The following is a 55,835-nucleotide window of genomic DNA, read 5'->3' as shown; positions in this document are numbered from 1 at the left end:
AGGAGTCGTTCGGCCGGCGTCCGGGTGATTCCCGGGTTGGCCGTTCAGACCGCCGGGCCGCCCACCGTCCCGCGGCGGCGGACGAGGCCCGCGCGCACCAGCAGGAGGTAGATCTGGCAGCCAAGGCAGTACCCGAAGACGGAGTTGAGGAACGCGGCGACGAAGGCCAGCGCGGCAGCGATCGGGAGCGCGAACGGCACGCCGAGCACGTGGAGGAGCAGCCCGAGGCCGGTCACGACGAGTCCGACCCCCTGGGCGAACGTCGGCGGTGCGGGGTCCTCGCGCTCCGTCGGCGGCGCGAGGCGCGGTTGCACGAGGCGGCGGTACAGGACGCCGTACGGGTGACGCCGGATGCCCGCGAACGCGCCCCACGCGAACAGCAGCGCGATGGCGAGCAGAAGGAGCGCCGCCGCCGTTGTGGCGCCCACGAGCGCGAGGAAGAGGTCCACGAGGAGGAGCACGGCAGTGATGCCCGCGCCGAACCGCGGCGAGCGCGGGTCGATGCCGGCGGGACGGTCAGGCTGAGACATGGTCGCTCCCGAGGATGCGGTCGAGGGTGGCGCGCACGTCGGCGGGCCGGGCGGCACCGCCGATCCGGGCACGGATGGAGCCCGCGCCGTCGAGCACGAGGGTGGTGGGGGTCTGCAGCACGGCGAAGCGGTGCGCGAGGTCCGGCCGCGTCGTGAGGTCGACCTCCACGTGGGCGACGCCGGGTTCCGAGCGCGCGGTCGCGTCGAGGACGCGGGCGGTGGCCGGGCAGAGGGCGCAGAACTCCGTCGTGAACTGGAGGAGGGTGGCGCGCTCGCCGAACGCGGCGGCGCCGACCTCCTCGGCACGGACGGTCTGCTCCCGGCGCGCCGACCGGGCGCGCCCCGTGGTCGCGCGCCAGACGAGCCCTGCGGCGGTGGCGACGGCCACCAGTGCGAGCAGGACGCCGAGCGCCGCGATGCCATTCATAGTGGGCCGACCCTACGCGCGGGCGCGCCCGGGCCGCAGGGTTTGTGTCGGAAGATGACGGGCTGCCCGGGGAAGCGCCGGCCGGGCGCGACCCGATAACCTGGTGCCATGTCTTCCTCTGCGAACCCGTTCGGCCAGGTGCTCGTCGCCCTGGTCACCCCGTTCACCGCCGATGGCGAAGTCGACTGGGCCGGCGTGGAGAAGCACATCGACGACGTCATCACCGCGGGGGCGGACGGGATCGTCGTCACCGGGACCACGGGGGAGACCTCCACCCTCACCGACCCCGAGAAGCTGCGGCTCGTCGAGGTCGGCAAGTCCGTCTCGGCCGGCCGCGCCAAGATCATCACCGGCGGCGGGTCGAACGAGACGGCGCACGCCATCCAGCTCTACCGGCAGAGCGAGAAGGCCGGGGCCGACGGCGTCATGGTCGTCACCCCGTACTACAACAAGCCGACGCAGGCCGGCATCCTCACGCACTTCCGGATGATCGCGGACTCGACCGACCTGCCGGTCATCCTCTACGACATCCCGGGCCGCACCGGCGTGCCGATCAAGTACGAAACCATCCTGCGCATCGCCAAGCACCCGAACGTGCTCGCGATCAAGGACGCGAAGGGCGACTTCAGCGAGGTCAGCCGTGTGCTCAACCAGACCGACCTGCTCTACTTCTCGGGCGACGACGCGAACGTGCTCCCGCACCTCGCGATCGGCGCCAGCGGCCTGATCGGCGTCACGGCGAACATCGCCCCGACGCCGTACCGCCAGATCGTCGATGCCGTGAACGCCGGCGACCTCGCCACGGCCACCGCGGCGCACAAGAAGCTCGAACCGCTGGTGCGCGCCGTCATGACCCACGTGCCCGGCACCGTGGCGGCCAAGTACATCCTCCACGGCCTCGGCCGCATCTCCAGCCCCCGCGTCCGGCTGCCGCTCGTCGGCCCGGAGGAGTGGGAGGCCGCTCAGATCGAGGACGAGCTCGACCTCGTCAAGGACATCCCCGGTGTGGACTTCTCCAACTTCCGGCCGGACCGCAACGCGGCCGCCGGTGGAGCGCTCCCCAGGATCGCCGGGACAACGCGGTAGGGGCCGCCGTCACCAAACGGCCCGGGCGCGACGCGCCCCCGACTCATTCGCAACACCTTTAGGAGGGCATATGCCCAACCTCGTCACCGCACCGCCCGCACTCGAACCCGGAACGCTCCGCATCATCCCGACGGGCGGTCTCGGCGAGATCGGCCGCAACATGACCGTCTTCGAGTACGAGGGCAAGCTCCTCATCGTCGACTGCGGCGTGCTGTTCCCCGAGGAGAACCAGCCCGGCGTCGACCTGATCCTGCCGGACTTCGCCCCGGTCCGCGACCGCCTCGACGACGTGCTCGGCGTCGTGCTCACGCACGGCCACGAGGACCACATCGGCGCCGTCCCGTACCTGCTCAAGCTGCGGGCCGACATCCCGCTGATCGGCTCCGGCCTCACCCTGGCGCTGGTGGAGGCGAAGCTCAAGGAGCACCGCATCCAGCCGTACACGCTCTCGGTCAAGGAGGGGCAGCACGAGCAGCTCGGGCCGTTCGACCTGGAGTTCGTGGCCGTCAACCACTCCATCCCGGACGCGCTCGCGGTCGCGATCAAGACCCCGGCGGGCGTCGTGCTCCACACCGGCGACTTCAAGATGGACCAGCTCCCGCTCGACGACCGGATCACCGATCTGCGCGCGTTCGCCCGTCTCGGCGAGCAGGGCGTCGACCTCTTCATGGCCGACTCCACCAACGCGGACGTCCCCGGTTTCACCCCGCTCGAGCGCTCGATCGGCCCGGTGCTCGACAACGTCATCGCCCGCGCCCCGCGTCGCGTCATCGTCGCGAGCTTCTCGAGCCACGTGCACCGCGTGCAGCAGGTGCTGGACGCCGCCCACGCGAACGGCCGCCGGGTCGCGCTCCTCGGCCGCTCGATGGTGCGCAACATGACCATCGCCGCCGAGCTCGGGTACCTCAAGGTGCCGGAGGGCGTGCTGATCGACTACAAGAAGGCGTCCGACCTCCCGGACGACAAGATCGTCTACATGTCGACGGGTTCGCAGGGCGAGCCGATGGCCGTCCTCGCCCGCATGGCGAACATGGACCACCAGATCGAGGTCGGACCGGGTGACACCGTCATCCTGGCCTCCAGCCTCATCCCGGGCAACGAGAACGCCGTCTACCGCGTCATCGACGGCCTCACGAAGCTCGGCGCCAACGTCGTCCACAAGGGCAACGCGAAGGTGCACGTCTCGGGCCACGCGGCCGCCGGCGAGCTGCTCTACTGCTACAACATCCTCAAGCCGCGCAACGTGATGCCGGTGCACGGCGAGTACCGCCACCTCGTCGCCAACGCGAAGCTCGCGATGGACACCGGCGTGCCCGAGAAGAACACGATCCTCGCGGAGGACGGCACCGTCGTCGACCTGCGCGACGGACTCGCCCGCGTGGTCGGCCAGCTCGACCTCGGCTTCGTCTACGTGGACGGGTCGAGCGTGGGCGAGATCACGGACGCGGACCTCAAGGACCGTCGCATCCTCGGCGAGGAGGGGTTCATCTCCATCATCGTCGTGGTCGAGGCGGCGACCGGCCGCATCGTCACCGGCCCGGAGATCCACGCCCGCGGATTCGCGGAGGACGACGCCGTCTTCGACACGGTGAAGCCGAAGATCGCCGCCGCGCTCGCGGAGGCCGCGCAGAACGGCGTGCGTGACTCGCACGCCCTCTCGCAGGTCGTGCGCCGCACGGTCGGGCGCTGGGTCAACACCAGCTACCGCCGCCGACCGATGATCGTCCCGCTCGTCATCGAGGCGTGACCGAAGGCGTGACCGAAGGCGCGATCGCGCACTGAGCAGTACCCGGGCGGGGGGCCCGGCACACGAAAGGAAGCAGTAGATGGGGGTCATGCGGCGCTGGGTGTTCCCGGTCCTCAGAATCGTCGTGCTGGCGGCGATCGCCGTCGCACTCGTGAAGCTCGCGTTCTTCCCGAGCGGCGAGGCGACGGCGGCCGATCCGGCCGTCCCGACGGGGGAGCTGAGCGATCCCGTCTCCGCGGTGGCGACCGGCACGATCGTGAACGACGTGCGGGTCACGGGGTCGATCGTCGCCGACGACGCGGTCCCGGCGCGGGCGACCGCGGCCGGCACGGTCAACGAGGTGCAGACGGCGGTCGGCACGCACGTGGAGGCCGGCGACGTGCTGTTCGACGTGAAGATCGAGACGCCGCGCGACCCGGTGGTCACCACCGGGCCCGACGGGGCGGAGACGGTCACCGAGCGCAAGCCGCTCGTGACGTACTCGGCCGTCACCGCGCCGATCGCGGGCACCGTGAGCCAGCTGCCCGTGCTGAGCGGGCAAGCCGTGGCGATCGGCGACACGGTCGGCGCCGTCGCGCCTCCGACGTTCTCGGCCACGGCCTCCCTCCCTCCGGAGCAGCAGTACCGGCTCGTGAACCGTCCGGACTCGGCGTCGGTGACGGTGAAGGGCGGCCCCGCACCGTTCACGTGCACGGCGCTCTCCATCACGACGCCGCCGGCGACCGCGTCCGAGGCGCCGTCCGGGGCGGCCCCCGGTGGCGGAGCGGCTTCCGGCGCCTCCGGTTCGGGCTCCTCCTCGACGACCACCGTCCGCTGCGCCGTCCCGGGCGACGTCACCGTGTTCGCGGGGCTGTCGGCCGACATCACGATCTCGGCGGGGAAGGCGGAGGGCGTGCTCACCGTCCCCACCACCGCGGTGAAGGGGTCGGCCGAGAAGGGCATCGTGTTCGTCCCGGACGAGAAGGGCGGCGGCCCGAAGGAGGTCCCGGTCACGCTCGGCCTCACCGACGGTACCTCCGTCCAGATCACGGGCGGCCTGGCCGAGGGCGACACCATCCTGGAGTTCGTGCCCGGCGCACCCGCACCGACCGGCGACGGCTGTGTGCAGGGGCCGGGCGGCGGCATGATCTGCTCCGGGACCGCGGCGTCGTGAGCCTGCTGCGACTCGAGGGCGTCACGAAGACCGTCCGCATCCCCGACGCCGAGCCGCTCACGATCCTGCACGGCGTCGATCTCGACGTCGGCGCGGGGGAGCGGGTGTCGGTGGTCGGGCGCTCGGGTTCGGGCAAGTCGACCCTCCTCAACATGCTCGGGCTGCTCGACTCCCCGAGCAGCGGTGAGTTCTTCTTCGACGGCACCCCGGTCCAGCGGCTGGGCGGCGGCGCCCGCGATCGGCTGCGTGGAGCGGCCGTCGGCTTCGTCTTCCAGCAGTTCAACCTCCTCTCGGGGCGCACCGCGCTGGAGAACGTCGTGACCCCGCTGCTCTACGCCACCGGGCGGCAGTTCTGGCGCCGGCGGGAGATCGCGGCCGGGATGCTCGACCGCGTCGGTCTCGGGCATCGGTTCGACGCCCGGCCGGAGGTGCTCTCCGGCGGCGAGCAACAGCGGGTCGCGATCGCCCGTGCCCTCGTCCGGACACCGCGGCTGATCCTCGCCGACGAGCCGACCGGCGCCCTCGACGTCGAGACCGGAGCGGCGGTGATCGATCTGCTCGAGGAGGTCGCCGCCGAGAACGACGCGGCGCTCGTCGTCATCACGCACGATCCTGCCGTCGCCGCGCGGTCGGCGACGCGCTACCGCCTCGACGCCGGTCGGCTGCACAGCACCGCGGAGGTCGCGGCGTGAGGGCCGTGGAGGCGGTCTGGGGCGCGATCCTCGAGGCCTGGCAGGAACTGCGCATCCATCGCACCCGCGTGCTCCTGTCGCTCATCGGCGTGGGTGTCGCGGTCTGCGCGCTGAGCTCGGTCGTCGGGCTCGCGAACATCGCCGAGCAGTCGCTCCGCGAGAACAACGAGCGCTACGGCGGTCGTCCGGCGCTGATCTCGGTCTACCCGGGCGAGACGACGGTCAGTGCCGACCGGCGCGATGCGGTCTGGGCGCAGATCGTCGAGCGGCACGGCATCCGGTACACGTCCGAGGTGCAGAGCGGCAACGCGCGCGTGCAGTTCCGGATGGGCGCGATGGATGTCCCTGCACAGGCGGTCGACCAGCCGTACGCGCAGATGCATCGCACCGTGATGAAGCAGGGACGTTGGTTCACCGACGCGGATGCGGCGAACCTGGCCCCGTCGATCGTCGTGAACGAGGACTTCTGGGCCCGGCTCGGAAGCCCGTCCCTTGACGCGCATCCCACGGCGACGGTGCTCCGCGGAGAGCAGAAGGTCACTGCGGTGGTCGTCGGGGTGATCCGCACGCCGGAGTCGAGCGATCAGCCCATGGCGATGGTCCTCGGCGCGGGCGCTCCTGCGCTCCTCGCGTCCGACCCCGAGATGTACGGCTCGCCCACGCTGGAGGCGTGGGTGCCGCCGGAGACCGGCGACGCGATGGTGGCGGCGATCACCGCCGAGTTCGATCGTGCGCTCGGCACGGGAGCCGTGAGCGTCAGCCGGTCGGACTACCAGGCGTACCAGTCCGAGGATCCGCTGCTCTTCCTCAAGCTGCTGGTCGGCGGCATCGCCGGGCTGATCCTCCTGCTCGGCGCGCTCGGCCTCGTCAACATCGCGATGGTCACCGTCCGCGGCCGGATCCGCGAGATCGGCATCCGGCGCAGCGTCGGCGCGACCAGCGCGCGCGTCTTCTTCGCCGTGCTGATGGAGAGCGTCGTCGCGACCAGCGTCGCCGGGGCCGCCGGTGTCGCACTGGCCATCCTGATCGTGAAGAGCCCGTGGGTCGAAGAGCTGGTCGGGCGCGGGATGGTGGCGGATCCGCCGCCGTTCCCGGCCGAGGCGGCTGTGCTCGGCCTGGTCGCCGCGACGGCCGTCGGTGCGATCGCCGGCCTGCTGCCCGCTCTCGTCGCGGTGCGGGTGAAGGTCATCGACGCGATCCGCTACTGAGGCGGCGGCGCAGCCGTAACCTGCGTGTAACACGGGTGCGAGTAGCGTTCCCCCATGAGCGGGTACCGCATCCGCCCGGCCGTGGGCGAAGACGCACGGACCATCGCCGACATGCTCGTCGAGGCCGTGAACTGGAACGCGGTGCGGATGCGCCCGCGCGTCACCGTCCTGGAAGATCCGGTCGTCTCCCGGTACATCGCGGGCTGGATGCGTCCCGGCGACTTCGGCTGCGTCGCGGAGGACCTCCGCGGGTCGCCGGTGGGCGCCTGCTGGGCCCGCCTCTTCCCGGCCGATGCTCCGGGTACCGGATTCGTCGCGCCCGGCGTCCCGGAGCTCACTCTCGGCGTGAACCCGCAGTGGCGCGCACGCGGCGTCGGCCGGGCGCTCCTGAAGGAGGTCGGGCGGCGCGGGGCCGCGAGCGGCGTCGCGCGGCTCAGCCTCAGCGTCGAACGCTCGAACTTCGCGCAGCGGCTCTACGTGAGCGAGGGGTACGTCACCGTGGCCTCCGACGACCGCGCGGACATCATGGTGCGGTCTTTGCGGTAGCCGCCCGATTTCGGCTTTCCAGGCGCGGTATCCGCGGCCTGTCGCGGGTGCGAAGTACCGTTGACCCCATGGCTACGAGCACCAAGTCGAACGCGCGCTCCGGCGGTTCCGGCCGCGGCGGCTCGAGCGCGCGCAAGCCGGCGTCGAAGACCGCCGCCCAGAAGACGGTGGCCTACCCGGCCGCCGATGCGGCGCCGAGCCCCCTCGTGCGCGCCTGGATGGGCCTCGCCCACCTCACCGGTGGCGCCTTCCGCGCGCTGGGCCCCGAGAAGCTGAGCAAGGAGGAGCGCCGCGACGGCTTCCCCTTCTTCCTCGTCCTCCTCGCGGTCGCGGGCGCCGTGATCGAGTGGTTCCTGATCAACGACCAGGTCGCCCGCACGCTCGACTCGTGGACTTTCGGCATGCTCTTCGGCCGCGTGGCCTTCGCCCTGCCGGTGGTCATGGTCATGTTCGCCGCGTGGCTCTTCCGGCACCCGAGTTCGGTGCACGACAACACCCGCATCGGGATCGGGGTCGGCATCCTGCTCCTGATGGTGTCGGGGCTCTGCCACCTGTTCAGTCACCACCCGACGCCGACCGACGGCACCGCCGCGCTCGCTCAGGCCGGGGGCGTGCTCGGGTGGCTGATCGCGGCGCCGCTGTCGATGCTCATCACGCCGTACGGCGCAGGCGCCGTGATCATCCTGCTCCTGCTGCTGAGCCTCTTCATCATCACCAAGACCCCGCCGAACAAGCTCCCTTCCCGCATGCGCGAGCTGTACGCCTACCTCTTCGGCGCCCAGCTGCCGACCGACGAGGAGCGTCAGGAGGCCCGCGAGGCCGCCAAGGAGGCGAAGACCAAGCAGGTCCCGCTCGACGGCGTCGACGACGACGAGCCGGAGCCCGAGGGCAACCTCCCCTGGTGGCGCCGCAACAAGTCCCAGCGCGAGGAGGACCCGGACTACGACGGCCCCGCCGCGCGCGACAGCCTCACCGAGGTCTTCGGCGAGCCCAAGCGGGGCAAGGGCGAGTTCGCCACCCCGCTCGAGCCCGACCCCTCCAGCGACCACTACAACACCGAGGTGCTCGGCGAGCTCGCCCTCGCGGAGGACGCCCTCAAGCGGTTCACCGGCGAGGTGCCCGCCACCGCGGTCGCCGCAGCGGCCACCGCGGTCCCGACGGCCCCCGCCGTCCTGCCCGGCTTCCAAGCGGGAACGGCCGACGACTTCGACGACACCACCGCGCTGCCGTCCGACGGACAGCCCGCCGCGCCCTACCACCTCCCGTCGGCCTCCATGCTCTCCGCGGGCACGCCTGCCAAGGTGCGCTCGAACGCCAACGAGGAGATCGTCGCCGCGATCACCGAGGTGCTCACCCAGTTCGGCGTCGACGCCAAGGTCACCGGCTACTCGCGCGGCCCGACGGTCACGCAGTACGAGATCGAGCTCGGCCCGGGCGTCAAAGTGGAGCGGGTCACCGCCCTCAGCAAGAACCTCTCGTACGCCGTCGCCAGCAACGAGGTCCGCATCCTGTCCCCGATCCCGGGCAAGAGCGCGATCGGCGTCGAGATCCCGAACTCCGACCGCGAGATCGTGTCGCTCGGCGACGTGCTGCGGTCGCCGGCCGCGACCAAGAGCGTCCACCCGATGACCATCGGCGTCGGCAAGGACGTCGGCGGCGGCTACGTCGTCGCCAACCTGGCCAAGATGCCCCACCTGCTCGTCGCCGGCTCGACCGGCTCGGGCAAGTCGAGCTTCGTCAACTCGATGATCACCAGCCTCCTGATGCGGGCGCAGCCCTCCGAGGTGCGCATGGTGCTGATCGACCCGAAGCGCGTGGAGCTCACCATCTACGGCGGCGTCCCGCACCTGATCACGCCCATCATCACGAACCCCAAGAAGGCCGCCGAGGCGCTGCAGTGGGTCGTCAAAGAGATGGACATGCGCTACGACGATCTGGCCAGCTTCGGCTTCCGCCACATCGACGACTTCAACAAGGCCGTCATCAACGACGAGATCGTCCTGCCCGCCGGCAGCGAGCGCAAGCTCAAGCCGTACCCGTACCTCCTGGTCGTGGTCGACGAGCTCGCCGACCTGATGATGGTCGCCCCGCGCGACGTCGAGGACTCGATCGTGCGCATCACCCAGCTCGCCCGCGCCTCCGGCATCCACCTGGTGCTCGCGACGCAGCGCCCGTCCGTCGACGTCGTGACCGGCCTGATCAAGGCCAACGTGCCGTCGCGGCTCGCGTTCGCGGTGACGAGCGTCACGGACTCGCGCGTCATCCTCGACCAGCCCGGCGCCGACAAGCTGATCGGCCAGGGCGACGGCCTGTTCCTGCCGATGGGCGCCTCGAAGGCGATCCGCGTGCAGGGCGCGTGGGTCAACGAGGACGAGATCCAGAAGGTCGTCGAGCACGTCACCCGGCAGGCGCGTCCCGAGTACCGGCAGGACGTCACGGTCGGCGCCGAGAAGAAGCAGATCGACTCCGACATCGGCGACGACCTGGAGCTGCTGCTCGCGGCCGCCGAGCTGGTCGTCTCGTCGCAATTCGGCTCCACCTCCATGCTCCAGCGCAAGCTGCGCGTCGGGTTCGCGAAGGCGGGCCGGCTCATGGACCTGCTCGAGTCCCGCGAGATCGTCGGCCCCTCCGAGGGGTCGAAGGCCAGGGACGTGCTCGTCACGGTCGAGCAGCTGGCGGACGTCATGGGGCGGCTGCGCGGTGAGGAGCCGGCAGCGCGACCGGCCGCGCCCGCGGCGGAGGCATCCCCGTCCACGACGGTCGCCGCGCCGTCGGGCGGCGCTGCGGACGACGACCGCTACGGATCCGACCCGGTCGCCGCGATGACCGAGGGCTATCCTGAGGTGGACGGCGACTCCGGCGAGGACGCCTGGCAACTGACCGGCAGGGAGTAGATGAGCGCGATGGCGTCCGAGACACCCCCGCTGGCGGGAGCCCCGGTCCCGCGGCCCAGCAACTGGAACGTGCCCAACGTGATCACGGTGGTGCGCATCCTGCTCGCCCCGCTGTTCGTGTGGATGCTGCTGGCCGACGCCGGCGCCGACGGCTGGCTGCGCTGGGCGGCGGCCGTGCTGTTCGTCCTCGCGATCGCGACCGACGGCGTCGACGGCGCCATCGCCCGGCGCAACAACCTCGTCACCGACCTCGGCAAGCTGCTCGATCCGATCGCCGACAAGGTGCTGACGGGCGGCGCCCTCATCGCCCTCTCCATCCTCGGCGAGCTGCCGTGGTGGGTCACGATCGTCATCCTGGTCCGCGAGGTCGGCATCACGCTCTACCGCTTCGTCGTGATCCGGCAGGGCGTCATCGCCGCCTCCCGCGGCGGCAAGATCAAGACGATCGTGCAGTCGATCGCGATCTCGCTCGCGCTCTTCCCGTTCTGGACGGTGCTGGGCGACTGGGTCTACTGGGTCAACGGCATCTTCATGACCGCCGCGGTGATCCTGACGGTCGTCACCGGGTTCGACTACCTCTGGCAGGCCTGGAAGGGCCACCGGGCCAAGCGTGCCGCTGCCTGACGCCGGTCGCGCCGGCGATCCCACCGCGCGGCTGATCGCCCGCCTGCGCGAGACCGGACGCACGATCGCCGCCGCCGAGTCGCTGACGGGCGGAGAGCTGACGGCCGAGCTGACCCGGGTGCCCGGGGCGTCCGCCGTCGTGGTCGGGGGAGCGGTCGTCTACGCGACCCAGCTCAAGCACACCCTCCTCGGCGTGGATGCGGCCCTGCTCGACGCGGAGGGTCCGGTGCACCCCCGCGTCGCCGCCCAGCTCGCCGAAGGCGTCCGCGCCCGTCTCGCCGTCAACGCGCGCGCCGTCGACATCGGCGTCGCCACGACGGGCGTCGCCGGACCCGACCCGCAGGGCGGCCGAGCCGTCGGCACCGTCTACCTCGGCATCGCGACCTCGACCGGGACGCGCGTGGTCGAGCTCGCACTGGAGGGCGACCGGGCCGAGATCCGGCGCGCCACCGTCGAACGGGCGATCGCCGAACTGGTCGCCGAGACCGGCGCCTGAGGCCCGGGAATACGGACTGTTTCGGTCTCGTTACATCTGCTGCATTCACAAGAAAAGCCCAGTCGTCGCCGATATCGTGAACATCACGGATGCGGTACAGTTGCATCCCGATCGATCGGTCGGCAGGGTAGAGAAGGAGGCTCCGAATGATTCTTGTACGTCAGGAAATCGGCGACGTGCTCAGGGACTTCCGCCTGCAGAAGGGCCGCACGTTGCGGCAGGTCGCCAGTAAGGCGAGCGTCGCCCTCGGTTATCTCAGCGAGGTCGAGCGCGGACAGAAGGAGGCGTCGAGCGAGATCCTCGCTTCGGTCGCCGACGCTCTGGACACCCCGGTGTCCGTCATCATGCGCGAGGTCGGAGACCGCATCGCGGTGCTCGAGGGTCTCGAGCCGGTCATCCCCGACACCGTCCCCGACGAGTTCGTCACCGCCATGGAAGCGCCGCTGGTCTCGCGCTGACACCGCCGACATCCCATCAAGACTCGAGGACGCCCCGCGTGAGCGGGGCGTCCTTCGTCATGTCCGACCCGTGAGAATGGATCTATGAAGCTCAGCGAATTCCAGCGCGCCGTCGTCGACGAGTTCGGCCGCGGCTACGGCCAGGCACTCTTGGCCGATCTCGTGCTCGGTGAGCTCGGCGGCCGGACGGCGCAGCAGGCGCTCGACGCCGGCGCGGCCCCGCGCGACGTCTGGTTCGCGCTCTGCCGCGAGGCCGGGGTCCCCGCGTCGCACTGGCACGGCGCAGGGCGTCCCGCTCCGAAGAACTGACGCCGACACGCCGATTCGAACGACTCGAAGATATGTTCGGATGTGGCTAGACTCGCTTCACAACCGCAATCGAAAACGAGTTGTCCACCGATCTGCCGGACGACGGCCCTGTGTCGGACGTTCCTCGTACAGTCGAACTCGTCAGCGAAGCGTAAGAAGGAGAACCGCACATGCCATCACCCGCAGACCGCGAGAAGGCGCTCGAGACCGCACTCGCGCAGATCGACCGTCAGTTCGGAAAAGGCTCGGTCATGCGACTGGGCAGCGACGAGCGCGCTCCGGTGGAGGTCGTCCCGACCGGCTCGATCGCGCTGGACGTCGCGCTCGGCATCGGCGGACTCCCGCGCGGCCGCATCGTCGAGATCTACGGTCCGGAGTCCTCGGGTAAGACGACTCTGACCCTCCACGCCATCGCCAACGCGCAGCGCGCCGGTGGAATCGCGGCCTTCATCGACGCCGAGCACGCGCTCGACCCGGAGTACGCCCGCAAGCTCGGCGTCGACATCGACGCCCTGCTGGTCTCCCAGCCCGACACGGGTGAGCAGGCGCTCGAGATCGCCGACATGCTCGTGCGGTCCGGCTCCATCGACCTCATCGTCATCGACTCCGTCGCGGCGCTCGTGCCCCGCGCCGAGATCGAGGGCGAGATGGGCGACTCGCACGTCGGCCTGCAGGCCCGCCTCATGTCGCAGGCGCTCCGCAAGCTCACCGGTGGACTCAACCAGACCAACACCACGATGATCTTCATCAACCAGCTCCGCGAGAAGATCGGTGTCTTTTTCGGCAGCCCCGAGACCACCGCCGGTGGTAAGGCGCTCAAGTTCTACGCGTCGGTGCGTCTGGACATCCGCCGCATCGAGACGCTGAAGGACGGCACCGAAGCGGTCGGCAACCGCACCCGCGTCAAGGTCGTCAAGAACAAGATGGCTCCGCCCTTCAAGCAGGCCGAGTTCGACATCCTCTACGGTGTCGGCATCTCCCGTGAGGGCAGCCTGATCGACTTCGGCGTCGAGCACGGCATCGTCAAGAAGTCGGGTGCCTGGTACACCTACGAGGGCGACCAGCTCGGCCAGGGCAAGGAGAACTCGCGCAACTTCCTGATCACCAACGCCGACATCGCGGCCGAGATCGAGAACAAGATCAAGATCAAGCTCGGCATCATCCCCGACCCGAACCCTGTGGCCGTGCCAGAGGCAGAGGCCGAGGTGGGCTCGATCGAGGAGAAGCTGCGCGCACGCAAGGGCGCCTGACCCGGGGCGCGGGCCTGATGCCCGTCGACCGTCCATCCGTTCGTCGCACGAGGAGATCTGCATGGTCGTGAGGTTCCCGTCCGATCCCTCCGGGGGCGAGCACGGCGATGCCCGCTCGGACGAAGGCGGTGTCACCGGGGGAGAGCACCTCGCCCCGGTGACGCCGCTCCGGCGCCCGACTGCACCGCGAGACGGCGGCGAGCGGAGTCCACGGCATCCGGCCGGGACCGGGCGTGCGAGCACGACCGCGGGGCCCGAGCCCGCGGGAGAAATCGTCGAGCTTCCCGGCTCCACACGCTGGAACAACACCTGGGGCGACGATGGCCGCCCCGCGACATCGCAGTCCGAGGCCCGTGCCCTTCCGCCCGAGCCGGAGGACGACGAGGCGGACCGCCAGAGCAAGAAGGTGTCGGCCGTCACCATCCGTCAGCTCGCTCGTCGGGGTATGTCGCGCTGGGAGCTGGAACAGGTGCTGCTCAAGCGCGAGATCGAGCCCGAGGTGTTCGGTCCCGAGCTCGACCGCCTCGAGACCCTCGGCGTGATCGACGACGCGTCGCTCGCCGTCAGCCTGGCGTTCACGCAGCACAGCCGCAAAGGGTTGGGCCGATCGTCGATCGAGCAGGATCTCAAGCGCCGCCACATCGATCCCGAGCTGATCGAGATCGCACTGGCCGACATCGCGGACGAGGACGAGTTGGAGCGCGCCACCGAGCTGGCCGTCAAGCGGATCGGGCAGCTGTCGTCGTACGACGAGGAGACCGCACGACGCCGGCTGCACGGATTCCTCGCGCGCAAGGGCTACAGCTCCAGCATCGTGCGGCAGGCGATGGACGCCGCCTTCGCGTCGCGCCGCCGCGGTGGCGTGCGCTTCCAGTAGCCGTTCGGATCCGCGCCGGGGCGAACGTAGAATTGTCGGCATCATGAGCATCACCGAACAGCGCACCGACCTCGAACTGCGCAGCGTCCTCGAGAAGCGCAGCATCATCCAGCCCTCGGACGCGGCCCTCAGCACCGACGGACGCGCCCGGACCTACGAGGTCCGCACCTTCGGCTGCCAGATGAACGTCCACGACTCGGAGCGCCTGAGCGGCTCCCTCGAGGCGGCCGGGTACGTCCCCGCCGACGGCGAGGAGGCCGACGTCGTCGTCATCAACACCTGCGCTGTGCGCGAGAACGCGGACAACAAGCTCTACGGCAACCTCGGCCACCTCGCCGGGGTCAAGCGCCGCCACGAGGGGATGCAGATCGCCGTCGGCGGCTGCCTGGCCCAGAAGGACAAGAACGTCATCCTCGAGAAGGCGCCCTGGGTCGACGTCGTCTTCGGCACCCACAACATGGGTGCGCTGCCCAGCCTGCTCGAGCGCGCGCGTCACAACGACGCCGCCGAGATCGAGATCCTCGAAGCGCTGGAGACCTTCCCCTCCACGCTTCCGACCAAGCGCGACTCGTCCTACTCGGGCTGGGTCTCGATCTCCGTCGGCTGCAACAACACCTGCACGTTCTGCATCGTGCCGTCACTGCGCGGCAAGGAGAAGGACCGCCGGCCCGGTGACATCCTCGCGGAGATCCAGGCGCTCGTCGACGACGGCGCGATCGAGGTCACGCTCCTCGGCCAGAACGTCAACTCCTACGGTGTCGAGTTCGGCGACCGTCAGGCGTTCAGCAAGCTGCTTCGCGCGGCCGGCGAGATCCGCGGCCTGGAGCGCATCCGCTTCACCAGCCCGCACCCGGCCGCATTCACCGACGACGTCATCGACGCGATGGCTGAGACCCCGAACGTGATGCCGCAACTCCACATGCCCCTGCAGTCCGGCTCGGACCGCATCCTCCGCAGCATGCGCCGGTCGTACCGCTCCTCGAAGTTCCTCGGCATCCTCGACCGTGTCCGCGCCAAGCTGCCGGACGCCGCGATCAGCACCGACATCATCGTCGGCTTCCCCGGGGAGACCGAGGAGGACTTCCTCGAGACGATGCGCGTGGTCGAGGCGGCCCGCTTCGCGTCGGCCTTCACCTTCCAGTACTCCATCCGGCCGGGCACGCCCGCCGCGACGATGGAGGACCAGGTCCCGAAGGAGGTCGTGCAGGAGCGCTACGACCGCCTCATCGCGCTGCAGGAGCGGATCTCCCTGGAGGAGAACCAGAAGTTGGTCGGCCGCGAGGTCGAGCTGCTCGTCGCCAACGGCGAGGGCCGCAAGGACGCCGACACCCGCCGTCTGAGCGGGCGTGCCCGCGACAGCCGCCTCGTGCACTTCGAGCTGCCCGAGGGCGCGGAGGCACCGCGTCCCGGCGATATCGTCACCGTGCGCGTCACCCAGGCGGCCCCGCACTACCTCATCGCCGACGCCGACCCGGCGACGCCGCTGCGCGTCCGCCGCACCCAGGCCGGCGACGCGTGGGATCGTGCCGAGGCCGAGTCGTGCGCCGTGCCCGCTCACGGCTCCGGTGCCGCCGCCGGGGGAGCCGGCCCGGTCTCGCTCGGTCTCCCGACGCTCCGCAACCGCGAGCCGCTGACCTCGCCGGGCGTCGGGACGATGCCGATCTACGACCCGACGGACGGACAGCGCTGAGCGCCCACGTCCCGGGCACCGACGCCCACGACATCGACGCACCAGGAATCGTCGCTATCGTCGGGCCGACCGGCACCGGCAAGACGGACCTGTCGCTTGCCCTCGCCGAGCGCCTGCGCGACAGCGGCCAGGCGGCGGAGGTCGTCAACGCGGACGCGATGCAGCTCTACCGCGGCATGGACATCGGCACGGCGAAGATCCCGCCCGCCGAGTGGCGCGGAGTCCCGCACCACCTCTTCGACGTGCTCGATGTCACCGAAGAGGCGACGGTCGCCCGCTACCAGCCGGAGGCACGCGCCGCCATCGAGGCGATCCGGAGCCGCGGTGCAGTGCCCATCCTGGTGGGCGGTTCGGGCCTGTACGTCTCCAGCGTGATCTTCGACTTCCGCTTTCCCGGAACCGACCCGGAATTGCGCGCCCGCCTCGAGGCCGAGCTCGCCGAGCAGGGACCCGGGATGCTGTTCCGCCGCCTCGCCGAGGTGGACCCTCAGTCCGCGGCGCGTATCGGTTCCACAAACGGCCGGCGCATCGTCCGGGCGCTCGAAGTCGCGGAGCTGACCGGGGAGCCCGTCAGCGGCTCACTCCCGGAGGCTCCGACTCCGTGGCGTCCCGTGACCATCCTCGGGCTGGCCGCGCCCCGCGAGGAGCTCGTAGCGCGGCTCGACGCACGGGTCGAGCGGATGTGGGAGGCGGGGCTCCTGGACGAGGTGCGCGCGCTCATCCCGCTCGGGATCGAACGCGGCGTCACGGCCGGCCGCGCCATCGGCTATGCCCAGGCGCTGGCCGAACTGCGGGGCGAACTGAGCCGCGCCGAGGCGATCGCGCAGACCCAGCAGCTCACCAGACGCTACGCACGCCGGCAGGTGAGCTGGTTCAAGCGCTACCCCGATCTCCACTGGCTCGACTACGTCGACCCGGCGCTGCCCGACGCGGCGCTCGCTAGGCTGTGAGCATGGCGACACTCCACTTCACCAAAGGTCAGGGCACGGGGAACGACTTCGTGCTCTACTCGGACCCCGACGGCAGCCTGCCGCTGACGGCCGCGCAGATCGCCGAGATCTGCGACCGCCACTTCGGCGTCGGCGCCGACGGCGTGATCCGCGCAGTGAAGTCGAAGCACCTCCCCGAGGGAGCCGAGGCGTTGGCGGAGGACGAGGCCGCCGAGTGGTTCATGGACTACTACAACGCCGACGGCTCGGCCGCCGAGATGTGCGGCAACGGCATCCGCGTCTACACCCGGTACCTCATCGAGTCCGGCCTCGTGGAGCTCGCTGACGGCGACACCCTCGCGATCGGCACCCGTTCGGGCGTGCGCGATGTGCAGCGCAACCTCACCGGGTTCCAGGTCGACCTCGGCCGCTGGGCGCTCGACGGTGGCGAGCCGCTGGTCCGGGCCAAGGAGCTCCCGGTGGCCCGCCCCGGTCTCGGGATCGACATGGGCAACCCGCACGTGGTCGTCGCGGTCGCCGACGAGAGCGAGCTGGAAGCCGCCGACCTCACGTACATCCCGCACCTGGAGCCCGCACCGGAGGACGGCGCGAACGTCGAGTTCGTCGTCCCGCACGACCCGCTCGTCAAGGACGGTGTCGGCCGCATCCGGATGCGCGTCCACGAGCGCGGCAGTGGCGAGACCCTGTCGTGCGGCACGGGGGCGGCCGCCGCGGCGCTCGCGGTGCGGTACTGGGCCGGCGGCGGCGCCCCGAACCAATGGCGCGTGGATGTGCCGGGCGGCACCGTGGGTGTGCGGATGTTCGCGACCGAGGACGGCGAGCACGTCGCCCTCTCCGGCCCGGCCGAGCTCGTCTACACCGGCACGCTCGAGCTCGCCTGACCGGGCGCGCGTCCCCGACATTCGGCACGAATGTCGCGTTTCGCGCGCGCATTCACGACATTCGGCACGAATGTCGCGCGGAGCTACTCCTGCGCGGCGCGCGCCGGGCGGTGTGAGCGGAGCACGCGGTACCCCTTGGAGATCGCCTGGCGTGTGGTCTTGAGCTCCGGCATGGTCGCCTCGATCCAGCGCTGCAGCGAGTCGCTGCCGAGATTGCGCTGCACGACCAGCCACGCGTCGGATCCCGGCTCGAGGCGGGGCAGCCATCGCGTCAGGATGTTGTGCAGCTCATCCTTGCCGATCCGGATGGGCGGGTTCGACCAGATCGTCGTGAACATCACGTCATCGGGAACATCATCCGGGGTCACGGGGTTAACATTGGTGAGACCGAGCTTCTGCGCGTTCAAGCGCACCACGTCCAACGCTCGGGTGTTGACGTCGACGGCCCAGACCGTCGCATGAGGGGATTCGAGAGCAAGTGTGAGAGCCAGGGGCCCCCAGCCGCAGCCGAGGTCGAGGAACTGACCGCCCGGCGGCGCAGAGGGGACATGGTCGAGCAGGACTCTCGTTCCCGTATCGATGCGCTCGGGGCTGAAGATGCCGTTCGCGGTCGTCAGCTCGTACGTCTGGCCGGCCAGTCGTACGGTGATCGGCCGCAGGTTCGTCTCGCTCTCGGGAGCCGTGGAAAAGTAGTGGTCTCCGCTCGCCATAAGAGGACCGTACAGGACGCAGCCGAACTGACAAACTGGGATGGACCCGGAACGGGGACGAACGATGACTGAACGAACGAATATCGAAGAACACGAGGCCGACGACGTCGTCGCGCGCGTGCTGGCGACCGAGAAGAACCGTGCGAGCGTGACGCTGTTCGGAACCGGGGCGCAGGCGCTGCAGTCGACGGAGACCACCGACGGCTCGCACGACGGCGAGCAGTTCGACCGGGAGGAGCGTGCGGCACTGCGCCGCGTCAGCGGCCTCTCGACCGAGCTCGAGGACGTCACCGAGGTCGAGTACCGGCAGCTGCGGCTCGAGAACGTGGTGCTGATCGGCGTGTACTCGCAGGGCAGCCTGCAGGACGCCGAGAACTCCATGCGCGAGCTCGCCGCCCTGGCGGAGACCGCCGGCGCCGTGGTGCTCGACGGTCTCCTGCAGCGCCGCCCGCATCCCGACCCGAGCACCTACCTGGGTCGGGGCAAGGCGGAGGAGCTCGCGAGCGTCGTCGCCGCCCTCGGCGCGGACACGGTCGTGGCCGACACGGAACTCGCCTCCAGTCAGCGGCGCGCACTGGAGGACGTCGTGAAGGTGAAGGTGATCGACCGCACCGCGGTGATCCTCGACATCTTCAGCCAGCACGCCAAGAGCCGGGAGGGCAAGGCGCAGGTCGAGCTCGCGCAGCTCGAGTACCTGCTCCCGCGCCTGCGCGGCTGGGGCGAGTCGATGTCGCGCCAGGCCGGTGGCCAGGTCGGCGGCGCCGGCGCGGGCATGGGCTCGCGTGGTCCCGGTGAGACGAAGATCGAGCTGGACCGCCGACGCATCCACACGCGGATGGCGAAGCTGCGCAAGCAGATCGCCGGGTTCAAGCCGGCCCGTGAGGCCAAGCGTGCGAACCGCAACCGCAACTCGGTGCCGTCGGTCGCGATCGCCGGCTACACGAACGCAGGCAAGTCGAGCCTCCTGAACCGCGTGACCAAGGCGGGCGTGCTCGTCGAGAACGCGCTGTTCGCGACCCTCGACGCGACCGTGCGCCGCTCGGTGACCGCCGACGGCCGGCTCTACACGCTCGCCGACACGGTCGGCTTCGTGCGCAACCTTCCGCACCAGCTGGTGGAGGCGTTCCGCTCGACGCTGGAGGAGGTGGCCGACTCCGACGTCATCCTGCACGTCGTCGACGGCTCCCACCCCGACCCCGCGTCGCAGCTGGCGACGGTCCGCGACGTCATCGGCGAGGTCGGTGCCCGCGACATCCCGGAGATCGTGGTCTTCAACAAGTCCGACCTGATCGGACCGGATGAGCGGCTCGTGCTGCGCGGTCTGGAGCCGGTGGCGATCTTCGCCTCCGCGCGAACGGGCGAGGGCATCGACGAGGTGCTCGCGGCGATCTCGCGGCTGCTGCCCGACCTCTCGGTGGAGGTGGAGCTGATGGTGCCATACGACCGGGGCGACCTGATCTCGGCCCTGCATGAGCGCGGGCGTGTCCTCGCCACGGAGTACGTGGAGGAGGGCACCCGCGTGCACGCGAAGATCATGCCGGAGTACACGGCGGTGTTCGAGCCCTTCGCGGTCTGAACGCCTGAGGCCGCACCGGCGACAGGAAGGCCGGACGGAGCGCGTGTGTCGAATGATGACACCCGCGATTCCGTCCGGCCTTTCGCGTTGCTAGATTCGGCACTCAACCGCAGCGGACGACCGCTCGGTGGTGCGACAGCCGAGCCCGGCACCCGCCCGTGAAACCCTGCCCCTCGCCGTGAGGCCCGAGGCGGGGTGTCCGTGCCGCTGATCGATCACCCCGAGGACCTCATGAGCTGTACCACCGCGCGGTACTCCTTCGAGCTCTACCCGCCGCGCAACGAGCGGGCCGCCGCCGCGCTGCCCGCCACCATCGACCGGCTCGCCGCCGCGCGCCCGGACTTCATCTCCGTGACCTACGGGGCGAACGGCTCGTCCCGCACATCGTCCCTCGACGTGCTGCGCCACATCCTGGAGCGCACCGACGTCAGCCCGATGGCGCACCTGACGTGCGTCGGGTCGTCGCACGAGGAGGCCAACCGCCTCATCCGCGAGTTCCTGGATGCCGGTGTGCGCCGTTTCCTCGCGGTGCGGGGAGACCCGCCCGAGGGCGCGGCCCCGGGCGAGGACGGCATCGGCGACATCCGCAGCTCGGCCGAGCTCGTGCAGCTCATCCACCGGGTGCAGGCCGAACGCGTCCCCTACGGCGAGCTGACCGTGCCCGGGCTGCCGGCGCAGGCGGTGCTCACCCGGCGCGAGCACGTGCAGATCGCGGTCGCGGCCTTCCCCAACGGGCACCCGGCGTCCCACTCGATCTCGCAGGACATCGACGCCCTGCTCGCGAAGCAGGCCGCCGGTGCGAACCTCGGCATCACGCAGCTCTTCTTCCACGCCGAGGACTACCTGTCGTTCGCCCAGAAGGCGAAGGATGCCGGCGTCGCCTTCCCGATCCTGCCCGGCATCATGCCGGTGACGTCACCCGCCCGGCTGAGCCGGATGCTGGAACTCAGCGGCGAGGACCTGCCGAGCGATCTGGCGATCCAGCTCGAGGTCGAGCCGACCGACGAGGGGCGTCGCGAGATCGGCATCGAGTGGGCCGCGGGTCTCGGCCGGCGCCTGCTCGACGGTGGCGCTCCGGGCCTCCACCTCTACACCTTCAACCAGAGCGAGGCGGTGCTGTCGGTCCTCGACCGGATCGGCGTGCTGCCCGCCCCCGACTCCATCTCCTCCGCAACCGAAAGGGAACCAGCATGACCTCCACCTCCCGCGCCGCCTTCCCGGCCGGAACGATCCTCGGCTATCCGCGCATCGGGCGCCGCCGCGAGCTCAAGAAGGCCGTCGAGTCCTTCTGGGCGGGCGCCACCACGGCTGACGAGCTGGAGTCGACCGCCGCCGGCCTGCGCGCCGCGACGCGCGAGCGCCTCGCCGCGCTGGGCCTCGGGCGTGACGATGCCGCCATCCCGGAGAGCTTCAGCTACTACGACCAGGTGCTCGACGCCGCGGTCGCCGTCGGAGCCGTGCCGACCCGGTTCGCCGGGCTCGTCGGAGCGGACGGCAGCGTCGACCTCGCCGGCTACTTCACGATCGCGCGCGGCGAGGGCGACAACGCCCCGCTCGAGATGACGAAGTGGTTCGACTCCAACTACCACTACCTCGTGCCCGAGATCGGGCCGGAGACCGACTTCCGCCTGGCATCCGACAGCCTGGTGCGGGAGTTCGAGGAGGCGCGCGACGCCGGCTTCGTCACCCGCCCGGTGATCGTCGGGCCGGTGACCTTCCTGCTCCTGAGCAAGGCGTCGGACGAGGCTCCCGAGGGCTTCCGCCCGCTTTCGCGGTTGGCGGACCTGCTGCCGGTGTATCGCGAACTGCTCGCCCGCCTCGGCGCCGCAGGGGCGCCGTGGGTGCAGCTGGACGAGCCGGCGCTCGTCAGCGAGAGCATCGAGGAGCCGCGCGCGGAGGTGCTGGAGGCGCTGCGCACGGCGTACGCCGACCTCGGCGCCGTCGCGGAGCGGCCCGCGCTCTTCGTGGCCGCCCCGTACGGCAGCCTGGGCGACGCCCTCCCGGTGCTCGCCGCCTCGCGGGTGGAGGCGATCTCCCTCGACCTCGTTCGCGGCTCCCTGCCGACCGGCCTGGACGCGCAGACGGCGGGCTCCCTCGCCACAAAGACCCTCGTGGGCGGCGTCGTCGACGGCCACAACATCTGGCGGGGCGACCTCGAGGCGGCCTTCGGCTCGCTGACCGAGCTCCTTTCGCTGAGCCCGGACGTCGCGGTCTCCACCTCCACCTCGCTGCTGCACGTGCCGCACGACGTCGAGGACGAGCCGGAGCTCGACGCGCGCCTGAAGAGCTGGCTCGCCTTCGCCGACCAGAAGGTCGCGCAGATCGCGATCCTGGCCCGCGGGCTGGTCGACGGACACGAGTCGATCCAGGACGACCTGACGGCCGCCACCGCATCCCTGGCCGACCGGGCCTCCGCTCCCGGCGTGCGCGTCGACGCGGTACGTGCTCGGGAGGCGGCGCTCACCGAGGCCGACTTCCGCCGCGGCGCGTACGAGGACCGCCTCGCGGCCCAGGACGCGGCGCTCGGCCTGCCGTTCCTCCCGACGACGACCATCGGCTCGTTCCCCCAGACCGGCGACATTCGTCGCTCCCGCGCGCAGCTCGTGAAGGGGCTGATCACGGAAGCGGAGTACCTCGCCCGCATGCAGGCGGAGATCAAGCGCGTCGTCGACCTCCAGGAGGAGATCGGGATCGACGTCATCGTGCACGGCGAGCCCGAGCGCAACGACATGGTCCAGTACTTCGCCGAGAACCTCGACGGCTTCGCGGTCACGCAGAACGGCTGGGTGCAGTCGTACGGCTCCCGCTGCACGCGTCCCTCGATCCTCTGGGGCGACGTCTCGCGGCCGAAGCCGATCACGGTGGACTGGTCGACGTACACGCAGAGCCTCACCGAGAAGCCGGTCAAGGGCATGCTGACAGGCCCGGTGACGATCCTCGCGTGGTCGTTCGTCCGCGACGACCAGCCGCTCGGCGAGACCGCCCGCCAGGTCGCCCTCGCGCTGCGCGACGAGATCGAAGACCTGGAGTCGGCGGGCATCCGCGTCGTGCAGGTCGACGAGCCGGCGCTGCGCGAGCTGCTCCCGCTGAAGCGGTCGGCGCAGGAGGAGTACCTCGACTGGTCGGTGGGCTCCTTCCGTCTGGCGACGGCGGGCGTGCGCGACGAGACCCAGATCCACACCCACCTCTGCTACTCGGAGTTCGGCGTGGTGATCGACGCCATCCGCAACCTCGACGCCGACGTGACCAGCATCGAGGCGGCCCGCAGCCGCATGGAGGTCGTCCACGACATCCAGACGTCCGGCTTCGAGCACGGCATCGGCCCGGGCGTCTACGACATCCACTCGCCTCGCGTGCCGTCGGTCGCCGAGGTCACCGAGCTGCTCGAGACCGCGTTGAGCGCGATCCCGGGCCGCCAGCTCTGGGTCAACCCGGACTGCGGTCTGAAGACGCGCGGCTACGACGAGACCGTCGCGTCGCTGCGCAACATCCTCGAGGCCACCCGCGCGGTGCGCGAGCGCGTCTCGATCGACGCGTAGCAGCGACTCCGGGGTCGCGGACTGCCGGTTCCGCCGTGGGCGGACGGCAGGACGCGACCCCGTCTGCGTGCGTCAGGATGGGCGCATGGTGCAGATGACGGACGCCGAGTTCGAGGAACTGGTGGGCGCGGTGTTCGACGCCCTCCCGGACGAGATGGTCGGGAAGCTCGACAACGTGGCGTTCCTCATCCAGGACCAGCCGTCGGGGGACCGGCCGCGACTGTTCGGGTTGTACAGCGGGCGGCCGATCACGACGCGCGGCGTCTACGGCTTCGGCGAGCTGCCGGACCGCATCACGCTGTTCCGCAACAACCTCGAGGCCAGCTGCTCCAGCCTGGACGAGCTGCGCGCGCGGGTGCGCGTGACGCTGGTGCACGAGATCGGCCACTATTACGGGCTCGACGACGCGAAGCTGCAGGAGCTCGGCTGGGCGTGAGCTCCCGCCGCACATTCGTCACGAATGTGGCTTATGAGGCGCGCTTTCGCGACATTCGGCACGAATGTGCGGGTCAGACGGCGCGGAGGACCGCGACGACCTTGCCGAGGATCTGCGCGAAGTCGCCCACGATCGGCTCGAAGTTCGAGTTGCGCGGCAGCAGCCAGGTGTGGCCGTCGCGCTGACGGAACACCTTGACGGTGGCCTCCTCGTCGAGCATGGCCGCGACAATGTCGCCGTTCTCCGCCGTGTTCTGCTGGCGGACGACGACCCAGTCGCCGTCGGTGATGGCCGCGTCGATCATCGACTCGCCCACGACCTTCAGCATGAAGAGGTCGCCGTTGCCGACGAGCTGACGGGGAAGGGGGAAGACCTCCTCGACCTGCTGCTCGGCGGTGATCGGAACGCCCGCGGCGATGCGCCCGACGAGCGGGACCATGGCCGCGTCGCCGACCGGCGTCTGGTTCTCGTAGTCGACGGACTCCGACGAGGTGGAGGGCAGGTCGATGAGGATCTCGAGCGCGCGCGGCCGGTTCGGGTCGCGGCGGAGGTAGCCGCTCAGCTCCAGCTGGTTGAGCTGGTGGGTCACCGACGAGAGGGAGGACAGCCCGACCGCGTCGCCGATCTCGCGCATGCTCGGCGGATAGCCCCGCTGGCTGACGGACTTCTGGATCACGTCGAGGATCGCGAGCTGCTTCTCGCTGAGGTTCTTGCGGCGGCGCGTGCCCCCTCGTGGAGCCTGGTTCTCGTTCGACACGCTCGTCCCTTCGTGACCTCGACCGCATCCGCTCGTCTCGAATGTCGGTGGTGCCTGGAAAGGTGAACTCCAGACAATCGAAACTGTATCCACGATACGGCCGGAAACAAACATGTGTTCGAGTGTGTCTCGAAATCCGTGGACGGATTCCTCGCGTATCGAGTCTTGCGATTTCGAACATTCGAAGATACATTCGGAACAAAGCTTCGCATCCGCGGAGCATGAGGAGGTCAGAGCCATGAGCACGACGGCGATGGTGAGCAGCACGATTCCCGCTTTCCCCGCGGGCGCACGCACGCGACTCCGTCTCACGCGGCGCGGTCGCGCCGTCCTGACGGCACTCGTGGCTCTTCCTCTCGTCATCGGCGCCCTCACCTTCGCCCTCAACGGCGGGGGAGCGGTCGCCACCAGCGAGCAGACGCACGTGAGCTTCCAGCACGTGACTGTCGAGTCGGGCGACTCCCTGTGGTCGGTCGCCGAGCGCGTCGCGCCGAGCGCCGACCCGCGCGACGTGATCGCCGCGCTCGTGCAGCTCAACGGTCTCGACGCCTCGGGCGTGGTCTCGCCGGGCCAGCAGCTTGCCATCCCGACCCAGTACGCGCACTGACCCTCGCGCGGCGCTGACGCTCACGGCGCTGACCATCCCGCAGCCGTTCGTCATATGGGAGGACGCGCTCCCGGGCATGGCTAGCATGGATGGGTGACCTCCCTCTCCGACCTTCCGATCCGTGATGATCTGCGTGGACGGACGCCGTACGGCGCCCCGCAGAAGTCCGTTCCCGTCGCTCTCAACGTGAACGAGAACACGCATCCGGTCCCGGAGGATGTCGCGGCCGACATCGTCGCCCGCGTCGCGGTCGCCATCACCGGGGTCAACCGCTACCCGGACCGCGAGTTCACCGAGCTGCGCGAGGCCTTCGCGCGCTACCTCGGGCACGGCCTCGACGCGAGCTGGATCTGGGCGGCCAACGGGTCCAACGAGGTGCTGCAGCACATCCTGCAGGCCTTCGGCGGCCCCGGCCGCAGCCTGCTCGGCTTCGCCCCCACCTACTCGATGTACCCGCTGCTCGCCTCGGGCACCGGGACGAGCTGGATCGCCGGCGCTCGCGACGCCGACTATGAGCTGACACCGGAGACCGCTGCGGCGGAGATCCGCCGTGCCGACCCCGACATCGTCATCCTCTGCTCGCCGAACAACCCCACCGGCACCCCGCTCTCCCTCGACACGATCGAGGCGGCGTACGACGCGGCCCGCGGGATCGTCGTCGTGGACGAGGCCTACGCCGAGTTCATGCCCGACGGCGAGCCGTCGGCTCTCACCCTGCTCGAGGGGCGGCCGCGTCTCCTCGTCTCGCGCACGATGAGCAAGGCGTTCGCCTTCGCGGGGGCCCGCGTCGGGTATCTCGCGGCCGACCCGGCCGTCGTCGACGCGCTGCGCCTGGTGCGCCTCCCGTACCACCTCTCCGCACTCACCCAGGCGGCCGCACTCGGCGCCCTCGCCCACTCGGACGAGATGCTCGCGATGGTGGGGGAGATCCGCCTGCAGCGCGACCGCCTCGTCACGGAGCTCGCCGGGCTCGGCTACGCGCCCCACCGCAGCGGGAGCAACTTCGTGCTCTTCGGCGGCGTGGACGACCCTCACGCGGTGTTCGAGGCGCTACTGGAGCGGGGCATCCTCATCCGCGATGTCGGCATCCCGAACCACCTGCGCGTCACGGCGGGGACCGAGCCGGAGACCACCGCCTTCCTGGAGGCGCTGGCCGCCCTCGGGCGCCCGTCCGGCTCCGTCGCCCCAGTAAACTCGCAGTCATGACGAATCGCACCGCCAGCCTCCAGCGGGAGACCAGTGAGTCGAGCATCGAGCTCAGCCTCGACCTCGACGGGACGGGCGTGGCCGACATCGCCACGAGCGTGCCGTTCTACGACCACCTCCTCACGGCGTTCGCGAAGCACTCCCTGACCGATCTGCGCGTGCGCGCCAACGGCGACACCGAGATCGACGTGCACCACACCGTGGAGGACGTCGGCATCGTGCTCGGCCAGGCGATCCGTCAGGCGCTCGGCGACAAGAGCGGCATCTCCCGGTACGGCGACGCGCTCGTGCCGCTGGACGAGGCGCTCGTGCAGGCGGTCGTGGACCTCTCCGGCCGTCCCTACCTCGTGCACACCGGGGAGCCGGCCGGGTTCGAGTTCCACCTGATCGGCGGCCACTTCACCGGCTCCATGGTGCGGCACGTCTTCGAGGCCATCGCCTTCAACGCCGCGATGACGGCGCACATCACGGTGGTCGGCGGTCGCGACCCGCACCACATCGCCGAGGCGGAGTTCAAGGCGTTCGCGCGCGCGTTCCGCCAGGCGAAGGCGCTCGACCCGCTGGTGTCGGGCATCCCGTCGACCAAGGGCGCGCTGTGAGCGTTTCCGGCACCCCGGATGTCGTGGTCCTCGACTACGGCTCGGGCAACGTGCACTCCGCCGTCAAGGCGCTCGAGGCCGCGGGCGCGAACGTCGAGCTGACGGGCAACCGCAAGCGGGCGCTGGAGGCCGACGGCCTCCTGGTGCCCGGCGTGGGCGCCTTCGCCGCCGTCATCGACGCGCTGCGCTCCTCCCACGGCGACGAGGTCATCGACCGCCGGCTCGCGGGTGGACGCCCCGTGCTGGGGATCTGCGTGGGCATGCAGGTGCTCTTCGAGCGCGGCGTCGAGCACGGCGTCGAGACCGAGGGGCTCGGTGAATGGCCGGGCACGGTCGATCTGCTGCAGGCCGACGTGGTGCCGCACATGGGCTGGAACACGGTCCAGGCTCCCGAGACCTCGCGGCTCTTCGCCGGGCTCCACGACGAGCGCTTCTACTTCGTCCACTCCTACGCCGCGCAGGACTGGACCCTCGAGGTGACCGGCCCCTTCCCGAAGCCGCACGTGACCTGGGCCGAGCACGGTTCGCCGTTCATCGCCGCGGTGGAGAACGGGCCGCTGAGTGCGACCCAGTTCCACCCCGAGAAGTCCGGCAGCGCCGGCATCCAGCTGCTGCGCAACTGGATCGGCACCCTCTAGCCGACGCCTCCGCGCATCACCCGTCCGCCGTCGCGGACCCGAACGAGGAAACACAGTGAGCGAATTCAACAACACGCCCAAGCTCGTCCTGCTCCCGGCGGTCGACGTCGCGGACGGCAAGGCCGTGCGGCTGACGCAGGGCGAGGCCGGCAGCGAGACGAGCTACGGCGACCCCGTCGACGCGGCTGCCGAGTGGGCGGACGCGGGTGCGGACTGGATCCACCTCGTCGACCTCGACGCCGCCTTCGGCCGCGGCTCGAACCGTTCGCTGCTCAAGAAGGTCATCCGTCAGGTGCGCGGGGTCAACATCGAGCTGTCCGGCGGCATCCGGGACGACGAGTCGCTGGAGCAGGCGCTCGAGATCGGCGCCACCCGGGTGAACCTCGGCACCGCAGCGCTGGAGAACCCGGAGTGGGCGGCCCACGTGATCGGGCAGTACGGCGAGGCGATCGCCGTCGGACTCGACGTGCGCGGCACCACGCTCGCCGCCCGCGGCTGGACCCAGGACGGCGGCGACCTGTGGCAGGTGCTCGAGCGCCTCGAGGACGCCGGCTGCGCCCGCTACGTGGTCACCGACGTCACCAAGGACGGCACCCTCCGCGGACCGAACCTCGACCTGCTCCGCGAGGTGATGGACCGCACCCAGCGTCCCGTCGTCGCCTCGGGTGGCATCGCCAACCTGGACGACATCGCCGCCCTGCGGGAGCTCGTCTCCCTGGGCCTCGAGGGCGCGATCGTGGGGAAGGCGCTCTACTCCGGTGCGTTCACCCTGCCCGAGGCGCTGGATGTCGCGGGATACTGACCCGGCCGACGGCCGCGACGCGACGGGCGGCACGGGCGGCGCGGGCCACGTGCCCGGACAGCCGACGGAGAAGGGCGCCGACCGGCTGAAGCACTTCGCGGCATCGCTCGGCGACTCCGCCGGGCAGCCGTGGCAGGGGCGCGAGTTCGACGACAACCCCTTCGGCGACGACGACGGGACGGCGCCTCCTGCCCTGCTCGGCGCGCTGGCGGCCTTCCGTGCGGGCGAGGTCGGACCCGAGGCCGTGGTCGACGCGCTCCGCGCCTCCCGGCTCCTGATCCCGCTCGTCGCGGAGCTCGGCGACGAGGGCACGACGGATGCCGGACTGACCGTGGACAAGTCGCAGGAGCTGTCGATCGTGACGGTCTCCGGACCCGACGGGCGCAGCGTGCTGCCCGTCTTCTCGTCCGTGACCGCGATGCAGACCTGGAACCCGGCCGCGCGTCCGGTCCCCGCGGACGGGCGGCGGGTCGCACTCGCCGCGGCCTCCGAGGAGACCGAGATCGTCGTGCTCGATCCGACGAGCGAGACCGAGTTCGTGCTGCGTCGCCCGGCCGTCTGGGCGGTCGCGCGCGGGGAGCGTTGGCTGCCGAGCGACCGGGACCCCGAGGTGTTCGCCGCTTTCGACGCGTCGATCGCCACCGAACTCGGAGTGCACGCCGTGCGCCTCGCCGCGGGCGACCCCGGGCACCGGTTCGCGGGCGAGGAGCTCGTCGTGCAGCTCGCGCTCGCCAGCGGACTGACCCGGGAGGAGCTCGACGCCATCCTGGCCCGGCTGGCCCAGCGCTGGGCGGCGGATGACGTGATCGCGACGCGGGTGGACTCCCTCCGGGTGCAGCTCGTCGCTGCGGACTGACGAAGACCCGTCTTGCATCGGCTGCGTTCGCTCTCGTAGTCTGAACCCGCCGTGGAGAGCCCTACCGGTCGCCGACTGATCGAACGCCGGGCGTGACGCCAGAGATGAAGCTCGAGGCGGGGCATCCACAGATCGGAGCACCGATGCGTGCCTCATCCCGCACTGCCCTGACCACCCTCCTCTCCGCCGGAGCGATCGCCCTGTCGATCGTCGCGGGCGGGACCGCCGCGCAGGCGGCGACCCCGGCACCGCCGCCGGTGAACGCGCAATTCGACTACCAGATCGGCGGCGTCTACACGCCGGCAGCGTCGGTGGGCATCGTCGACCGCGACCACACGGCGTCGCCCGTGAGCGGCAGATACAACGTCTGCTACGTCAACGCGTTCCAGACGCAGCCCGACGACACGACGACGTGGGCGGGGGCGAACAGCGACCTCATCCTCCGCAACGCGAAGGGCGTGAAGGTCGGCGACCCGGAGTGGAACGAGTACCTGCTCGACACCTCCACCGCCGCCAAGCGCACCCGGATCGCGGCCATCGTGAACGGCTGGATCGACTCGTGCGCGAGCAAGGGCTTCCAGGCCGTCGAGCCGGACAACCTGGACTCCTGGACCCGCTCGAAGAGCGGCGGCACGCAGCTCCTGGCCAAGCAGAACAACGTCGCCCTCGCGACACTGCTGGCCGCCCACGCGCACCAGAAGGGGCTCGCGATCGCGCAGAAGAACACCACGGAGCTGGGCTCGGCGGGCAAGAACACGGTCGGGTTCGACTTCGCCATCGCGGAGGAGTGCCAGTTCAACACCGAGTGCGACGCCTACACGTCGGTCTACGGCAACAACGTCATCGAGATCGAGTACACCGACAATCCGCGCTCGGCGTACACGCAGGCCTGCGCCGCGCAGGGCAAGAACATCTCGGTGATCCTGCGCGACCGGGACGTGGTCGCCAAGGGGGACAGCGCGTACCGCTACGAGTACTGCTGAGCGACTGCTGCGCCCAGGGACGTCCGCGGTTGCGCGCGCAGCCGCGGACGTCCCGCGCCGCCGCAGTCACCGAGAAGAGGAGACGCCGTGAGGGTCGGGATACTGGGCACCGGTGCGATGACGGAGGCGCTCGGCCGGCGCCTGGCCAGGGCCGGGCATGACGTGGTCGTCGGCTCGCGCGATCCGCTGCGGGCCCGGGAGCTCGCGCGCACCATCGGGGCCGTCGACGGGACCGATCACCGCGGGGCGGCCGCATCCGACGCCGTGATCGTCGCGGTGCAGGATGCCGTGGCCCTCGAGCTCGTCCGATCGCTCGCCGCCGAGTTGGAGGGGCGGGTCCTGATCGACATCGGCAACCCGATCGACCCGCCGCACTTCGAGAGCCGCTACGGCGCGGGTCCGTCGCTCGCCGAGCGGATGGCGGAGGCGGCTCCCGGGGCGCGCGTCGTGAAGGCGTTCAACACCGTCTATGCCGAGCTGCTCGCCGAGGATGCGGACGAGCGGGTCCAGGTGCTGCTCGCCTCCGACGACGACCCGGCCAAGGAACTCGTGGCGGGTCTCGTCACGGAGATCGCCTGCGAACCGTTCGACGTGGGTCCGCTGCGGTCCTCCCGGCACCTGGAGCGGCTCGCCGGCTTCGAGATCGACTTGGTCGAGCGCGGATACGCGCGCGCCACGGCGGTCCGGATCGTGGACCGCCGCGGCTGACGCGCGACCCCGAAAGGTCAGGCCGTCCGCAGCATCCGGAGGCCGCCGAACAGGGCGAGCACTCCGACGACGCCGACGAACACCACGAGCACCGGCACGAGCGGCCACACGATCAGGGCGACTCCGACGAGCAGGACCGGGAGGGCGAGCCCGACGTACGCGACCAGGAAGATCGCGGCCAGCACCTCCCCGCGGCGCTCGGGCGCTGCCAGGGCGGCCGTGGCGCCGATCGCGGAGCGGAACAGCAGGCCGACGCCGGCTCCCGCCAGCACGCCGCTGATCAGGAAGACGGCCAGGGAGGCGACCAGGACGCCGACCGCGAGGCCGACGAGCCCGGTGAGCATGAGGACCAGGGCGAGACCGAGCTGGGCGCGCATCCGGAGCCGGGCGAAGACGATCTGCGAGAGCGCGGACGCCGCGAAGACCGAGAACGGCACGGCGCCGGCGAGCAGGTGCGACGACTGGTGCAGGACGCCGGAGACGACGCTCGGCGCGAGCGAGGTGAACAGCCCGAAGACGGCGAAGCCGGCGAACGCGGCCACCGCGGCGGCGGAGAAGGCTCCGCGGGCCGACGGGGGGAGGGACACGCGCTGCGGCCGATAGGCGGGACGCTCCTCCGCGCGCTCGACGGTCTCCGGAACGAGGGCGACGGCCAGCGCGGCGACGGCGAGCAGCACCAGGAACACGACGTAGGGGAGCAGCAGGGGCGCCGGCAGGAACTGCGCGAAGGCGCCGCCGATCAGCGGCCCGAGGGCCAGACCGCCGGTGTTGACGACGGTGGAGACCGTCCCCGCCAGGCGCGGACCTTCGGCTGGGCGGGCGACCGCGCGCAGCTCGCTCAGGTGGGCGGTCGCGCTCGCCGTCAAGGCGCCGACACCGATCCCGGACAGGACGCGGGCGACGATCAAGCCGGAGACGTCGTTCCAGACCAGGAACAGAGCCGCCGCGATGATCTCGATGAGCACCGCGATCAGCACCATCCGGCGCCGGCCGGCCCAGTCGCTGAGGTGACCGATGAGGAACAGGCTCGCGATCACCCCGACCGCGTAGGCGGCGAAGACGACCGTGACCACCCAGGTGGGGAAGCCGTCTCGCGCCTGATAGAGCGAGTAGAGCGGGGTCGGGACGGTGGAGAAGGCCATCACCGCGAGGAAGGCCGCGGCGATGACCCAGAAGCCCGTGCCGTGGTGCAGCTGCCAGCGGCGGGTCGGAACGGCGGGATGAGACGAGGTCTCGGGTTCGCGGATCGTGGTCATGCTCTGAGGATGCTCTCGTTCCGCGATCGCGTCCAACGGATATCATCGATCCTGATCATCGACGGATACGATTGCTGGATGGACACCCGCCAGCTGGAGTACCTCGTGGCCGTCGCCGAGGAGCTGAACTTCACCCGCGCCGCCGAGCGCCTGTTCGCCGCCCAGTCGACGGTGTCGGCCGGCATCCGGGCACTCGAGCGCGAGCTGGGCGCTCCGCTCTTCGACCGCGACCCGCACGGCGTGCGGTTGACGGCGGCGGGGGAGGCGGTGCTGCGGGAGGCGCGCGGCGCCGTCGACGCGGTCGACCGGATGCGCGACGCGGCCCGTGGCGACGGCGAGCTGCGCGGAGCCGTGCGGGTCGGCATCTTCACCAACCTCAGCACGATCGACCTGCCGTCGATCATGGGGGGAGTTCCACCGGCGGCATCCCCTCGTCGACCTGCGGCTCGGCCCGTCGCCCAGCGGTTCGACCGGACTCGCGGAGGACGTGCGGCAGGGGCGCATCGACGTCGCTTTCGTCGGCCTGCCCGACCGGCAGCCGGGGCTGCTCGAGCGGGAGCTCGCCGTCTCGCCGTTCGTCGCTCTCCTGGCGGCGTCGCATCCTCTCGCCGATCGTGCGGAGGTCTCGCTGACCGAACTGGCCGACGAGCAGTGGGTGGACGCGCGCGCCGGCTTCGGCAACCGCGTCACCCTCGACCGAGAGCTCGCCGCGCTGGGGATCGTCCGGCACGTGCCGACGGAGCTCTCCGATCTCGGGGAGATCCCGCGCTTCGTCGCCGCGCGCCTGGGCGTCTCCGCGCTGCCCGAGTTGACGGTCATCCCGGCCGAGGGAGCGGTGGTCGTCCCGCTGCGCGAACGGATCGAGTGGCGGCTCGGGATGGTCGCCCGGCCGCGGCCGAGCGCGGCGGCCACGGCCCTCCTCGACCTCGTGTCCGAGCGGTTCGCGCCGTCCCGTACGCTGGAGGGACGATGACCGTCTTCGCCGCCCTCGTCCTGTTCCTCAACGCGCTCTTCAACGTGTTCGCATGGCCGCGCTTCTTCACCCGCGTCCGCACGGACACGCGTGCGCGCGACGCCGCGGGCAAGGCGACGCCGTTCCTCGTGGTGCACGCGGTGCTCCTCGGGGTGGCGCTGCTGCTCGCCGTGCTCTCCGCCGTCGCGGGCGTGCTGCTGCTCGTCGCCTGACCTGCGCCGAGGCCGACGCCCGTGCGGAGTCGTCTGCGCCGTGGGACGATGAGGGCATGGCAGTGAACATCACGGGCGACGCCGCCGCGGACGCCCTCCTCGACAGCTCCCCGTTCGCCCTCCTGGTCGGGATGCTGCTCGACCAGCAGGTCCCGATGGAGACCGCGTTCGCCGGCCCAGCGAAGCTGCGCGACCGGCTCGGCGAGCTGGAGCCCGCGCAGATCGCGGCGCTCGATCCCGACGCGCTCGCCGCGGTGATGAAGCAGACACCGGCCGTGCACCGGTTCCCCGGATCGATGGCGGGCCGGGTGCAGGCGCTCGCCGCGGCGATCGTCTCGGAGTGGGGCGGCGACACCGCAGCGATCTGGACGCGCGACGACCCCTCGGGCGCGGAGGTCCTGCGCCGGCTGAAGGCACTCCCCGGGTTCGGCGAGCAGAAGGCGAAGATCTTCCTCGCCCTGCTCGGCAAGCAGAAGGACCTGCAGGCGCCGGGATGGCGCGAGGCGGCGGGCGACTACGGCACCGAGGGCTACCGCTCGGTCGCCGACATCGTGGACGCCGACTCGCTCACCCGTGTGCGCGAGCACAAGCGGGCGATGAAGGCGGCGGCCAAGGGCTGAACGCGCCCTTCCGCGCAGCGTCGCGCCCGCGTGGGGTGTCGGGGGTTCCCGATAGGTTGAGGGGACTCGACGGAAGGGGCTGCGCGTGTTCGTGCTCGACGGAGTGATCGTCACCAGCGCCAGCGACCTGACCGAGGCGTCGAAGTGCGAGTTCGCCTTCCTGCGTGCGCTCGACGTGAAGCTGGGCCGGATCGAGAAGGCGCCCGAGATCGAGGACCCGATGTACGTGCGGTCGTCGCGGCTGGGCGACGAGCACGAGCACCACATCCTGGAGCGCTACCGCGAGCGCTTCGGGGCGCAGGTCGCCGAGATCGAGCGCCCCGAATCGTTGACAGCCGACGCGCTCGCCGCGGCCGTCGCCGAGACCTCGGCGGCGTTCGAGAGCGGCGCGGAGGTCGTCTTCCAGGCGACCTTCTTCGACGGCGCCTTCGTCGGGTTCGCGGACTTCGTCGTGCGCCGTCCCGACGGCCGGTACCGCGTGCAGGACTCCAAGCTCGCCCGGAGCGCGCGCGTGACGGCGTTGCTCCAGCTCGCCGCATACGCCGATCAGCTGCGGAGCCTCGGCGTCGACACCGACGAGACGGTCGAGCTTCTGCTCGGCGACGGCTCGGTGAGCGAGCACCGTCTCTCCGACATCGAGCCCGTGTACCGCAAGCGCCGGGCGCGTCTGCTGCGCGTCATCGACGAGCACCTCGCCGACCGGGGGCCGGTCGCGTGGGGCGATCCCCGATTCACGGTCTGCGGGCGGTGCGACACCTGCGACGCCGAGGTACAGGCGGCACGCGACGTGCTCCTCGTCGCCGGGATGCGGGTGACGCAGCGCGCGCACCTGGTCGCCGCGGGGCTCGGCACGATCGACGCGCTGGCCGAGTCCACGGGGCCGGTCGACGGCATCCCGGACGGGACGCTCGACGGGCTGCGCGAGCAGGCGCGGCTGCAGTTGCGTGCGACGCCGGGGGAGGCCCCACCCGTGCGGGTCTACAACGCCCCGGTGCTCGCCGCCCTCCCGCACCCCGACGGCGGTGACCTCTTCTTCGACTTCGAGGGCGACCCGCTCTACACCGAGGGCGCGGGGGAGCGCTGGGGCCTCGACTACCTGTTCGGCATGGTCGACGCGAACGCCGAGTTCACCGCCTTCTGGGGCCACGACTTCGCCGCCGAGCGGCTCGCGCTGGAGGCCTTCCTGGCGTTCGTGAAAGAGCGGCGTGCACAGTATCCGCGCATGCACATCTACCACTACGCCGCCTACGAGCAGACGCATCTGCTCGCGCTCGCCGCCCGGCACGGGGTCGGCGAAGAGGAGGTCGACGGCCTCCTGCGCGACGGCGTGCTGGTCGACCTGTACCCCCTGGTGCGCAAGGCCGTGCGGGTCGGATCCCGTTCGTACTCGATCAAGAAGCTCGAGCCGCTCTACATGGGCACCGAGCTGCGCGAGAGCGAGGTCACCAACGGCGCCGATTCGATCACCGAGTACGCCAACGCCCGCGACCTCCTGGCCCTGGGCCGCGAGGACGAGGCGCAGCCGCTGCTCGACGCGCTCGGCGACTACAACCGGTACGACTGCGTCAGCACGCTGCGCCTGCGGGACTGGCTGCTCGACCGGGCCGCCGAGAACGGCATCCCGGTGGGCACCGCCCCGGTCGAGGAGCTCGACGTGCCACCGGAGGAGTCGCCCCTGCGCGCGGCGCTGCTGGGCTATGCGGGCGACCCACTGGACCCGCACCGCACCCCGGACCGCGCGGCCGTCGCGCTGGCCGCCGCGGCCATCGACTTCCACCGGCGCGAGCAGAAGACCTTCTGGCAGTCGCACTACGCCCGCCTCATCCAGCCGATCGAGGAGTGGGCCGAGACCCGCGACGTGCTCGCCGTCGACACGGTGCGCGTCGTGCGCGACTGGTACCAGGACGACGGACAGCGCGTCGAGCGCCGCGAGCTCCTGCTGAGCGGTCGCTGGGGGCCGGGCAGCGCCGTCCGGGTGAGCGAGCGCGGCGGCCCGTTCCTGTTGTACGAATTCCCCGGCCCGTTTCGTCAGCCGCGCGCCCAGCCCGGCTCGCGCACCGCGCGGACCGTCGCCGTGATCGGCGCGACGGAGGACGGCTCGGTCGTCGTCCGCGAGACGCTGCCGCGGGACGTGCTGCCGTACCGCGACGCCCCGACGGCTCTGACCCCCGCCGCGCCGCCGGACGCGCGCCGGCTGGGCGAGGCCATCCGCGAGTGGGGCACCGGGCTGCTCACGGCCCTGCAGGCCGGAACGTGGCCGGTCGACGCCACGGTCGACCTCCTGCGCCGCACACCGCCGCGCACCGTCTCGGGCGCGCTCGCCGACGAGGGCCCGGCTGACGGGAGTGGGCGCATCGCGGCCGTCGTCGCGAGCCTCCTCGACCTCGACCGTTCGTACCTCGCCGTGCAGGGGCCGCCCGGGACGGGCAAGTCGTACCTCGGCGCGCACGTGATCGCGCGGCTGGTCGCCGAGCACGGCTGGCGCGTCGGCGTGGTCGCGCAGTCGCACGCCGTGGTGGAGAACCTGCTCGATCGCGTGGTCGCGGCCGGCCTCGACCCGGCACGGGTCGGCAAGACAGCCAGTGCGTCGGCGGACCCGGATGAGGAGCGCGCGTATACGGTGCTGCCGTCCGACGGGCATCTGCTCTTCGCGGAGGACAACGCGGCCGCCGGCTACGTGCTCGGCGGCACCGCGTGGGACTTCGCGAACCCGGCTCGCATCCCGCGCGACAGCCTCGACCTGCTCGTCGTCGACGAGGCCGGGCAGTTCTCGCTCGCGTCCACCATCGCCGTCGGCGTCGCGGCGGCCAACCTGCTGCTGCTCGGCGACCCGCAGCAGCTGCCGCAGGTGAGCCAGGGGCGGCATCCCGAGCCCGTCGACGGCTCCGCGCTGGGCTGGGTGAGCGACGGCCACGACGTCCTGCCGGCGGAATACGGCTACTTCCTCGCCGAGAGCCGGCGGATGCACCCCGCACTGGCGGAGTCGGTCTCGGTGCTCTCGTACGAGGGCCGCCTGCACGCCCACCCGGACGCCGCCGGGCGGCTGCTCGCGGGGATCGAACCCGGAATGCACCCCGTCCCGGTCGCACACGTCGGCAACGCCACCGCGTCTCCGGAGGAGGCCGCCGTGGTCGTCGAGCTGGTGCGCGCAGCACTGGGACGATCGTGGAGCGATCCGTCCTCGGGCGTCGAGGACCAACCCCTCGGCCCGGAGGACGTGATCGTCGTCACGCCGTACAACGCGCAGCTGGTCGAGGTGCGCGCGGCCCTCGACGCGGCAGGGCACCCGGCCGTGCGCGTCGGGACCGTGGACAAGTTCCAGGGGCAGGAGGCGGCCGTCGCGATCGTGAGCCTCGCCGCCTCCAGTGCCGCCGACGCCCCGCGCGGCATGTCGTTCCTGCTGATGAAGAACCGGCTGAACGTCGCGATCTCCCGTGCCAAGTGGGCCGCATACCTCGTCCACTCGCCGGAGCTGGCCGAGTTCCTGCCGACCACCCCGACCGGTGTGACGGAGTTGAGCGCCTTCATCCGTCTGGTCGAGGGCGGCTGAGGCGGCTACGGTGGACGCATGAGCCCCGAGGAGCTGGAGACGCTCGCCGCGCTCCGGCGGGCGCGCGACCTCATCGACCGCGACTACGCCAAGCCGCTCGACGTGCCGACGATGGCCGCGCACGCGTACATGTCGGCCTCGCACTTCTCGCGACAGTTCCGCGCCGCCTACGGGGAGACCCCCTACAGCTATCTGATGACCCGCCGGATCGAGCGGGCGATGGCGCTGCTGCGCGCCGGGATGAGCGTGACCGACGCGTGCATGACCGTGGGCTGTACGTCTCTCGGCTCGTTCAGCGCCAAGTTCAGCGAGCTCGTGGGGGAGACGCCGACCAGCTACCGCTCGCGCGACCACCTGTCGGTCGCGGTGATGCCGGACTGCATCGCCAAGCAGCGCGTCCGGCCGGTGCGCACGCACCAGCACGGCTGAGACGAGCAGTTTTGGAGAAGCGGTGCCGCGCCACCGGTTCCTAGAGTGAAGCCATGAGCATCTCAGTCCACTTCGTCGACATCATCGCCACCGACCCCGCGGAGTCCCTCGTGTTCTACCGCGACGCGCTCGGTCTCGACGTCCTCAACGACGTCGCCTACGACGGCCACCACTGGATCACGATGGGTGTGGCCGGCGAGCCCGGCTCCCAGATCGTAATCTCCGACCCGTATGCCGGCCGACCGCAGGCCGACGGTGACGCGCTCGCCGCGCTGGTGGCGAAGGGCACGCTGCCTGGCGTCGTCTTCAGCACCGACGACGTCGACGGGCTCTTCGAGCGCGTGCGCGCGTTCGGGGCCGAGGTCCTGCAGGAGCCGATCGATCAGTTCTACGGCTCCCGCGACTGCGCCTTCCGCGACCCGTCGGGCAACATGGTCAAGATCCAGCAGTGGGGCGTCGCCGCGGCCCAGACCGCCTAGCGGACAGCGGAGCCGGCTCAGGCCGGCCGCACCGTGCCGGGCACGAACTCCCGCACCGGGTGCGCGATCGTGGCCGCGCAGGTGCTGAGCAGCGGTTCCGAGAGCCGCTCGGCGACCTCCACCACCACCGCGCCGCCGTCGTGTGCGAGCTCGACGGTCCAGCCGTGGGGGTGCGGGTGCTCGGAGAGCACGCGGTAGGCGTCGATCGCGTCGTCGCCCGACGCGTCCCGAGCGAACGCCTCGGCGGCCTGCGCGACCGTGGTGAGGGAGGTCCGGCCGCGCAGATACCGGGGGTCGACGCGTCCCTCGGTGTACCGGGCGACCACGTCGGACGCGTCTGCGGCGGGGACGCCGCCGTAGAGCAGGCCGTGCGGGAAGACGATCATCGTGGCGGCGAAGCGGTCGCCCCCCAGGTGCGAGCACTCCCACGTCTCGTCGGGGAAGGCGTCCGCGAGCGCTTCCACCACCGGACGCCCGCGGACCGCGCAGCACTGGTCGTGCCGGGCGTGCGTGCAGACGGCATACACCGGCCGGTCGCTGGGCTCACCGGCCGTGCCGTCCAGCGGGAGCGACAGGAGGTCGGCGGGGTCGCCCACCCGCCCCCAGCGGAGGGATGTGCGCCCGGGCCGGGCGTCCACCAGCGCCCACCGCCACGACTCTTGCGCCCGGCGTTCACCGGCCCGCAGACCCGTCCGCCGGATCGCCAACGGCCGGATCCCGGCCTCCTCCGCCCGGGCCACGAGGGCGGCACCGACCGCGGGGTCGAGGGCGGAGTCGAAGAACGCGTGGCGTCCCCAGCCGCTCTCGATCTCGACGAGGAGCCAGCGTTCGCCGAACCCGGCCGTGCCGGGCAGCGGATCGCCACGCTCGCGGGCGCGGTCGCTGCAGGGCAGCCAGCCGGCCGCCGGCGTCACGGCTCGTCGACCACGACGACGCCCTCCCGCAGCAGGCGGCGTGCGACCACGACGGCCGACTCCGGGTCCAGAGCGGGCAGCTCTCCGACGGCGACCGGTGCGCCGTCGAGCAGACGCTCCACGGCCGCGCGCGCGGCGATCGGCAGCGCGATCGCGCGACCCGGGAGCCGCACCGTCACCGTCTCGACCTCGATCGTGACGGTCGGCCGCAGGCCGGGGCGTGCCGTGACGACCGTGCGGCCGTCCAGCGCAGCGGCCGCCTCGATGGTCGCCAGCGGCCGCACGGGCGCGGGCGGGGTGTCGCGCCTCCGACGTGCGCGGAGGCGATCGCCGACGGCGGCGGCGATGCTCGCGCGACGCGCGGGGTCGCCGAGGGCGTCCCGCAGCGCGTCGAGCGCGGCGTCGACCTCGGGGTCGAGCAGGGACGCGTCGTCCGGGTCGAAGCCGAGGGGGAGGGAGGCACGCAGCGACGGGACGTCCGCCGCGGTCGCCACCGCCGCCTCCACGATGTCGGTGCGCGTGTAGGCGGCCACGCCCACCGTGAGGTGAATGGAGAGCTCGCCGAGTGCGGTGGCGGAGTGGATCCAGCCGCGCGGGAGGTACAGCGCGTCGCCGGGCCGGAACGTCTCGTCGATCGCGGGCGTCTCCTGCGCGCGAGCGGCGACGGCGGTGCGGTGGTCGGTCCAGGGCTGGTCCCGCAGCGGGTCCGTGTGCACGGGCTCGTGGATGCGCCAGTGCTTCTCGCCCGCTATCTGCAGCACGAAGACGTCGTGCACGTCGTAGTGCGGATCGAAACCGCGCGACGAGGCCGGGGTGATGTAGGCGTTCACCTGGCAGGGATGCCCGAGCTCGGCCGACAGCGCCCGCGCGAACGCGGCGATCGGCTCCCACGTGCGGTGCAGCCCCTGCAGCACGAGGGTCGCTCCGGCCGCCATCTCGGCGAGCACGCGGTCGCTGGCGACCTGGTCGCCGACCTCCGCGCCGAAGCCGCCCCCGGCCGTGTAGCGCGCGGGAGGGAGGACGTCGCCCTCCTTCGCCATCCGGACGAACGGCGTGCGCAGGGCGCGGGCGGCTACGAGCTCGTCGACGTCGTCCCTGCTGAACAGGTCGGAGAAGTCGCCGCCGAGGTCGGCCGCGCGGGTGAAGAGGGGGCGCTGCGACCAGTACTCGGACGCGAACGCGTCACCGGGGATCGCCGTGCAGCGCGAAAGCGCGGGCCGGTCGCCCGGCCCGCGCTCATCGGTCGCCATCAAGCGGACCCGTCGGCTCCGCCGTCGTGCCCGTTCGGGTTGGCGCCGCCGTCGGCCGGGCCTTCGCCCGCCGATCCGTCGGCTCCGCCGTCGTGCCCGTTCGGGTTGGCGCCGCCGTCGGCCGGGCCTTCGCCCGCCGATCCGTCGGCTCCGCCGTCGTGCCCGCCGGGGTTCGCTCCGCCGTCGGCGGGGCCTTCGCCGCCGCCGCTGGCGCTGGTGGTGATGTCGTCGTCGTCGATCGCGCCCATGTGGGCCTCCACTTCGCTCGGTGCTCGCCACACTACGCGCGCTCGTCACATTTCGGAACGCACTTTGACCCTCCACCGCGCGGCTGGGAGGCTGGTTCCACCGGCGGACGAACACCGGTATCACATTCCCCCCTTCACAAGAGAGAGGCACAGCCATGCCCGACGCCACCCCTCCTGCCGGCTCCCCGACGCCGGCGCTGCCCGAGAAGCCGAAGAAGTCGAAGGTCGGCTGGATCGCGGGCATCGCCGTCGCGGTCGTCGTCGTGATCGTGGCCGCCGTGCTGATCGCCGTGAACGTCGCCGCCAACGGCTCCTCGCAGGCCGCCGGCGCGAAGAACGTCACCGTGAAGATCGGCACCACCGAGCAGGCCGCCCCGTACTGGGCCATCCTGAAGAAGAAGGCCGCCGCCGAGGGCATCACCATCGACGTCGTCGGCTTCAGCGACTACACCCAGGCCAACCCGGCGCTCGCCGACGGCCAGATCGACCTCAACCTCTTCCAGCACCTCCAGTTCCTCGCGAACTACGACGTGCAGGCGAAGCAGAACCTGGTCCCGATCGCGTCCACCCTGGTCGTGCCGCTGCCCCTCTACTCGCACAAGTACGACTCGGTCGACGCCATCCCGCAGGGCGCGCAGATCGCCATCCCGAACGACGCGACCAACCAGGCGCGTGCGCTGCTCGTGCTGCAGAAGGCCGGCCTCCTGAAGCTCAAGGACGGCGGCAACACGCTCGCCACCCCGGCCGACATCGACGCCTCCGCCTCGAAGGTCACCGTCATCCCGGTGGACGCGGCCCAGACCGCTCCGGCGCTCAACTCCGCCGACGGCGCCATCGTCAACAACAACTTCGCGCTGACCGCGGGAATCGATCCGAAGTCCGCCATCTTCCAGGACGACCCCAAGTCCGAGACCGCGGAGCCGTACATCAACGCCTTCGTGTCGCGCGAGAAGGACAAGGACAACGCGACCTACCTGAAGATCGCGGAGCTGTACCACTCCAAGGAGGTCACCGACTCGGTGCTCGCCGAGTCGAAGAACACCGCGGTGATCGTCGACAAGCCGCAGGCCGACCTCATCGCCGTGCTCGACACGCTCAAGAAGAACATCGAGGCGGCGAAGTAGCCCGGTGAGCCCCATCATCGAGTTCCGTGGCGTCACCAAGAGCTTCCGCTCGGGTGACGCCACGGTCGCGGCCGTCGAAGGGATCGACCTCGCCATCGAGCGCGGCGAGATCTTCGGCATCATCGGCTACTCCGGCGCCGGCAAGAGCACGCTGCTGCGGCTCATCAACGCGCTGGAGCACGCGACCAGCGGCACGATCGTCGTCGACGGCCGCGAGATCACCGCTCTGAAGGAGCGCGACCTCCGCAGCGTCCGCGCGGGGATCGGGATGATCTTCCAGCAGTTCAACCTGTTCCGCTCCCGCACGGTCTTCGGCAACATCGCCTACCCGCTGAAGGTGGCGGGCTGGCCGGCGGACAAGCGCAAGGAGCGCGTCGCCGAGCTGCTCGCCTTCGTCGGCCTGACGGACAAGGCGTGGTCGTTCCCCGACCAGCTGTCCGGCGGCCAGAAGCAGCGGGTCGGCATCGCCCGGGCGCTCGCGACGAACCCCGACATCCTGCTCGCCGACGAGGCCACCAGTGCGCTGGACCCCGAGACGACGGCCGACGTGCTCTCGCTGCTCAAGCGGGTCAACGACGAGCTCGGCGTCACCATCGTCGTGATCACGCACGAGATGGAGGTCGTGCGCTCGATCGCCGACCGAGTCGCCGTGCTCGACTCCGGCAAGGTCATCGAGCAGGGGACCGTGTTCGAGGTGTTCTCGGACCCGCAGACATCGACCGCTCAGCGGTTCGTCGGCACGGTGCTGCGCAATCAGCCCGGCGCCGACGACATCGAGCGGCTGCGGGGCAAGCACTCCGGCCGCATCGTCTCGGCGCGAGTCGCCGACGATGGACGCCTGGGTTCCGTGCTCTCGGACGCGGTCGGCCGCCACGGCGTGCGCTTCGAGATCGTCTACGGCGGCATCTCCGCCCTGCAGGGCCGGTCCTTCGGCAGCCTCACGCTCGAACTGATCGGCGAGCCTGCCGCGGTGGATGCGCTGATCGCCGAGCTCCGTACCGTCACCGACGTCGAGGAGGTGTCCGCATGAGCGACTGGTCCACTCTCTGGCCCGTCTACCTGGACTCGATCGGCCAGACGCTCTGGATGGTCGTCGTCACGCTGGTGCTGGGCGGCATCTTCGGGCTCGTGCTCGGCGTGCTGCTGTACACGACCCGCAAGGGCGGCCTGCTCGAGAATCCGGCCGTGTTCACCGTGCTCAACATCGTGGTGAACTTCATCCGCCCCATCCCGTTCATCATCTTCATGACGGCGATCGCCCCGCTGACGCAGGCCGTGCTCGGCACGTTCCTCGGCACGCCGGCGGCGATCTTCCCGATGACGATCGCGGCGACCTTCGGCATCTCGCGGATCGTGGAGCAGAATCTCGTCACGATCGAGCCGGGCGTGATCGAGGCGGCGCGGGCGATGGGCTCGCACCCGCTGCGGATCATCGCGACCCTGCTCATCCCGGAGGCGCTCGGGCCGCTGATCCTCGGCTACACGTTCATCTTCGTCGCCATCGTGGACCTCTCGGCCATCGCCGGCAGCATCGGCGGAGGCGGCTTGGGCAACTTCGCGATCGCGTATGGCTACCAGCGCTACGACTGGGCGGTGACGTGGATCGCGGTCATCACCATCGTGATCCTGGTGCAGGCCGCGCAGTTCCTGGGCAACTGGCTGGCTCGCAAGGCGCTGCGCCGCTAGCGACCGCGCCCTCCCGGGACGTCTGCGCCTGCGCGCGCAGCCGCAGACGTCCCGAGGCGCAGCACACGCATCCCTAAAGCGGGCCGGTGTAGCGGCCGACGGGGCGCAGCCGGAGGGGCGGTTCGCCGTACTCGGCGACGGCGTGCACCACGAAGCCGATCGCACGCCGTGGCGAAGATCACCTCGCCCGCGTCGTCCCGCATCCCGTGGGCGAGCGTGAGGGCGCCGAGCGCGAGGTCGATGTTGGGGTGCGCTCCGGCGCGGTCGCGCAGCAGGGCGGAGACCGCCTCCACCGCTGAGAGGACAGGCGCTGCGCTGGCCGCGGCGGCGAGGAGGTCGAGGAGAGCCCGGGCGCGCGGATCGCCGTCGGGGTACAGCGGTTGACCGAATCCCGGGACGGGGCCGCCGGAACCGGCGACGACCGCGTCGGCCACAACCCGGGCGGGATCCTCCCCGGCGACGACGCGGGCCAGCAGCCGATGAGCTGCCCGGCTGGCATTGCCGTGCAGCGGGGAGTCGAGCGCGCCCATCCCGGCGATCACCACGCCGTAGGGGGTCGCCCGGGCGGAGGCGGCGGCCCGTGCGGCGAGGGTGGAGACCGCGAGGTCGTGGTCGATCAGCAGGACCAGAGCGGCGTTCAGGATGTCGACTGCGCTTTGGGTCGGAGCCGTTGGGGCGAGACGGCGGTGGAGGCGCAGTGCGAGCGGGTCGTCATCCGTCTCGCTCGCGCCGTCGCCGCCGCCCACGACGGGCAGCACGGAGACCATCCCCGCCACCATCCGTTCGGCGGCCCCGGCGACGGTCGCCGGGTCGAGGGAGGTCCGCAGCGGGTCGGCCGCCGCGAGGGCGGTCACCGCGATCAGCTGGCGATCCCGGTCACCGGCGGAGGCGGGCAGCGCGTCCGCCGCTCGGCGCGCGGCCGCCATCCCGGCACCGGGGGAGAACCGGGCGTCCGCGTCCCACGCGCCGGTGAGCGCCCACCGCGCGACGTTCTCGAACGGCTCGCGCGCGAGCTCGACGGCGCGGCGCCCGCGGTAGACGAGGTCGCCGTCCTCGATGAGGGCGAAGGTCGTCTCGATGACCATGAGCGGGCGGCCGTCCGATCGCCCGGTCGCGGGGCTCCCCGGAGCGGAACGGCGTCGCCGTGCGGCGGCGAACCGCTCGACTTCCAGCGGATCGAACGACGAGCCGTCGGCCGTCCGGTCGCGCGCGAGCTTGCCGCGGGCCACGTAGGCGTAGAGGGTCTCGAGTTTGACCCCGAGGCGTTCGGCGGTCTGTTCCGCGGTGAGGCGGGGGAGGGCATCCATGTTGATCCGATCAACGTTGACGTAGTGAAAATCCACGCTCACACTACCCTCATGGACCGGATGAACGACACCCTGATCGACGTCCCGCGCGGACTCACCAATGTGGTGGCCGCCAGCACCGCGCTCGGCGACGTGCGCGGCCAGGAGGGCTTCTACCACTACCGCCAGTACCCGGCGATCGAGCTGGCGCGCGATCACGCGTTCGAGGAGTCCTGGTACCTGCTGCTGAACGGCGAGCTGCCCGACGCGGAGCAGCTCGCGGCCTTCCGCGCGCGCACGGCGGAGGCGCGGCGCATCCCTGACCAGGTGCGGGCGCTCCTCCCGGCGATCGCGCGGCTGACGGCGGGGGACGCGCTCGCGGGCCTGCGGATGGCGCTGGATGCCGTCGCCGCCGCCGACGGCATCCGTCCCGTGTACGACGAGAAGCCCGAGGCGCGGCTCGCCGATGCGGTCCGCGCGGCCGCCGTGACGCCGGTGCTGCTCGCGAGCCTGCACGCCCTCGCCGAGGGACGCGAGCCGCTGGAGCCGCGTGACGACCTCGGCCACGTGGCCGACTACCTCTACCTGGTCACGGGCGCTGAGCCCGATCCCGATCGGGTCCGCGCCCTGAGCGCCTACATGACCGCCGCGATCGACCACGGCTTCAACGCCTCCACCTTCACGGCCCGGGTCATCGCGTCCACCGGCGCCGACCTCGTCGCCGCCGTCGTCGGAGCGCTCGGCGCCCTGTCGGGACCGCTGCACGGCGGCGCTCCCAGCCGCGCTCTCGACACCCTCGACGCGATCGGCACGCCCGACCGCATCGACGAGTGGATCACGCAGACGGTCACCTCGGGCGGCCGCGTCATGGGCTTCGGCCACGCCGTGTACCGCACCGAGGACCCGCGTTCGCGGATGCTGCGGGAGGTCGCCCTCGGGTTCGGCGGACCGCGCGTGGACTTCGCGGTGCAGGTGGAGGAGCGCGTGCAGCAGCTGCTCGCTGAGCTGAAGCCCGGCCGGGAGCTGCACACCAACGTCGAGTTCTACGCGGGCATCGTGATGGAGCTGTGCGGCATCCCGCGCGCGATGTTCACGCCCACCTTCGCGGCGGCGCGTGTCGTCGGCTGGTCGGCGCACGTGCTCGAGCAGGCGGCGGACGGCAAGATCCTCCGCCCCTCAGCCCGCTACGTCGGACCCGAGCCGGTCAGACCGCCCGTGCTCCGATAGGTCGGCGATTCCTGCTGCGTTCCGGCGTATCGTGCCGGGTGAACGGAGGCGATGGCGATGCGTGGAGCGGTGCGGCACGTGGAGTGGGTCGGCGACGAGGATCCGGAGCGGCTGGAGGCAGCGACGGTCACGCTGGCGCCGGACCGGCTGGACGCCCTCGGCGTCTCGCGGACGACGGACTACGTCACGAGCTGGTCGCTCGAGACCGGGCCCGACTGGGTGACGACGCGGCTCGATGTCTCGGTGACGGGTCGCGGCTTCACCCGCTGGCTCGTGCTGACCCGGGACGATGGCGGCCGGTGGGCGAGCGAGAGCTGGGCGCACGGGACGACCGCCTTCCACGGCGAGCCGATGGCGCACCCCGGTCTCGCCGAGTCCGGCGCCTTCGACGGCGCGCTGGACTGCGACCTCGCCCTCTGCCCGGTCACGAACATGATGCCCATCCTGCGGCTCGGCGCCCTGCGCGGCGTGGAGGAGACCGAACTCACCATGGCGTGGGTCGACCTCCCGAGCCTCGAGGTGCGGGCGAGCCGGCAGGTCTACAGCGCCGTCGAGCCGTTCGACCCCGCGAGCGGACGTGGCGTGGTGCGTTACCGGAGTGCCGATCGCGGCTTCGTCGCCGATCTCGGCGTGGACGAGGACGGCGTGGTGATCGACTATCCGCGACTCGCCCGGCGCATCCGCACCCGCTGACGCGAAGGCACCCGCTGACGCTACGGCGTCGGGTCGAGAGCGTCGTAGCGGCGGAATGCGCCCTGCACCCGCACCACCGTCGCGACGAGCACGACGATGAGCAGCCCGCCCAGCAGCGGCGGGAACCAGAGGGCACCGGTGAGGGCCAGGAGGCCGATGTAGAGGTCGCCGAGACGCGGACCGCCGGTCACGACCACGGTGAAGACGCCCTGCAGCCGGCCGCGCATCGTGTCGGGCGCCGACGCCTGGAGGATGGTCATCCGGAAGATGGAGCTGATGTTGTCGGCGGCCCCGGAGGCGGCGAGCAGCAGTGTCGCGAGCACGAGCGCCGGGAGGTTGGCCTGGGCGATGGAGGTGCCGCCGCCGTTCCAGCCGCCGATCGCGACGACGGCCAGCACGATCCCGAAGCCCAGGATGCTGGCGCCGTAGACGAGGATGGCGCGCTCCACGGCGCGTCCCTGCCAGCGGACGTGCCCCAGCCGGCCGGAGAAAACGCTCGAGACGAGGGTCCCGACCGCGCCTGCGGCGGTGAGGATGCCGACCGTCACCGGGCCGCCGCCGATCAGCAGTGCGCCGACGGCCGGGAAGAGCGCGCGCGGCTGGCCGAAGGTCATGGCGATGAGGTCGAGCACGAACGTCATGCTCAGATTCGGGGCGGAGCGCAGGAACCGGAGCCCCTGGAGCACCGACGCGAGTCCCGCGCTCTGACGCTCACCCTCGGGGACGATGGACGGCAGCGTGAAGATCCCGAGGAAGGCCGCCGTGAAGAGGAGCACGTCGGCCGTGTAGGTCCAGGCGATGCCGACGGTCGCGACCAGCACACCGGCGAGGGCGGGCCCGACGGTCACCATCACGCCCATGCTGATGCCGCCGAGGGCGCTCGCCGCGGGCAGCAGCCGGGTGGGGAGGAGGCGCGGCGTGATCGCCTGCCGCGTGCTGCCGATCATCACGGACGCGACGGCGTTGATGGTCGTGAGCACGTACAGCGGCCACACCACCTGGATGTCGAGCCAGGCGAAGACGGCGATGCCCGCGGTCGACGCCCACGCGACGATCGCCGTGACGAGCGCGACGAGTCGCCGGTCGAAGGCGTCCGCGAGGACGCCGCCGTAGAGGCCGAACACGATCATCGGCCCCAGCGCGAAGAGGGCGACGAGCGCCACCGCGAGGGTCGAGCCGGTGAGGTCGTAGATGTGGAGGCCGACGGCCACGATGGTCATCTGACCGCCGATGCCCGAGATGGCACCACCGAGCCACAGCCGCGCGAACGCGGGGGACTCCTTCAGCGGGGTGAGATCGACGAAATGGCGCCGGTGGGCCAGCGTCGTATCGTCGGGCTCCTTCGTGGCCGGAGCGTCCTCCGGACTCAGAAGCGGGGCTTCTTGCTGAGCGCGACGGCGGCGGTCGAGAAGACGACGCCGGCGGCCATGATGGTGAAGGTCACCGCCTGCAGCAGGGTCTGCCAGAACGGCTCGAACGGCGTGACGGACACCCAGAGCCAGAGCACGGCGCCGATGAGGGTGATCACGTAGCTGAAGGTCTTGCGAGCGGCGATCGCGTTGATCGCGACGACGGTGCCGGCCACGACGACCTGGAACAGGGGCAGGCCGGCTCCCGGGTTGCCGCTCCAGGTCGCGATGAGGCTCCAGATGCCGAAGACGATGGTCGCCAGGACCACGACGGTGGCGATGACCGAGCCGAGCGCACCGGGGAGGGTGGCGCTGAGGCTGCGGACGAGCGGGCCGTGCTCGTCGTCGGCGGTGACGGCCTCGGTGTGGGCCGCGGTGGGGGCGGTAACGTTCGTGCTCACGACGACTACCCTACCTCGCGGACGACCTCGTCCGGCGACTTGTCGGGCCGCAGACCGCGCCAGGAGGGCTGGCGCAGGCGGTCGGTGCCGGTCCACTCCGCGAACTCCACCTCGCCGACGTGCTCGGGACGCACCCAGTTCGCGCCGCGGGCGTCGGCGGAGGGAACGCCCTCGAGCGGGCTGGTCTTGCGCGGGTGCGCGGCCAGCAGAGCGGCGAGCCGGTCGAGGTCGGCGTCCGAGAAGCCCGTGCCGACCTTGCCGACGTAGCGCAGCACGTCCCCGTCCGGGATGCCCAGGAGCAGGGCGCCGAGGGTCCCGGCGCGCCGACCGGTCCCGGGCGTCCAGCCCCCGATCACGACCTCCTGGGCCAGATGGTGCTTGATCTTGATCCAGGAGCGGGATCGGCGACCGGTCGTGTACGTGCTGTCGCGGCGCTTGGCCATGACGCCCTCCAGCCCCAGCTCGCGCGATGACGAGACGGCGTGGGCGAGGTCGCCCGCGAACGCCGGCGGAACCTGGATCGGGTCGCCGCCGGGTGGTCGCAGCGCGTCCTGCAGCGCCGACCGGCGTTCGTCGTAGGGCGTGCGGCGGAGATCGTGACCATCGAGCTCCAGTAAGTCGAACACGAAGTAGTGCGCCGGTGCCCGCTCCGCGGCGGCGGCCACCTCGGCGGGGCGGGTCAGTCCCATCCGCGACTGCAGGAGGCCGAAGTCCGGGCGTCCGCGCGGAGTGAGGGTGACGATCTCGCCGTCGACGACGAGGTCGTGGCCGCCAGCGAGCGCGACGAGCCCGGCGAGGTCCGGATAGGTCGCGGTGACGTCGTTGCCGTTGCGGGTGGTGAGCCGCAGCTGATCGCCGCGCACGACGGCGATGGCGCGGATGCCGTCCCACTTCATCTCGAACGCCCAGTCGTCCTCGTCGTCGACGTCCTTCTCGGAGCCGAGGGTGGCGAGCATGGGGGAGACGGGGGTCTCGGTGATGCGCTCCGTCGTCTTCGTCTTCGGCTTCGCCTTCTTCTCCGCCGCGTCCGGCTTCGCCTTCTTCTTCGCCGCCGGCTTCTTCCCGGCGGCCTCCCCGTCGTCCTTCATCAGGTGGATGAGCCAGTTCTTCTCGTCGCCGTCCCGCCCTCCCGTGCGGATGAGCGCGAACTTCCGCGGTTCGCCGCCCAGGCCGCCGTCGGACTGTCCGTGCAGCGTGACGATCACCTCCGCATCCCGCCACTTCTCGAGCTCGTACTCGCCGTGGTCCCAGATGTCCACGTGCCCGGCGCCGTACTCGCCGTGCGGGATGTCGCCCTCGAACGTCCCGTACTCCAGCGGGTGGTCCTCGACGTGCACCGCGAGGTGGTTCTGCTTCGGGTCGACGGGCGGTCCCTTGGGGAGCGCCCAGCTGACGAGCACGCCGTCGTGCTGCAGGCGGAAGTCCCAATGCAACCGACGCGCATGGTGCTCCTGGATGACGAACGAGCGGCCGTCGACCGCGTCCGGGCTGACCGCGGGGACCGGCTCGGGGGTCTTGGCGGCGTCGCGCTTGGAGCGGTAGGTCGTCAGCCGATCGCCCGCGGCGTCGGCCAGTTGCTCGGCGTCCGGGTGCCCGGCCTCGGCCGTGCCGCCCGCGGAGAGACCGGCCAGGGGGTCGCCGTGCTTCTTCACGCGCTCGAGCACCTCCTCGTACTCCAGGTGACGCAGATCCCTCGCCTCCAGTTCGCGCCAGGTACGCGGTGCGGCCACGGTGGGGCGGAGGCGTCCGCGCAGCGAGTAGGGAGCGATCGTGGTCTTCGCTCCGTTGTTCTGGCTCCAGTCCACGAGCACCTTGCCCGCCCGCAGCGCCTTTTTCATGTCGCTGACGACGAGGTCGGGATGGTCGGCCTCCAGCGCCCGCGCCAGCTCGTGGGCGACCGCCGAGATCTGATCGCTCGTCTGCGATCCGTCGAGCGGGGTGTAGAGGTGGATGCCCTTCGAGCCGGAGGTCACCGGCAGCGGGTCGAGCCCCATGTCGGTCAGGATGCCGCGAGCCAGACGGGCGACCTCGGCGCAGTCGGCCAGGGTCACCCCGTCGCCCGGGTCGAGGTCGAGCACCATGCGGTCCGGGTTGCGCCGGGCGTCACCGCGTCCGACGCGCCACTGCGGCACGTGGATCTCCAGCGACGCGATCTGCGCGAGCCACACCAGCGTGGCCCGGTCGTTCACCAGCGGGTACGTGTTCTCGCTCGTCTTGTGCGTGATGGTGCGCTGCTTCACCCAGCTCGGTGTGGAGGAGGCATCGAGGTTCTTCTGGAAGAAGACCTCGCCCGGATGGTCTGCCGTGCCCACACCGTGCACCCAGCGCTTGCGGGTCGCGATGCGGTCGCGGACGTGCGGGACCATCGCCTCCGCGATCGCGTGGTAGTACCCGATCACGTCCGCCTTGGTCGTCCCGGTCTCCGGATACATGACCTTGTCGAGGTTCGTGAGCTTCAGCCGGTGACCGTCGATCGAGACGGTCTCGGTGTCATCCGCAGCCATGCGCCCACCGTACGCCGGGGAACATCCTTCGATCACTGGTTGAAATCAGGGCGATGCGCGGACACGATAGAGCGCATGAGGGCCATATGGACGGGTGCGATCACCTTCGGGCTGGTCAACGTGCCGGTGAAGGTCTACAGCGCGACGGAGGATCACGACGTCGCGCTGCACCAGGTGCACGACGCCGACGGCGGCCGCATCCGGTACCAGCGGCGGTGCGAGATCGACGGCAAGGTCATCCCGTACGAGCACATCGCGAAGGCGTACGACGACGGCGACCGGACGGTGATCCTCACGCCCGAGGACCTGTCCTCGCTCCCGGCCGAGCGCAGTCGTGAGATCGACGTGGTCGAGTTCGTGCCGAACGAGCAGATCGATCCGATGATGCTGGACCGCAGCTACTACCTCGAGCCCGACTCCAAGTCGCTCAAGGCGTACGCCCTCCTGCGCAAGACCCTGGAGGACGAGGATCGCACCGCGATCGTGAACTTCGCCCTGCGCCAGAAGACGCGCCTGGCGGCATTGCGCGTGCGGGGCAACGTGCTCGTGCTGCAGACGATGCTCTGGCACGACGAGATCCGGGAGGCCGATTTCCCGGCCCTGGACTCGACTCCGCGGATCACCGAGCGCGAGCTGAAGCTCTCGGCCGCGCTCATGGAGAGCTTCGCCGGCGACTTCGAGCCGGAGAAGTTCACCGACGAGTACCAGGAGGAGCTGCGTCGCCTCATCGACGCCAAGCTCGAGCAGGGCGAGAGCATGGACACCGCCGAGACCTTCGGTGAGGAGCCGGAGAAGGCGAAGGGCGGCGGCGAGGTGATCGACCTCATGGAGGCGCTGCAACGCAGCGTCGAGCGCAGCCGGTCGACGAAGGAGCCCGCGAAGAAGGCCCCGGCGAAGAAGACGGCCGCCAAGAGCACCGCCGACAAGAGCGCACCCGCCAAGAAGGCGAAGAAGCCCGCGTGACGCGCCTGCGCCGCAGCGACCCGTCGGGGCCGGGATACCACCGTCGTGCCAGTAACAAGGGTCCGGTCTACGAGGACGTGGCCGGCAATCCCATCGTCGACGAGCGCGAGCTGGAGCGCATCCGCTCGCTCGTGATCCCGCCCGCGTGGGAGGACGTGTGGATCTCGCCCGACGCGCGCGGGCACATCCAGGCCGTCGGCACCGACCAGGCCGGGCGTCGGCAGTACCGGTACCACGACTCCTGGCGGCTGCATCAGGACCGCGTGAAGTTCGAGCGCGCCGCTCAGCTGGCGGAGACGTTGCCGTCGGCGCGGCGCAAGGTGACCATGGATCTCCGCGCGGAGGGCTTCGGGCGCGACCGCGTGCTCGCGGCCGCCTTCCGCATCATCGATCTCGGGAGCGTCCGCATCGGCAGCGAGGAGTATCTCCACGCCAACGGGAGCCGTGGGCTCACCACCTTGCTCTGCCGGCACGCCCGCATCGACGGCGACGAGATCACCTTGACGTTCCCGGCCAAATCGGCCCAGAAGTGGACGAGCACGATCGTCGACGCCGACCTCGCCGAACTCCTGACCCAGATCCAGGCGCTGCGCGGCCAGCGCTCCCGGCTGCTCTCGTGGAAGGACGGCACCTGGCACACCCTGCGCCCGGCCTCCCTCAACGAGTACATCCGCAGGCAGACCGGCGGCGAGTTCACCGCGAAGGACTTCCGCACCCTCCACGGCACGATCGTCGCCGCGGAGGCGCTCGCCGAACTCGGCATCAGCGACACGGAGTCGCGTCGCAAGAAGCGCGTCACCGCGGCCGTGAACGAGGCTGCTGCCGCACTCGGCAACACCCCGGCCATCGCCCGCAACAGCTACATCGACCCGCGCGTCTTCGACCGGTACCGCCAGGGAGAGGTCATCGACACGGCTGGCGGTCGCGTGCCCGAGCCGGCGCTGCTGGAGCTTCTCTCGAGCTGACCCGCAGCGCCGGCGTCGGTCACTTCGCGGGCTGCGCCTTCGTCTCCGCCGACAACGGCTGCGCGATGTCCTCGAGCGAGCGGCCCTCCGCGGCGATCCCGAGGAAGAGCTCGACGAGTCCCGCCGCGATCATCAGGCCGGCGCCGATGTAGTAGCCGATGACGACGGAGTGGATGCCGCCCTCGATCAGCTGGCCGAACAGGATCGGGCCGATGATCCCACCGAGGCCGGTGCCGACCGCGTAGAAGAAGGCGATCGACATGGCCCGGGTCTCCATCGGGAAGATCTCGCTCACGGTCAGGTAGGCGCTGCTGGCGCCGGCCGAGGCGAGGAAGAAGACGACCATCCAGCACGCGGTCAGCCAGAAGGCGTCGAGCGCGCCGGTGTCGAACAGGATGGCGGTGCCGACGAGGAGGATGCCGCTGCCGACGTACGACAGCGTGATCATGAACTTGCGGCCCACGGTGTCGAAGAGGTGGCCGAGGATCATCGGGCCGAGGAAGTTGCCGATCGCGATCGGCACGAGCGCCCACGGCGCGACGTCGTCCGGCACGTGGAGGAGCTTCGTGAGCACGAGGGAGTACGTGAAGAAGACGGCGTTGTACAGGAAAGCCTGACCGATGAAGAGCGACAGCCCGAGCACGAAGCGCTTGGGGTACCGCGTGACGGCGGTGCGGACGATCTCGCCGAACCCGGTCGAGCGGCGCTGACGGATCTCGATGCCCTTGTCGTCGGGGACGACGGGGAGGGACTCGCCGCTCTCCTTCTCGATGTCATGCTCGATCCCGTCCACCAGCTTCTCGGCCTCTTCGTCGCGACCGTGGATGAAGAGCCAGCGCGGCGACTCGGGCACGTTGCGGCGCACGAGGAGGATCACGAGGCCGAGGACGGCGCCCAGGCCGAAGGCGATGCGCCAGCCGATGTCGGCGGCGAAGAGCTGCTCGTTCAGCAGGAAGACGGTGAGCACCGCGCCGAAAGCGGTGCCGAGCCAGTAGGAGCCGTTGATCGCGAGGTCCACGAGACCGCGGCGGCGGGCCGGGATGAGTTCGTCGATCGCCGAGTTGATCGCCGCGTATTCGCCGCCGATGCCGGCGCCGGTGAAGAAGCGGAAGACGAAGAACATCCAGGGGGCGATGGAGAAGGCGGTGAGCACGGTCGCGACCAGGTAGAGCCCCAGCGTGAGGATGAACAGCTTCTTCCGGCCGAAGCGATCCGTGAGGTACCCGAAGACCAGAGCGCCGACGCAGGCGCCGGCGACGTAGATCGCCGCGGCCAGACCGACCTGTGCGGTCGTCAGACCGAGGCCGCTGTCCGGCTCGGTCAGCCGGCTGCCGATCGCGCCGACGATGGTGACCTCGAGGCCGTCCAGGATCCACACGGTGCCGAGGCCGAGCACGACGAGCCAATGGAAGCGCGACCAGGGGAGGCGGTCCATCCGCGCCGGGATGAGCGTGCGGATCGTGGACAGTGTCGGTTGCTGGGAACCCGGTGTACGTGTACTCACGATGGTCACCGTACGATCCGTGGGTATTTCCCGGGAGGACCTTGACACGACCGGCGAAAGGGAGCAGGGGCTTGGCAGCTAGCGCATCGCCGAGTACGGTGTCAACCCCTTGTTGGGGGCCAGGCCCCCCTGCCTACTCTGAGTGTGCGGCGATCCCGGATGACCCCGGCAGCCGCAGCCGAAACACCGAGGCAACGCACGACAGTACGAGCTGAATGGGATGACACGATGACTGTGCTCGAAGTGACCAGCGACCCGGTACGCGACTACCTGAACTCGATCGGACGGACGCGACTGCTGACCGCCGACGAGGAGGTGGCGCTCGCCAAGCGCATCGAGGTGGGAGTCCTCGCCGGAGAGCGCCTGAGCAAGCGACCGGGACTCACCGCCCGCGAGAAGCGCGAGCTGCAGTACCTCGCCGACGACGGCAAGCGCGCCTTCGAGCGCTTCATCGAGGCGAACCTGCGCCTGGTGGTCAGCATCGCCAAGCGCTACTCGGGCCGCGGCCTGCCCGTGATGGACCTGATCCAGGAGGGCAACCTCGGACTCGTCCGCGCGGTCGAGAAGTTCGACTACCGCACGGGGAACAAGTTCTCGACCTACGCCACCTGGTGGATCCGCCAGTCGATCCTCCGCGGCATCGCCGACACCGCGCGCATGATCCGCATCCCCGTCCACACGGTGGAGAAGATCGACAAGCTCGATCGCATCCGCCGCGACCTCGGCGGCGAGCTGGGCCGCACGCCCACGCTGGAGGAGATGGCGGAAGCCGCCAACCTCACCGAGGCCGAGGTCCACAAGCTCCAGATGAGCGACTCCGAGACCGTGTCGCTGGCCGTCCCGGTCGGCGAGAACGAGGGCGCCGAGCTCGGCGACCTGATCGAGGACGACGACTTCCCGACCCCTC

General features: G+C 71.0%; 55 protein-coding genes and 1 pseudogene (1 of these 56 cut by a window edge). 43 read left to right on the top strand and 13 right to left on the bottom strand.

The genetic code is table 11. The features are described 5' to 3' along the window. Positions 1-44: 44 nt before the first annotated feature. Positions 45-530 carry a DUF4395 domain-containing protein gene (locus FHX33_RS08120; RefSeq protein ID WP_183428325.1) on the bottom strand — a complete coding sequence of 162 codons (486 nt, stop codon included), beginning with the start codon at positions 528-530 and terminating at the stop codon, positions 45-47. After that, entirely contained in the window at positions 517-957 is a 441-nt protein-coding gene (locus tag FHX33_RS08115; protein ID WP_183428324.1) for a TlpA family protein disulfide reductase, read from the bottom strand. Before FHX33_RS08115 ends, FHX33_RS08120 begins: the two co-directional genes overlap by 14 nt. 108 nt (positions 958-1,065) lie before the next feature. Between FHX33_RS08115 and dapA the strand changes: the two genes are divergently transcribed. The 16 genes from dapA (at position 1,066) to dapF (ending at position 17,818) form a co-directional block, all read left to right on the top strand. Next, positions 1,066-2,043 carry a 4-hydroxy-tetrahydrodipicolinate synthase gene (gene dapA / locus FHX33_RS08110; protein ID WP_021755060.1) on the top strand — a complete coding sequence of 326 codons (978 nt, stop codon included), beginning with the start codon at positions 1,066-1,068 and terminating at the stop codon, positions 2,041-2,043. A 70-nt stretch (positions 2,044-2,113) separates the two neighbouring features. Beyond that, positions 2,114-3,790, top strand: coding sequence for a ribonuclease J (locus FHX33_RS08105; RefSeq protein WP_021755058.1), 1,677 nt, complete (start codon positions 2,114-2,116; stop codon positions 3,788-3,790). A 79-nt stretch (positions 3,791-3,869) separates the two neighbouring features. Continuing rightward, positions 3,870-4,943, top strand: coding sequence for an efflux RND transporter periplasmic adaptor subunit (locus tag FHX33_RS08100; RefSeq protein ID WP_021755056.1), 1,074 nt, complete (start codon positions 3,870-3,872; stop codon positions 4,941-4,943). Beyond that, positions 4,940-5,635 carry an ABC transporter ATP-binding protein gene (locus FHX33_RS08095; RefSeq protein WP_021755054.1) on the top strand — a complete coding sequence of 232 codons (696 nt, stop codon included), beginning with the start codon at positions 4,940-4,942 and terminating at the stop codon, positions 5,633-5,635. Before FHX33_RS08100 ends, FHX33_RS08095 begins: the two co-directional genes overlap by 4 nt. Continuing rightward, on the top strand, positions 5,632-6,843 hold the full coding sequence (locus FHX33_RS08090) for an ABC transporter permease (protein ID WP_021755052.1): 1,212 nt from the start codon (positions 5,632-5,634) through the stop codon (positions 6,841-6,843). The genes FHX33_RS08095 and FHX33_RS08090 overlap by 4 nt, the downstream gene beginning before the upstream one ends. 54 nt (positions 6,844-6,897) lie before the next feature. Next, positions 6,898-7,389 carry a GNAT family N-acetyltransferase gene (locus FHX33_RS08085; RefSeq protein WP_021755051.1) on the top strand — a complete coding sequence of 164 codons (492 nt, stop codon included), beginning with the start codon at positions 6,898-6,900 and terminating at the stop codon, positions 7,387-7,389. Between the two features lie 68 nt (positions 7,390-7,457). Next, entirely contained in the window at positions 7,458-10,283 is a 2,826-nt protein-coding gene (locus tag FHX33_RS08080; protein WP_183428323.1) for an FtsK/SpoIIIE family DNA translocase, read from the top strand. A 9-nt stretch (positions 10,284-10,292) separates the two neighbouring features. Beyond that, on the top strand, positions 10,293-10,907 hold the full coding sequence (gene pgsA, locus FHX33_RS08075; RefSeq protein WP_051337090.1) for a CDP-diacylglycerol--glycerol-3-phosphate 3-phosphatidyltransferase: 615 nt from the start codon (positions 10,293-10,295) through the stop codon (positions 10,905-10,907). After that, complete coding sequence (locus FHX33_RS08070) at positions 10,894-11,403, top strand: CinA family protein (protein WP_420870869.1); 510 nt, start codon at positions 10,894-10,896, stop codon at positions 11,401-11,403. The genes pgsA and FHX33_RS08070 overlap by 14 nt, the downstream gene beginning before the upstream one ends. Positions 11,404-11,549: 146 nt before the next feature. Further along, positions 11,550-11,861, top strand: a complete 312-nt coding sequence (locus FHX33_RS08065) for a helix-turn-helix domain-containing protein (protein ID WP_021754800.1) — start codon at positions 11,550-11,552, stop codon at positions 11,859-11,861. An 84-nt stretch (positions 11,862-11,945) separates the two neighbouring features. After that, the gene (locus FHX33_RS08060; RefSeq protein ID WP_179701867.1) at positions 11,946-12,170 is read left to right on the top strand and encodes a DUF3046 domain-containing protein; all 225 of its coding nucleotides are present in this window, start codon (positions 11,946-11,948) and stop codon (positions 12,168-12,170) included. 170 nt (positions 12,171-12,340) lie between these two features. Further along, a complete protein-coding gene (recA, locus tag FHX33_RS08055) occupies positions 12,341-13,420 on the top strand; it encodes a recombinase RecA (RefSeq protein ID WP_021761910.1) in 1,080 nt (359 codons plus the stop codon). A gap of 61 nt (positions 13,421-13,481) precedes the next feature. After that, entirely contained in the window at positions 13,482-14,297 is an 816-nt protein-coding gene (locus tag FHX33_RS08050; RefSeq protein ID WP_021761907.1) for a regulatory protein RecX, read from the top strand. Positions 14,298-14,340: 43 nt separating this feature from the next. Next, positions 14,341-15,987 carry a tRNA (N6-isopentenyl adenosine(37)-C2)-methylthiotransferase MiaB gene (gene miaB, locus FHX33_RS08045; RefSeq protein ID WP_183428322.1) on the top strand — a complete coding sequence of 549 codons (1,647 nt, stop codon included), beginning with the start codon at positions 14,341-14,343 and terminating at the stop codon, positions 15,985-15,987. A 32-nt stretch (positions 15,988-16,019) separates the two neighbouring features. Next, complete coding sequence (gene miaA, locus FHX33_RS08040; RefSeq protein WP_081704024.1) at positions 16,020-16,937, top strand: tRNA (adenosine(37)-N6)-dimethylallyltransferase MiaA; 918 nt, start codon at positions 16,020-16,022, stop codon at positions 16,935-16,937. Positions 16,938-16,939: 2 nt separating this feature from the next. Then, a complete protein-coding gene (gene dapF / locus FHX33_RS08035; RefSeq protein ID WP_179701870.1) occupies positions 16,940-17,818 on the top strand; it encodes a diaminopimelate epimerase in 879 nt (292 codons plus the stop codon). Positions 17,819-17,901: 83 nt separating this feature from the next. Here dapF and FHX33_RS08030 read toward each other — a convergent pair whose 3' ends face one another. Next, positions 17,902-18,528 (bottom strand): class I SAM-dependent methyltransferase, encoded by a 627-nt coding sequence (locus FHX33_RS08030; protein WP_021762550.1) that lies wholly within the window; start codon positions 18,526-18,528, stop codon positions 17,902-17,904. A gap of 64 nt (positions 18,529-18,592) precedes the next feature. Between FHX33_RS08030 and hflX the strand changes: the two genes are divergently transcribed. The 4 genes from hflX (at position 18,593) to FHX33_RS08010 (ending at position 24,079) form a co-directional block, all read left to right on the top strand. Beyond that, complete coding sequence (hflX, locus tag FHX33_RS08025; RefSeq protein WP_021762551.1) at positions 18,593-20,104, top strand: GTPase HflX; 1,512 nt, start codon at positions 18,593-18,595, stop codon at positions 20,102-20,104. Positions 20,105-20,335: 231 nt separating this feature from the next. Continuing rightward, complete coding sequence (locus tag FHX33_RS08020; protein WP_039921871.1) at positions 20,336-21,298, top strand: methylenetetrahydrofolate reductase; 963 nt, start codon at positions 20,336-20,338, stop codon at positions 21,296-21,298. Beyond that, on the top strand, positions 21,295-23,643 hold the full coding sequence (gene metE / locus FHX33_RS08015; protein ID WP_183428321.1) for a 5-methyltetrahydropteroyltriglutamate--homocysteine S-methyltransferase: 2,349 nt from the start codon (positions 21,295-21,297) through the stop codon (positions 23,641-23,643). Before FHX33_RS08020 ends, metE begins: the two co-directional genes overlap by 4 nt. 85 nt (positions 23,644-23,728) lie before the next feature. Further along, positions 23,729-24,079 (top strand): metallopeptidase family protein, encoded by a 351-nt coding sequence (locus tag FHX33_RS08010; protein ID WP_021759768.1) that lies wholly within the window; start codon positions 23,729-23,731, stop codon positions 24,077-24,079. A 73-nt stretch (positions 24,080-24,152) separates the two neighbouring features. Here the strand turns inward: FHX33_RS08010 and lexA are convergent, their stop codons facing one another. Further along, entirely contained in the window at positions 24,153-24,836 is a 684-nt protein-coding gene (lexA, locus tag FHX33_RS08005) for a transcriptional repressor LexA (protein ID WP_021759766.1), read from the bottom strand. A gap of 238 nt (positions 24,837-25,074) precedes the next feature. On the opposite strand from lexA, the gene FHX33_RS08000 reads away from it, so the two are divergent. The 8 genes from FHX33_RS08000 (at position 25,075) to FHX33_RS07965 (ending at position 31,235) form a co-directional block, all read left to right on the top strand. Further along, the gene (locus tag FHX33_RS08000) at positions 25,075-25,443 is read left to right on the top strand and encodes a LysM peptidoglycan-binding domain-containing protein (protein ID WP_021759764.1); all 369 of its coding nucleotides are present in this window, start codon (positions 25,075-25,077) and stop codon (positions 25,441-25,443) included. 93 nt (positions 25,444-25,536) lie between these two features. Further along, a complete protein-coding gene (locus FHX33_RS07995; RefSeq protein ID WP_021759760.1) occupies positions 25,537-26,649 on the top strand; it encodes a histidinol-phosphate transaminase in 1,113 nt (370 codons plus the stop codon). Next, complete coding sequence (hisB, locus tag FHX33_RS07990; protein WP_021759758.1) at positions 26,646-27,248, top strand: imidazoleglycerol-phosphate dehydratase HisB; 603 nt, start codon at positions 26,646-26,648, stop codon at positions 27,246-27,248. Before FHX33_RS07995 ends, hisB begins: the two co-directional genes overlap by 4 nt. Further along, the gene (gene hisH, locus FHX33_RS07985) at positions 27,245-27,886 is read left to right on the top strand and encodes an imidazole glycerol phosphate synthase subunit HisH (protein ID WP_021759756.1); all 642 of its coding nucleotides are present in this window, start codon (positions 27,245-27,247) and stop codon (positions 27,884-27,886) included. The genes hisB and hisH overlap by 4 nt, the downstream gene beginning before the upstream one ends. Positions 27,887-27,941: 55 nt before the next feature. Beyond that, positions 27,942-28,688 (top strand): bifunctional 1-(5-phosphoribosyl)-5-((5-phosphoribosylamino)methylideneamino)imidazole-4-carboxamide isomerase/phosphoribosylanthranilate isomerase PriA, encoded by a 747-nt coding sequence (gene priA / locus FHX33_RS07980; RefSeq protein ID WP_021759754.1) that lies wholly within the window; start codon positions 27,942-27,944, stop codon positions 28,686-28,688. Continuing rightward, the gene (locus tag FHX33_RS07975) at positions 28,672-29,544 is read left to right on the top strand and encodes an SseB family protein (protein WP_021759752.1); all 873 of its coding nucleotides are present in this window, start codon (positions 28,672-28,674) and stop codon (positions 29,542-29,544) included. Before priA ends, FHX33_RS07975 begins: the two co-directional genes overlap by 17 nt. Positions 29,545-29,687: 143 nt before the next feature. Then, a complete protein-coding gene (locus tag FHX33_RS07970; protein WP_021759750.1) occupies positions 29,688-30,527 on the top strand; it encodes an endo alpha-1,4 polygalactosaminidase in 840 nt (279 codons plus the stop codon). 87 nt (positions 30,528-30,614) lie between these two features. Next, entirely contained in the window at positions 30,615-31,235 is a 621-nt protein-coding gene (locus tag FHX33_RS07965; RefSeq protein ID WP_155828979.1) for an NADPH-dependent F420 reductase, read from the top strand. A 17-nt stretch (positions 31,236-31,252) separates the two neighbouring features. Here FHX33_RS07965 and FHX33_RS07960 read toward each other — a convergent pair whose 3' ends face one another. Further along, positions 31,253-32,491 carry an MFS transporter gene (locus FHX33_RS07960; protein WP_021759745.1) on the bottom strand — a complete coding sequence of 413 codons (1,239 nt, stop codon included), beginning with the start codon at positions 32,489-32,491 and terminating at the stop codon, positions 31,253-31,255. On the opposite strand from FHX33_RS07960, the pseudogene FHX33_RS22105 reads away from it, so the two are divergent. From FHX33_RS22105 to FHX33_RS07930, 7 genes and pseudogenes are all read left to right on the top strand, one after another. Continuing rightward, a pseudogene (locus FHX33_RS22105) lies at positions 32,456-32,695 on the top strand (LysR family transcriptional regulator); the annotation flags it as partial. The gene FHX33_RS07960 and the pseudogene FHX33_RS22105 overlap by 36 nt on opposite strands. 121 nt (positions 32,696-32,816) lie before the next feature. Next, a complete protein-coding gene (locus FHX33_RS21925) occupies positions 32,817-33,464 on the top strand; it encodes a LysR substrate-binding domain-containing protein (protein ID WP_248616293.1) in 648 nt (215 codons plus the stop codon). Then, the gene (locus FHX33_RS07950; protein WP_021765092.1) at positions 33,461-33,676 is read left to right on the top strand and encodes an SCO4848 family membrane protein; all 216 of its coding nucleotides are present in this window, start codon (positions 33,461-33,463) and stop codon (positions 33,674-33,676) included. Before FHX33_RS21925 ends, FHX33_RS07950 begins: the two co-directional genes overlap by 4 nt. Before the next feature lie 56 nt (positions 33,677-33,732). Continuing rightward, positions 33,733-34,296 carry an HhH-GPD-type base excision DNA repair protein gene (locus tag FHX33_RS07945; protein ID WP_021765093.1) on the top strand — a complete coding sequence of 188 codons (564 nt, stop codon included), beginning with the start codon at positions 33,733-33,735 and terminating at the stop codon, positions 34,294-34,296. Positions 34,297-34,381: 85 nt separating this feature from the next. Continuing rightward, positions 34,382-37,846 (top strand): TM0106 family RecB-like putative nuclease, encoded by a 3,465-nt coding sequence (locus tag FHX33_RS07940; protein WP_183428320.1) that lies wholly within the window; start codon positions 34,382-34,384, stop codon positions 37,844-37,846. 18 nt (positions 37,847-37,864) lie between these two features. Next, positions 37,865-38,275 carry a helix-turn-helix transcriptional regulator gene (locus tag FHX33_RS07935; RefSeq protein WP_021763409.1) on the top strand — a complete coding sequence of 137 codons (411 nt, stop codon included), beginning with the start codon at positions 37,865-37,867 and terminating at the stop codon, positions 38,273-38,275. 53 nt (positions 38,276-38,328) lie between these two features. Beyond that, positions 38,329-38,754 (top strand): VOC family protein, encoded by a 426-nt coding sequence (locus FHX33_RS07930; protein ID WP_021763410.1) that lies wholly within the window; start codon positions 38,329-38,331, stop codon positions 38,752-38,754. 17 nt (positions 38,755-38,771) lie between these two features. Here the strand turns inward: FHX33_RS07930 and FHX33_RS21540 are convergent, their stop codons facing one another. The 3 genes from FHX33_RS21540 to FHX33_RS21920 are packed head-to-tail and all read right to left on the bottom strand — an operon-like array spanning position 38,772 to position 41,166. Continuing rightward, positions 38,772-39,668 carry a sucrase ferredoxin gene (locus FHX33_RS21540; protein ID WP_021763411.1) on the bottom strand — a complete coding sequence of 299 codons (897 nt, stop codon included), beginning with the start codon at positions 39,666-39,668 and terminating at the stop codon, positions 38,772-38,774. After that, positions 39,665-40,918: a cupin domain-containing protein gene (locus FHX33_RS07920; protein WP_183428319.1), complete on the bottom strand. Its 1,254-nt coding sequence runs from the start codon at positions 40,916-40,918 to the stop codon at positions 39,665-39,667. The genes FHX33_RS21540 and FHX33_RS07920 overlap by 4 nt, the downstream gene beginning before the upstream one ends. Beyond that, positions 40,918-41,166: a BatC protein gene (locus tag FHX33_RS21920; protein ID WP_179701886.1), complete on the bottom strand. Its 249-nt coding sequence runs from the start codon at positions 41,164-41,166 to the stop codon at positions 40,918-40,920. Before FHX33_RS21920 ends, FHX33_RS07920 begins: the two co-directional genes overlap by 1 nt. A gap of 155 nt (positions 41,167-41,321) precedes the next feature. On the opposite strand from FHX33_RS21920, the gene FHX33_RS07910 reads away from it, so the two are divergent. From FHX33_RS07910 to FHX33_RS07900, 3 genes are read left to right on the top strand one after another with little or no spacing between them, the layout of a single operon-like run. Next, the gene (locus tag FHX33_RS07910) at positions 41,322-42,290 is read left to right on the top strand and encodes a MetQ/NlpA family ABC transporter substrate-binding protein (RefSeq protein ID WP_021763434.1); all 969 of its coding nucleotides are present in this window, start codon (positions 41,322-41,324) and stop codon (positions 42,288-42,290) included. A gap of 4 nt (positions 42,291-42,294) precedes the next feature. After that, on the top strand, positions 42,295-43,320 hold the full coding sequence (locus tag FHX33_RS07905; protein ID WP_021763433.1) for a methionine ABC transporter ATP-binding protein: 1,026 nt from the start codon (positions 42,295-42,297) through the stop codon (positions 43,318-43,320). Next, complete coding sequence (locus FHX33_RS07900; RefSeq protein WP_021763432.1) at positions 43,317-43,976, top strand: methionine ABC transporter permease; 660 nt, start codon at positions 43,317-43,319, stop codon at positions 43,974-43,976. The genes FHX33_RS07905 and FHX33_RS07900 overlap by 4 nt, the downstream gene beginning before the upstream one ends. Here the strand turns inward: FHX33_RS07900 and FHX33_RS07895 are convergent. Continuing rightward, positions 43,973-45,283, bottom strand: coding sequence for a citrate/2-methylcitrate synthase (locus FHX33_RS07895; RefSeq protein ID WP_246396883.1), 1,311 nt, complete (start codon positions 45,281-45,283; stop codon positions 43,973-43,975). The genes FHX33_RS07900 and FHX33_RS07895 overlap by 4 nt on opposite strands. Before the next feature lie 60 nt (positions 45,284-45,343). On the opposite strand from FHX33_RS07895, the gene FHX33_RS07890 reads away from it, so the two are divergent. Together FHX33_RS07890 and FHX33_RS07885 are read left to right on the top strand one after the other, a co-directional pair. Beyond that, the gene (locus tag FHX33_RS07890) at positions 45,344-46,489 is read left to right on the top strand and encodes a citrate synthase (RefSeq protein ID WP_246396882.1); all 1,146 of its coding nucleotides are present in this window, start codon (positions 45,344-45,346) and stop codon (positions 46,487-46,489) included. A 57-nt stretch (positions 46,490-46,546) separates the two neighbouring features. After that, positions 46,547-47,182, top strand: coding sequence for a putative glycolipid-binding domain-containing protein (locus FHX33_RS07885; protein WP_221209332.1), 636 nt, complete (start codon positions 46,547-46,549; stop codon positions 47,180-47,182). Positions 47,183-47,202: 20 nt separating this feature from the next. Here FHX33_RS07885 and FHX33_RS07880 read toward each other — a convergent pair whose 3' ends face one another. From FHX33_RS07880 to FHX33_RS07870, 3 genes are read right to left on the bottom strand one after another with little or no spacing between them, the layout of a single operon-like run. Then, positions 47,203-48,504 (bottom strand): MFS transporter, encoded by a 1,302-nt coding sequence (locus tag FHX33_RS07880; protein ID WP_183428439.1) that lies wholly within the window; start codon positions 48,502-48,504, stop codon positions 47,203-47,205. 44 nt (positions 48,505-48,548) lie between these two features. Beyond that, positions 48,549-48,992, bottom strand: coding sequence for a hypothetical protein (locus FHX33_RS07875; RefSeq protein WP_021765576.1), 444 nt, complete (start codon positions 48,990-48,992; stop codon positions 48,549-48,551). 5 nt (positions 48,993-48,997) lie between these two features. Further along, positions 48,998-51,496, bottom strand: a complete 2,499-nt coding sequence (locus FHX33_RS07870; protein ID WP_021765577.1) for an ATP-dependent DNA ligase — start codon at positions 51,494-51,496, stop codon at positions 48,998-49,000. Between the two features lie 75 nt (positions 51,497-51,571). Between FHX33_RS07870 and ku the strand changes: the two genes are divergently transcribed. Beyond that, complete coding sequence (gene ku, locus FHX33_RS07865; protein ID WP_021765578.1) at positions 51,572-52,459, top strand: non-homologous end joining protein Ku; 888 nt, start codon at positions 51,572-51,574, stop codon at positions 52,457-52,459. Beyond that, positions 52,456-53,424 carry a DNA topoisomerase IB gene (locus tag FHX33_RS07860; RefSeq protein WP_039924299.1) on the top strand — a complete coding sequence of 323 codons (969 nt, stop codon included), beginning with the start codon at positions 52,456-52,458 and terminating at the stop codon, positions 53,422-53,424. Before ku ends, FHX33_RS07860 begins: the two co-directional genes overlap by 4 nt. Positions 53,425-53,443: 19 nt before the next feature. Here FHX33_RS07860 and FHX33_RS07855 read toward each other — a convergent pair whose 3' ends face one another. Next, entirely contained in the window at positions 53,444-54,859 is a 1,416-nt protein-coding gene (locus FHX33_RS07855) for an MFS transporter (protein WP_021765580.1), read from the bottom strand. 297 nt (positions 54,860-55,156) lie between these two features. Between FHX33_RS07855 and FHX33_RS07850 the strand changes: the two genes are divergently transcribed. Beyond that, on the top strand, positions 55,157-55,835 hold the 5' portion of the coding sequence (locus FHX33_RS07850; protein ID WP_021765581.1) for a sigma-70 family RNA polymerase sigma factor. The gene runs 233 nt beyond the window's last position; only the first 679 of its 912 coding nucleotides appear in the window; it begins with the start codon at positions 55,157-55,159; the stop codon falls past the right edge of the window.

This window comes from Leifsonia aquatica (assembly GCF_014190775.1).
In the GTDB taxonomy this organism is placed as follows: domain Bacteria; phylum Actinomycetota; class Actinomycetes; order Actinomycetales; family Microbacteriaceae; genus Leifsonia; species Leifsonia aquatica.
This window is presented reverse-complemented; position numbering and strand designations above follow the sequence as displayed.

Excerpts from the sequence above, each read along its gene's own strand:
- FHX33_RS08120 (WP_183428325.1), bottom strand. The coding sequence starts at position 530 with ATGTCTCAGCCTGACCGTCCCGCCGGCATCGACCCGCGCTCGCCGCGG.
- FHX33_RS08115 (WP_183428324.1), bottom strand. The coding sequence starts at position 957 with ATGAATGGCATCGCGGCGCTCGGCGTCCTGCTCGCACTGGTGGCCGTC.
- dapA (WP_021755060.1), top strand. The coding sequence starts at position 1,066 with ATGTCTTCCTCTGCGAACCCGTTCGGCCAGGTGCTCGTCGCCCTGGTC.
- FHX33_RS08105 (WP_021755058.1), top strand. The coding sequence starts at position 2,114 with ATGCCCAACCTCGTCACCGCACCGCCCGCACTCGAACCCGGAACGCTC.
- FHX33_RS08100 (WP_021755056.1), top strand. The coding sequence starts at position 3,870 with ATGGGGGTCATGCGGCGCTGGGTGTTCCCGGTCCTCAGAATCGTCGTG.
- FHX33_RS08085 (WP_021755051.1), top strand. The coding sequence starts at position 6,898 with ATGAGCGGGTACCGCATCCGCCCGGCCGTGGGCGAAGACGCACGGACC.
- FHX33_RS08080 (WP_183428323.1), top strand. The coding sequence starts at position 7,458 with ATGGCTACGAGCACCAAGTCGAACGCGCGCTCCGGCGGTTCCGGCCGC.
- pgsA (WP_051337090.1), top strand. The coding sequence starts at position 10,293 with ATGGCGTCCGAGACACCCCCGCTGGCGGGAGCCCCGGTCCCGCGGCCC.
- FHX33_RS08065 (WP_021754800.1), top strand. The coding sequence starts at position 11,550 with ATGATTCTTGTACGTCAGGAAATCGGCGACGTGCTCAGGGACTTCCGC.
- FHX33_RS08060 (WP_179701867.1), top strand. The coding sequence starts at position 11,946 with ATGAAGCTCAGCGAATTCCAGCGCGCCGTCGTCGACGAGTTCGGCCGC.
- recA (WP_021761910.1), top strand. The coding sequence starts at position 12,341 with ATGCCATCACCCGCAGACCGCGAGAAGGCGCTCGAGACCGCACTCGCG.
- FHX33_RS08050 (WP_021761907.1), top strand. The coding sequence starts at position 13,482 with ATGGTCGTGAGGTTCCCGTCCGATCCCTCCGGGGGCGAGCACGGCGAT.
- miaB (WP_183428322.1), top strand. The coding sequence starts at position 14,341 with ATGAGCATCACCGAACAGCGCACCGACCTCGAACTGCGCAGCGTCCTC.
- dapF (WP_179701870.1), top strand. The coding sequence starts at position 16,940 with ATGGCGACACTCCACTTCACCAAAGGTCAGGGCACGGGGAACGACTTC.
- FHX33_RS08030 (WP_021762550.1), bottom strand. The coding sequence starts at position 18,528 with ATGGCGAGCGGAGACCACTACTTTTCCACGGCTCCCGAGAGCGAGACG.
- hflX (WP_021762551.1), top strand. The coding sequence starts at position 18,593 with ATGACTGAACGAACGAATATCGAAGAACACGAGGCCGACGACGTCGTC.
- FHX33_RS08020 (WP_039921871.1), top strand. The coding sequence starts at position 20,336 with ATGAGCTGTACCACCGCGCGGTACTCCTTCGAGCTCTACCCGCCGCGC.
- metE (WP_183428321.1), top strand. The coding sequence starts at position 21,295 with ATGACCTCCACCTCCCGCGCCGCCTTCCCGGCCGGAACGATCCTCGGC.
- FHX33_RS08010 (WP_021759768.1), top strand. The coding sequence starts at position 23,729 with ATGGTGCAGATGACGGACGCCGAGTTCGAGGAACTGGTGGGCGCGGTG.
- FHX33_RS08000 (WP_021759764.1), top strand. The coding sequence starts at position 25,075 with ATGAGCACGACGGCGATGGTGAGCAGCACGATTCCCGCTTTCCCCGCG.
- hisB (WP_021759758.1), top strand. The coding sequence starts at position 26,646 with ATGACGAATCGCACCGCCAGCCTCCAGCGGGAGACCAGTGAGTCGAGC.
- FHX33_RS07975 (WP_021759752.1), top strand. The coding sequence starts at position 28,672 with ATGTCGCGGGATACTGACCCGGCCGACGGCCGCGACGCGACGGGCGGC.
- FHX33_RS07970 (WP_021759750.1), top strand. The coding sequence starts at position 29,688 with ATGCGTGCCTCATCCCGCACTGCCCTGACCACCCTCCTCTCCGCCGGA.
- FHX33_RS07960 (WP_021759745.1), bottom strand. The coding sequence starts at position 32,491 with ATGACCACGATCCGCGAACCCGAGACCTCGTCTCATCCCGCCGTTCCG.
- FHX33_RS07950 (WP_021765092.1), top strand. The coding sequence starts at position 33,461 with ATGACCGTCTTCGCCGCCCTCGTCCTGTTCCTCAACGCGCTCTTCAAC.
- FHX33_RS07945 (WP_021765093.1), top strand. The coding sequence starts at position 33,733 with ATGGCAGTGAACATCACGGGCGACGCCGCCGCGGACGCCCTCCTCGAC.
- FHX33_RS07935 (WP_021763409.1), top strand. The coding sequence starts at position 37,865 with ATGAGCCCCGAGGAGCTGGAGACGCTCGCCGCGCTCCGGCGGGCGCGC.
- FHX33_RS07930 (WP_021763410.1), top strand. The coding sequence starts at position 38,329 with ATGAGCATCTCAGTCCACTTCGTCGACATCATCGCCACCGACCCCGCG.
- FHX33_RS07920 (WP_183428319.1), bottom strand. The coding sequence starts at position 40,918 with ATGGCGACCGATGAGCGCGGGCCGGGCGACCGGCCCGCGCTTTCGCGC.
- FHX33_RS21920 (WP_179701886.1), bottom strand. The coding sequence starts at position 41,166 with ATGGGCGCGATCGACGACGACGACATCACCACCAGCGCCAGCGGCGGC.
- FHX33_RS07910 (WP_021763434.1), top strand. The coding sequence starts at position 41,322 with ATGCCCGACGCCACCCCTCCTGCCGGCTCCCCGACGCCGGCGCTGCCC.
- FHX33_RS07900 (WP_021763432.1), top strand. The coding sequence starts at position 43,317 with ATGAGCGACTGGTCCACTCTCTGGCCCGTCTACCTGGACTCGATCGGC.
- FHX33_RS07895 (WP_246396883.1), bottom strand. The coding sequence starts at position 45,283 with ATGGATGCCCTCCCCCGCCTCACCGCGGAACAGACCGCCGAACGCCTC.
- FHX33_RS07890 (WP_246396882.1), top strand. The coding sequence starts at position 45,344 with ATGAACGACACCCTGATCGACGTCCCGCGCGGACTCACCAATGTGGTG.
- FHX33_RS07885 (WP_221209332.1), top strand. The coding sequence starts at position 46,547 with ATGCGTGGAGCGGTGCGGCACGTGGAGTGGGTCGGCGACGAGGATCCG.
- FHX33_RS07870 (WP_021765577.1), bottom strand. The coding sequence starts at position 51,496 with ATGGCTGCGGATGACACCGAGACCGTCTCGATCGACGGTCACCGGCTG.
- ku (WP_021765578.1), top strand. The coding sequence starts at position 51,572 with ATGAGGGCCATATGGACGGGTGCGATCACCTTCGGGCTGGTCAACGTG.
- FHX33_RS07855 (WP_021765580.1), bottom strand. The coding sequence starts at position 54,859 with ATGGACCGCCTCCCCTGGTCGCGCTTCCATTGGCTCGTCGTGCTCGGC.